This is a genomic window from Caballeronia sp. LZ019 (assembly GCF_031450825.1).
In the GTDB taxonomy this organism is placed as follows: domain Bacteria; phylum Pseudomonadota; class Gammaproteobacteria; order Burkholderiales; family Burkholderiaceae; genus Caballeronia.
Genome location: NZ_JARTVZ010000005.1, coordinates 455018 through 512688, shown reverse-complemented (window position 1 = coordinate 512688; position 57671 = coordinate 455018). Strand labels below are relative to the sequence as shown.

The following is a 57671-nucleotide window of genomic DNA, read 5'->3' as shown; positions in this document are numbered from 1 at the left end:
CTGCTCGCCGCCGCGCTCGCCGCCGTATCGCAAATCGATGATCGTCGTGGTCTGCCTGCGCGCGTGCGGTTCGGCGCGCACGTCGCCACCGTCGCCGTGCTGATCGTCGCCAATCCGGCGCCAGCGCCATGGATCGCGCTCGCCGCCGTCGGCTTCCTGATGGTCTGGCTGGTCAACCTCTACAACTTCATGGACGGTTCCGACGGCCTCGCGGGCGGCATGGCGCTGTTCGGCTTCGGCGGTTACGCCGTCGCGGCGCTGTCCGGTCCGGTGCCGCAGATCGATCTGGGCATCGCCAGCGCGGCCATCGCCGGGGCGGCGGCGGGCTTCCTGCTCTTCAATTTCCATCCGGCACGGATTTTCCTAGGCGATTCAGGCTCGATTCCCCTAGGATTCCTTGCAGGCGCACTCGGTTACTGGGGCTGGCTGAAAGGCACGTGGCCCGTGTGGTTCCCGGCGCTCGTGTTCGGCCCGTTCATCGCCGATGCCTCCGTCACGCTGCTGCGGCGGCTCGCGCGGGGCGAGAAGTTCTGGCAGGCGCATCGCGAGCATTACTACCAGCGCATGGTGCAGATGGGCGCGGGACACGCGCGAACGGCCATCGTCTGGTACGTGCTGATGCTCGCGGGCGTCGCGCTCGCCAACCTGGCGCTGGCCTGGCCGACCATGGTGCAATGGGCGGCGGTGGCAGGCTGGGCAATCGTCGTCGCAATCGCGGGATGGATGGTCGATGCAAGCTGGCGGCGTCACCAGGCGCTTCTATCCGAACAATCTCGAGGTGTACGCGGATGATTCGATTCAAAGCTTCGTGGCTTTCCGCAGGCGCCTTCACGTTCGACCTTCTTTCGGTCGCCGGGACGTGGCTGATTGCTTATCTGATCCGGTTCAACGGTTCGGTGCCTCCCGACTTTCAACACGGCGCACTGGTTGCGCTCATCTGGGTGCTGCCGGTCTACGGCGTCATGTTCCGCGTCTTTGGCCTCTATCGCGGCATGTGGGTATTCGCCAGCCTGCCGGACCTGATGCGCATCTCGAAGTCGGTCGTCGTGGGCGCGCTCGTCGTGATGATCGGCGCAGTGCTGCTTCAGCCGACGCCCGTCATTCCGCGCTCGGTGCTCATCGTCGAGCCGCTGTTTCTTTTCCTCGCGATGGGCGGCGCGCGTGCGCTGTATCGCGCCGGGAAGGAGTTCTATCTGTACGGCGGACTCGTCGGGCAAGGCAAGCCCGTGATCGTGCTCGGCGCGGGCACCGCCGGCGCGATGCTCGCGCGGGAGCTGGCGCGTTCGTCGGAATGGCGTCTCGTCGGCCTGCTCGACGACGATCCCTCCAAGCAAGGCCGCGAAGTGCTCGGCCACAAGGTGCTCGGCTCGTTCGGCGACCTGTCGAAAGTCGCGGAGCAGTACAAGACCGAATACGCGATCATCGCAATCCCGTCCGCTTCCGTCGATGAACAGCGCCGCGTCGCCACCCTCTGCGTGCGCGCAGGCGTCAAGGTGATGGTGCTGCCCGCGCTCAACCAGCTGACGCAAGGCGAGGGCGGTTTCCTGTCGCGCGTGCGGCAGATCGACCTGGAAGACCTGCTCGGCCGCGAGCCCGTGAAAATCGACATGCCGCACGTCGAGCAACTGCTGCACGGGCGCGTCGTGATGGTGACGGGCGCGGGCGGCTCAATCGGCTCCGAGCTTTGCCGGCAGATTCTGCGATTCTCGCCCGCGCAACTGATTGCCTACGATCTCAGCGAATACGCGATGTATCGCCTGATCGAGGAACTGCACGAGAAGTTTCCGGAGCTGTCAGTGGTGCCCGTCGTCGGCGATGCAAAAGATTCGCTGCTGCTCGACCAGACGATGGCGCGCTTCACGCCACACATCGTCTTCCATGCGGCGGCCTACAAGCACGTGCCGCTGATGGAAGAGCAGAACGCGTGGCAGGCGGTGCGCAACAACGTGCTCGGCACGCTGCGCGTCGCGCGCGCGGCGATTCGTCACGACGTGCGCCACTTCGTCCTCATTTCCACCGACAAGGCCGTCAACCCGACCAACGTCATGGGCGCGAGCAAGCGCCTCGCGGAGATGACGTGTCAGGCGTTGCAGCAATCCGCGCCGCGCACCCAGTTCGAGACCGTGCGCTTCGGCAATGTGCTCGGCAGCGCGGGCAGCGTGATTCCGAAGTTCCAGCAGCAGATTGCGAAGGGCGGTCCCGTCACGGTCACGCATCCCGAGATTACGCGGTTCTTCATGACCATTCCCGAGGCCGCGCAGCTCGTGCTGCAGGCATCGAGCATGGGGCGGGGCGGCGAAATTTTCATCCTCGATATGGGGCAGCCGGTGCGGATCGTCGATCTGGCGCGCGACCTCATCCGCCTCTATGGCTACAGCGACGAGCAGATTCGCATTGTGTTCACCGGCCTGCGTCCCGGCGAAAAGCTCTATGAAGAACTGCTCGCCGACGATGAAACCACCACGCGCACGCCGCATCCGAAGCTGCGGATCGCGCAGGCGCGGGGCGTGCCGGATGCGTTCATCGACGAGTTATTGCCCTGGCTGATGCAGCATCGCGTGTTGTCGGACGATGAAGTGCGCCGCGACCTGCGCCGCTGGGTGCCGGAGTATCAGACGGCGGCGGCGCCGGTTCTGCAGAGCGTGGCCAAGGGGCGCGAGGCGGCGCGCTGAGACGCAGCGCGCTTCAGCTTTCCTGAAAGATCGGCAGCCGCGAATACAGATCGGCGACCCAGTCGATGAACACGCGCACGCGCCGCGGCTGATGCCGGTTCGCCGCGTACAGCACCGACACCACGCGCGGATGCGTCGGATACCCGGCGAGCACGCGCCGCAATGCGCCGCTCTTGAGATACGCATCGAGCGTGTAGCTCGAACTCTGGATGAGCCCGAGTCCCGCGAGTCCGGAAGCGATGTATGAATCCGCGTCGTTGACCGCGATCTTGTGCTTGAGCGCGATGCTGCGCGTCTCGCCATCGACGACGAATTCCCAGTTGCGCACGCGTCCCGACTTGTTCATCACATAGCCGACGGCGAGATGCCGGTCGAGATCGTCGAGGGTCTGCGGCTCGCCGTATTGCTCGATATATCCCGGCGATGCACACGTGATCTGCGTATAAGCGCCGATGCGTTTCGCCACCAGCCCGACATCCCCGATCGCGCCGACTCGCACCACGCAGTCGACGGCGTCTTCCACGAGATCGACCTGCCGGTCGGTCAGCAGCAATTCGACGCCGATATCCGGATACGCCGCGAAGAATTCCGGCAGCGCGGGAATGACGGTGCTCTTCGCCATGACTTGCGGAAGGCTGACCTTGACGTTGCCCTTCGGACTCAGCTTCGAATGCGATAGCGAGGCTTCCATGTCGTCAACTTCGCCGAGCACGCGCACGCATCGGTCGAAATAGGCTTCACCGTCTTCGGTGATGCTGATGCTGCGCGTCGTGCGATTGAGCAGCCGCGCGCCGAGATGCGCTTCGAGCGCCTGCAGCGTCCGGGAGACGCTTGCGGGTGGAAGGCGCAGCGCGTCGGCGGCTTTCGAGAAACTGCCCGATTCGACGACGCGCACGAACACTTTCATTGCGAGGAAGCGGTCCATGCTGGAGTCCGGAAGTATGAGTCAGCGGTCAGGCCGACATCATACTCAGGACAGCCCGAGTCCCCGGCAAAGCGCCCACGAGTATTGCTCGATGAGCGCCTGAAACGGCGCGTGATGCCCATACGCAATCGATGAGACCGCCAGCAGCCCGACGCCCGCGACAGCCGCGCGCGGCATCTTGCGCGGCTGCTCGAACACGCGCATGAGCAACATGCCGGCGATGGCCGCGCCGAGCAGCCATCCCGCGATGACTTCGCTCGGCGTGTGCGCGTCCTGGATGATGCGGCTCGCACCGATCATCGCGGCCAGTCCGAGGCCGCCTGCCGCGCCGAGCCGATACCATGCCCCGCCGAAGCTGCCGAACAGCAGCGCGCCCGCGACGGTGTAGATGGATGCGGCGAGCATCGTATGCCCGCTGATCATGCGGAAGCTGATGGCCGAAATCTCCAGCCCGCAGCCCGCATAGAGAATCTTGGAGAGGCCGACGAGGCCCATGCCCCCGGCGAGCAGCACGGCCCAGCGCAGCGCGAGCCGCCAGTCGACGGTGCGCAGCCACAACGCGCAGACGAGTGCCAGTGGCAGCGTGAAGGCTGCATCCCCGAGGTTCGAAAAAATCCAGAGTACCTTTGTTTCCATACGTGTCCGTTGTAGGTATCGAAGGTTGGAAAATGCCTACGAGCTGTCCGCCTGCTTGCGGCGGCCCGCCATGCGATATTCCGTCGGCGAGATCGAGAGCCGCTTGCGGAAGATCTTCGCGAGGCCGTCGCCGCTGCCCGCGCCGCAACGCCGCGCGATCTTGTCGACCGGCAGGTCGGTGGCGGCGAGCAGCATGCAACTGGCGTCGAGCCGGGCGCGCAACAGGTATTCCGATGGCGTCAGGCCGATTTGCGCCTTGAAGCGCCGCAGGAAGTTGCGCTCGCTCATTGCGGCGACGCGTGCGGCATCGGTGATCGAAATCGGCCGCACGTAGTTTTCGCGGATCCAGCGCGCGGCCGCGTCGATCTTCTGGCGCACGCCGCCGCCGTCGGTGTCGTCGAGCACGGTGGCGAGCTTCTGCCACGCGCCCGGAATCGACCGCTCCGAGACCTCACGCGCGACCGCCGCGCCGTAATCGCGCTTGACCATCGACAGCGCCGCGGCGATCGGCCCTTTCGGGTCGTCGAGCGTGAGCGTCTGCTCGGCGATGCAGAGCGCATTCGACAATGCCGGCGGCATCGCCTCGGCGGCGGAGTCCCCGGCGAAATCGAGGGAGCGGTTCTGCAGCGTGAGATTCGCGGCTGCCAGAAGGTGCGCGCCTTCGCCGATTGCCTTGATGAACGGAATTTTCGGCGCGATGCGGCCGAGCTGCTTGCGCAACATGACATCGTGGCGTGCCTGCCGTGCGCCGGGGCCGCCCGCGATGAAGAGCGCATCGCATTCGTTCATCCATCGTGCTTCGAGGCTTTCGGTCCAGATACGCATCGAGCAACTGCTCGCGACGCTGCCTCCTTCGCTGGACACGAACTGCAGCGAATAGTTCGGCAATTCTGCAAACGATGTGGACGATGCGTGCGGTTGCTCACGCAGTCCGTGCGATTCATCGTCGGGCGGGCGCACCTGATTGGCGAGCGAGAAGACCTCGGAGATCGAACTGACTTCGACGAGAGAGAAGTCCTCGAAGACCAGAATGCCGATCCGCTTTGCCGTATCGGCAGACCGTGGGTCGGGCCTGGGCGAGCGCACGACTTGCAGCCGGCCCCGGCCCATACCATTGGCGTATTCCATCGACTTTCTCCTGTCAACCGGAGCGGGCGCGTTGAGCCGCTTTCGGGCCGCTCTGAGGCAGCTTCGAGGCCGCTTTGGGCGCTTGGTGCGCCTCGCTCGGGTCACATGCAAGACGGTTGCTTTCATCCCCCTTGTTCCGGTGAGGAACGTCGAAAGCGGGAAAACTAAGCTCACATGCGTCGCACTATACGCGGCAGGGAACGGGCATCGGCTTGACAGTCTGAAAATGACGAAGTGTTGGCAGATGATTTCGATATCGGGCGAATAAGCTGACGCTACTCGTGTCGTCTGATGAAATCGGCGATGGCGACAACAACAAGAGGCGGCCGCAAACGCTCGATGAAGCGTTGCGTTCGCCTTTGCACATTCAACCAACAAGGTGAGCCGATGCTAAAAGTGCGCAAGGCGGTATTTCCGGTGGCGGGACTCGGCACGCGATTCCTTCCTGCAACGAAGGCGAGCCCGAAGGAAATGTTGCCGGTGGTGGACAAGCCGCTGATTCAGTACGCGGTCGAAGAGGCGATGGCTGCGGGAATCACGGAGATGATCTTCGTGACGGGGCGCAGCAAGCGCGCGATCGAGGATCACTTCGACAAGTCGTATGAGATCGAAGCCGAGCTCGAAGCGCGCGGCAAGGAGAAGCTGCTCGAACTCGTGCGCGGCATTTTGCCGAGCCATGTGACGTGCATGTATGTGCGTCAGGCGGAAGCGCTGGGTCTCGGGCATGCGGTGTTGTGTGCCGAGAAGCTCGTCGGCGATGAGCCGTTTGCTGTCGTGCTCGCCGATGACTTGCTCGATGGCGAGCCGCCTGTGCTCGCGCAAATGGTCGATGTGTTCGATCATTATCACTCGTCGGTGATTGGCGTCGAGGAGATCGATCGCAAGGATTCGCGATCCTATGGCGTCATTGAAGGCAAGCCTTGGGACGATGGGCTTTTCAAACTCTCGCGTGTCGTCGAGAAGCCTGAGCCGGCTTTGGCGCCTTCCAATTTTGGCGTCGTCGGGCGGTATGTTCTGATGCCGCGCATTTTTGAATTCCTGCGGAATCAGAAGCCCGGGACCGGTGGCGAGATTCAGTTGACCGATGGGATCGAGGCGCTCCTCTCGCAAGAGCAAGTGCTCGCTTATCGGTATCGCGGGAAACGGTTCGATTGCGGTAGCAAGCTCGGGTATCTTAAGGCTACTGTCGAGTTCGCGCTTCGGCATCCTGAGGTTCGAACCGAGTTCGAAGAGTATCTTCGGGGGCAGTTCTTGGCTTCTGCTTCTTCTTCCTCTGCTGCTGCTGCGGTTGTCGACGCGCCTGTCGTCGATGCTCAGGACAATGCGGACCTTTCTGTCGTCGAAGAGTAGTTCCTTCTCCCTTCTGGAAGCTTGTATTCGCGTCGGTCTATTAGCTCGCCCCGGGGAGGGGCGCACTAATACCGACGCGCGAAAACCAACACCACAAAAAATCAAGAAAAATATGCCTTAGTATTCTCATGCACATCTTGTGAAGCAAGCAGATCATCAACGTGCAACCATTGATACTCACTGTGCTGATCGAACCGCCCGATGGCCACATTCCCGCTCAAGGGAAGCGCATAAGCGAGCACGACATAGTGCGTCCCGAACCCTTCGACCCCGGAGAAGTTATCGCGATAACAGTGCTCAAAAACCCCAAAAAACCGCGCAGAAGACCGCTCGACGCTAGCGACCCCCAACTCACTCCGAACAATCCGCCTGAACGCCGCATCGAGCGATTCATCCTTGGCAATCCGCCCGCCAGGCACGAACCAGGTCCCCTGTGCCGGCCGGTTCCGCCGCCGCCCCACAAGCACCCGCCGATTGCCATCGGTGACAATGAGATCGATCGACACCAGCGGCGCTAGCCGAACCACTGTCATGAAATCCGCTTCGCTCAGCATCGCCGTTGCGTTGGTCATTTTTTTCTTTTGATCGTTATGAATGTTGAATGCCGGTCCCCGTTTGAACAGACGCAGCGCAAATTCAGTGTAGCGCGCACAGGCATGCGACAGTCAGCCGCAGCACTGGTCATAAACGACTAAATCAGGCTCTATTGCCCCGCATAACCCGCAGGCTTCGTCACATTCGCACGCATCGCCGCGGCGTTATCGGACACGACATAGAGCGGCGCTTCGCTCAACACCAACGGCAAGCGTCCATCGCGGTATGGCATCGCCGATGCATTGCCCATCATGTCGAATACCGTCACCGTGCCCGACTTGCCCGGCACATCCACGACAAGACCGTAGTCGACGCCATGCGTCGCATCGAAGCCGTCGCGGCCCGGCCACGATGCATTGCGATGCGCCCACAACGCCGTCACCACCTTGCCGCCATTCAGGCGCTGAAACGCATACGCATAGACGCCGCGCGGCGTGCCGTTCAGATAACCGAGCGTCGTCGTGCCGTCGATGATGCGCGTCATCGCAGCCACCGCCATCGCAGCAGGCTTCGGGCTGATCTGCGTCTGCCCGAACCCGCCCTCCGCATTCACGAGATCGAAGAACACGCCATAGCCCACCTCCGGCGGATCGGCGCTATAGAACACGAAGCTCACGTCCGCACCTTCGCCAAGCAGAATCAGATGCGTGCGTGCGACCACCGCGCCTTGCGCATACAGCACGTTCCAGTCGGGGGTATGCGGCCCATACTTGCTGCCGATGTCATAGCTCACACCCGTCTCGGTGACGAACAGCTTCGCGCCCGGCTTAACGATGTCCGTCATCGCGCGACGCAACTCGCGCATCGCCGCGGGCATCGCTTTCGCCGATGTCGATGCGTCCGCATCGAAACGCTCCGGCGGATGCGAGGGCGACGTGCCCACGTCGTAGTAGCCATGCACACTCACGCCATCCAGATACTTGCCGATGCCGAGCGGCGCGAGACGCCTGAGCCACGTCGTATTCGATGCGAGATTCGACAGCGTCAGCCCCATCACGACCGCGTTCGGATCGCTCGCATGAATGGCCTCGTGCGTGGCCTTGTACATCGCAACGAGATTCGCATCCGAATCGCGCCACGGCAGGCCGCCTTCGTAATCGGGCTCCCACGTCACCTGATAGTAGTCGTGCGACTGCTGCGCGAACCAGCGCTTGCGCACGGTGTTCGACTCATCGCCCACGCGCTTCATGTAGTCGCGGTATGCATCGAGCGATGCCGGCGCGTAGCTGTGCGTGCGCTCCTTCGTCGGGCTCGCCCATGCGGGGATGCCATCGAGCTGAATGAGGCGCAGCAGGTCGCCCGGCTTGAAGAACGGCGCGAGATTGTCCGCCGATGCGTTGAACGTGTGCGGGCCTTTCTCTTCGGTCACGTACCAGTTGCGATTGTCGTTGACCCACGTGAGACCGAGATCCGGATAGAGCGGGCGATAGCCATCGCCGGAGCAGCACGTCTCGCCGGGCTTCAGATACGCGGCGCCCTGACCGCCGAAGCGATGCTGATCGGGATGCGAGTACGTCACGGCCGGCAGCGCCGCCGATACATCGGGCAGCACGCCGAACGTCGCGATGCCCGAAGGCCGCGTGCCGCGTCGAGGCAACATGCCCTTGTCCGATTCGAGCGATGCGCTCACCGCAAAGTACCCCGCTGCACGCGATGCACACGCGAGCGTGTACGTCCCCGGCTTCGCATCGACGGCGAAGCGGCCGCTCGCCTTCACCACGTTCCACGCGTCGCGGATCTCCCAGCTCACCGCGTCGGTCAACTTCGCCCGCGTCGTGATTGCAACGGAAAGCGGCGCATTCAGCGCGAACATGCGCGTGCCGTTGCTGCCGGGCGTGTCCGCCTCGATCGCCGGACCGCTTCCTGCGGCCCGCACGGGCGCTGCCGGCGCGTCGCAGCGCATCGGCGGCGTATCGAAGGAGGCGCGCCGCGCCGTTGCGTGCGCGGCGGTCTCGTCGGACGTGGCGCTGTCGCAGGCGGTCATCGTCAGAAGCAGGGCGATGGCCGCTGTCGCGCGGCGTGCGGTCGGGAATCGGTTCATCGTGCGAATGATCGGACTGAAGGTGCGGGCACCCACGATGACTGCAGCGCCCGACGCGAACCGTACGGGTCCGCACGCGCGCCGCGCGTTCGTCGGATGAATGCGTCGTCGAGCCGCCTCGGAACTGATCAGACATGAAACAGAAGCGCCGGTCGCCCGATTACTGACGCGCCACGCCGACCGGAAAAGTTGACCGATGCATCGCATCGTTGCGTCTTAACACTTGTTTCCGCCGGACATCATATTAATCGGGTCAATCCCGATGTATTCCCCGGACGAATCCTCGCGTCGCGCAACCGTTCGTTCGTATTAACCCTGAACTGTGCACTGCCGCAATCGGACTAGGTTTTGGCGGAAATGTCCGGCTCCCGACGCCTTTGCTCGTGGTGCCTGGCGGGGGTTTCACCCTCGTGCAGCGCAGCAAGACAATTCATAACAAAAGACCGGATTATGTCCGTGAATAAATAGTTGCAATGCATTTTAAAAATCCGTTTATGCGTATTCGATAATCTAAATCGAGAATGAGCGTCGATTAATAAATGAACGTATTCCGCATTTGATCGACGGTCGGGAATGACGCGTGTCTGTATCAAAATCTTACTGGCGATAAACCAAAAATTGCCGATTCGGCACGCGCGAACGAGCGGCAATGCCGTCTTCGATGTTTCATCGATGAATCACTTTCAAACGCTGTTCTGAAACTGCCGAAGCGTTCGATAGGCCGCAGACGTCCGCGCAGCGGGGCTTCTGGCGCTTTGAGTGGGCAATCGCACGGAAAAGGCACGGCGTCGGATTGGCGAATCGATCGACCGTTCGTATGAAGAATTAATGAATTGGCGGCGACCGCATTGAAAGACCCTCAAACTGATTCCGCACGTGGTTATCAATGTGCGGTCACCCTCATAACCGAACAGATTTTGTGGTTTAAGCGCGAAAATCGAACCCACGGAAAACATTGTCTGCTTATTATTCACACCAGCGGAGACGATTCCGCCAACCTCTCGTTCCCATCGGTCACGGCAACCCGGCGCAGTTCGGGAACGCCTTGATGCAATGCAATGGCCGAGTAACTCTTCCGCACCCTGGAAACAAAGCTGCAGAGGATGACCATGCCTTACGCCACGCTCGAACCCGCAGTGATGGGTTGGATGCCTCCCTCGACGAGACCGTCGCAGGCCGAGGTGAAACGGATTGCAATTTTGCTGTTCGACGGATTCTCGCTACTGGGTGCGGGAATCGTCGCTGAAGTCTTTCACATGGCCAATGAGCTGTCGTCGGCCAAGGCGAAAGCCGACTGCACCTACGACGTGCGCTTCCTCTCTGTCGAAGGCGGCAACGTCGCCTGCTCGTCGTCGGTGCGCGTGTGGACCGACGGTCTGGACGCGCGCCACTACGGCGGCTTCGACGCACTCTTCGTCGCGGGCGGCCGGGGCGCAGAGGAAGCTGCGAAGGACGATCGCATCGTCGAATGGGTGCGTCGCGTGAACGGCAAGACCACGGCCATCAAGTCGATCTCCGAAGGCCGCAAGGTGCTGGAGGCGGCGGGTATCGGCCACGCGTTCGATGCACAGGCGCGCTACGGCAACGCGATCATGCCGCTCGTGCGCGACGAACAATCGGGCGATGGCGGCGACCGCTACGAGTCGATGAAGGGCGCGCTGATGATCGTCAAGCGCGATCTCGGGCTCGACGTATCGCGCAGCGTGGCCGAACGTCTCATGCCCGGCTCGGCCGCGAAGCTCGTGTCGATTCTCGGCGACAGCGGCGCGGCCTCGGCGGGCGACAAGATTCGCGCGGCGGCACGGTGGCTCCAGGACAACTGCGAGCGGCCGATCTCCGTCGTCGATGCGGCGCAGGTCGCCGCGATGAGCGAGCGCAACTTCCTGCGCCGCTTCAAGATCGAGATGGGCATCACGCCATCCGATTATCTGCTGCAGGCACGCCTTGCCGTGACCTGCGCGCTGCTCACCGACTCGGAGTTGCCGGTGGACAAGATCGCGCGCAGGAGCGGCATGGGCAACGGCGACAGGCTCGCCAAGATTTTCCGCAAGCGCCTTCTGATTTCGCCGACCGAATACCGGATGCAAAGCCGGCGCGAGGCAAACGGCTGAGAGCCGGACGCGTCAGAAGGGCCAGGAGACAGCAAGGCCGAAGCACAAGGCGTCCCTCTGTGTGGGGTAGCGGACAGGGGTGGCGTAAAGCGTCGAACATTTGGCCGGACCATCTTGGTCCGGGGCCCAATCATTCTCGGGCGGCAGTGATTCAAGCAAGCCGCGAACGAACATGCAGGCAGGAGTCCTACGATGAGCAATGAGACACGCACGGAAGGCGAAGTGACGACAAGCAGCAGCGACGTGCAAACGAGCGTGGCCACGACGGCCGCACCGTGCCGCCGGCTGGTTTCCGTCATTTTGGCCGGCGGCTCGGGCACGCGCCTGTGGCCGATGTCCCGTGAGCAATTTCCGAAGCAGTTGATCGGCGTCGTCGGCCGCGACTCGCTTTTGCAGGCCACCGTCTCGCGCATGAAAGGCTTTACGGGCGACTTCAACGTGAGCGCCGAGCCGATCATCGTGTGCGGTGAAGAGCATCGCTTCACGACGGAAGAGCAGACGCGCGAAAGCGGCGTCAGCGCGAAGATCATCGTCGAGCCGGCACGCCGCGATACGGCCCCTGCGCTCACGCTGGCCGCGCTCGCCGCATGCAGGGACGGTCAGGACGCGATCATGGTCGCGATGCCGGCCGACCACTCGATCGCCGATATCCCGGCGCTGCATCGCGCAATCGCGATCGCCGCCGAACACGCCGAACGCGGCGCAATCGCCACGCTCGGCATTCCGCCGACGCGTCCCGACACCGGATTCGGCTATATCCGGCTGGGCGGCGCGCTGTCGGACGGCGCGCACCAGATCGACCGCTTCGTCGAGAAGCCCGCCGCCGAACTCGCCGCGCAATACGTCGCAGCGGGCACGTACTGGTGGAACAGCGGCATCTTCGTCGTGCGCGCAAGCGTGTGGCTGGCCGCGTTGCAGAAACTCAATCCCGAGATGTTCGCGGCGTGCCGCGCGGCGCTCGGCGAGGGCAAGGACGACGGCAAGTTCTTCCGCCCGAACGCATCGCAGTTCGGAAGCGCGCCGTCCGATTCGATCGACTACGCGGTGATGGAGCACATCGGCACGCCGAACGCGCCGTGCGAAGGCGTCGTGGTGCCGCTCGTCGCGGGCTGGTCGGACCTCGGTTCGTGGGATGCCGTCTGGGACGCGATGGACAAGGACGACTCGGGCAACGTCGCGAGCGGCCGCGTCGTGTTCGAAGGCGCGACCTCGAGCTATGCGCGCTCCGAAGGCGGACGCCTCGTCGCATGCGTCGGCACGACCAACATCATCGTCGTCGAAACGGATGACGCGGTGCTCGTCGCGGACCGTTCGCGCGTGCAGGACATCAAGGGGCTCGTCGCGCGCATCCGCGAACAGCATGCGCCGGAAGCGGACACGCATCGCAAGGTGCGCCGTCCGTGGGGCTTCTATGACTCGATCGAGCATGGCGAACGCTTCCAGGTGAAGCGCATAGTGGTGGCGCCGGGCGCGCAGCTCTCGCTGCAGATGCATCACCATCGCGCGGAACACTGGATCGTCGTGTGCGGCACGGCGCTCGTCACGCGCGGCGAAGAGCAGTTCCTTCTTTCGGAAAACGAATCGACGTTCATCCCGCTGGGCGTGCGGCATCGCCTCGAAAACCCGGGCAAGGTACCGCTCGAGATGATCGAAGTGCAGTCGGGCAGCTACCTCGGCGAAGACGACATCGTTCGTTTCGACGATACGTACGGCCGTAGCTGAGCGCCGCGCGTAACACTGGGCCTTCGCGGCGGCGCTTAGAGACATTGGCGCCGCCCGCGAGAGGGAAGATGAAAAGTTAGCTGGGCGGGATCGATTTCGTTCGGGGAAAAGACATGCGCGATTTACAAGGATTGCTCGCGCGCCTGTTCGACGTCGCCATGATCGTGGGCGGCGCGGCGTTGGCGTCGCAGATCAGGTTCGAGAACATAGCGGTGCCCGCCTATTCGGCGGTGTTCGTCGCTTTTGCGGCGGCGTTTTCGCTTGCCCTCTTTCCGGGCTTCGGCGTCTATGAATCATGGCGCGGCCGCAGGAAAGTCATGCTCGTCTGCCAGGTATCGCTTGGCTGGCTGGTCGTGCAGGGCTGCGCGCTCGCGCTGATGTTCTCGCTGCATCGGCTCGACTATGTGTCGCGCCTCTGGTTCGCATACTGGACCGCGATGTCCGGCGTGCTCATGATCGGCGGACGGCTTCTCACGCATGTCGTGCTCGCACGCATGCGCAATGCGGGCATGAACCTGCATCAGGTCGCGGTCGTCGGATGCGGCAAGCATTGCAACTCCATCGTCAGGAAGCTCGAACGTGCGAAGAACTCGGGCTTTCGTGCGAGCGCCGTGTTCAACGTCGCGCCCGAATCGGGCCGGCTCAATACGCGCGTTCCCGTGTTCGAAGATCACGATGCCTTCGTGAACTACGTACGCACGCACAACGTCCACGAAGTGTGGCTCGCGTTGCCGCTTTCCGAGGAACGCACGATTCATCGCTTCGTGAACGAGTTCCGCGAAGAGCTCGTGAACGTGCGCTTCATGCCGGACGTGCGCAGCCTGTCGCTCTTCGAAAGCAGCACGACCGACCTGCTCGGCGAAACCGCGATCAATCTTGTTGCGTCGCCGATCTCGCAGAGCGCGCTCCTGCAGAAGGAGATCTTCGACCGTGTGTTCGCGCTCGCCGCGATCATCGCCATCTCGCCGCTGCTGATCGCCATTGCAATTGCGATCAAGCTGACGTCGCGCGGTCCGGTGTTCTTCAGGCAGCGTCGCAAGGGCGCGGATGGCCGCGTGTTTCGAATCTACAAGTTCCGTTCGATGCGACTGCACACGGAACAGGCCGGAGTGGTCCGCCAGGCCACGCGCAACGATCCGCGCGTGACCCGTGTCGGGGCATTCCTGCGCCGTACCAGCCTCGATGAGCTGCCGCAGTTCTTCAACGTTCTGCTCGGCGACATGTCGGTCGTGGGCCCGCGTCCGCACGCACTGGAACATGACGATCTTTATCAGAAGGTCGTGTCGGGGTACATCCATCGTTACCGGATCAAGCCGGGCATCACCGGCTGGGCCCAGGTCAACGGCTTTCGCGGAGAGACCGATCTCATCGAAAAAATGGAAGGACGCGTCGCTCACGACTTGTACTACCTGGGTAATTGGTCGTTCGGCCTCGACATGAAAATCATCGCCGCAACGATCTTCAAGGGACTACGCCACACCAACGCTTATTGAATGCAGGGGACGACCATCATGCACAATCAACAACAACCGGGCACCACATCCATGGCCGCCAATACCAACGTGTCGGGCGTCTTCCGGCTTTCGAGCCTGGCGGCTGCTGCTTCGTTCTGCGTGATCTTCGCCGGTTGCGCGCTCGCACCGGGCATGCACATGGAAAAGCCGGCCGCGCTCGCGGAAACGTCGAACGACCAGGGCGATACCGCCACGGCCGTGAACATTCCGATCACGCCGATCGACCTGTCGCTCGTGCGCAAGCTGAAGGCCGCGCAGCCGGTCTCCACGGTCGATCCGAACGCGAGCCTCTACGGCAAGCCCACCGCGTATCTGCTCGGACCGGGCGACGTGCTGCAGATCACGGTCTGGGATCACCCGGAACTCGTGGCCGCGCTCGGCCAGCCGGCGCAGCAGACGCGTCTTGCCGATGCGGCGCCCGGCTTCGTCGTCGATGCCGACGGCAACCTGCAGTTCCCGTATGTGAACCGCGCGATCCACGTCGCGGGCAAGACGGAATCGCAGGTGCAGCGCGAGCTGTATGCGGAGCTGTCGAAGGTCTTCGTGAAGCCGCAACTGACGGTGCGCGTCGCGTCCTTCCGTTCGTCGCAGGTTTATATCGACGGCGAAGTGCGCACGCCCGGCTCGCAGCAGATCAACGACATTCCGATGACGCTCACCGAAGCCATCGGACGTGCGGGCGGTTTTGCACCGACCGCGGATCAAAGCCGTGTCACGCTGATCCGTGACGGCGTGACCTATCACATCAACATGGCGGGCATGACCGCGAAGGGCCGCAGCCCCTCGGACATCATGCTGAAGCCGGGCGATGCACTGCGCATCGATTCACGCGAAGACAACGGCGTGTACGTGATGGGTGAAGTGACGAAGCCGGCCACGGTGATCCCGATGCGCAACGGCAAGCTGACGCTCTCGGATGCGATCTCGCAGGCCGGCAGCTTCAATGCCGAAACGTCGGATCCGAAGGAGCTGTACGTGATCCGCAATGGCCAGACGGACAACCCCGAGGTCTACAAGCTCGATGCGCGTTCGCCGGTGTCCATGCTGCTCGCGAACAGCTTCGAGTTGCAGCCGAAGGACGTGGTCTATGTGGACAACAACGGCCTCGTCCGCTTCAGCCGCGTGCTGAACCTGCTGTTGCCTGCGATCAACGCGGGTCTGACGGCAGCGGTGATCACCAAGTAAGGACTTCGTTTCTGGCTTCAACCGGCGCGCGCGGGGCGCGCCGGCGTTCTGTGCGACTTTTCAAAGAAATAAGCGAGCGAGACCATGGCCATAAACTTTGATGCACGCTACTCGGACGTCTCGACCGGCGACGAGTTGCGATTATCCGACTATCTGGCGGCCGTCTTCGGCAACTGGAAACTCGTGACGGTCGTTATGCTCGCGGTGGTCGCACTCGGCGCCGCGTATGCATTCGTTGCGCCGCCGACCTACAAGGCCGACGCGCTCATTCAGACCGAAGAGACCAACGCCAACAACAACGCGAACGCGAACGTCAACGCGGTGCAAGCCGTGTCGCAGATGTTCGACGCGAAATCCACCACGGCCGCGCAGATCGAACTGCTGCGCTCGCGCCTCGTCGTCGACGATACGGTGCGCCGTCTGCACCTCGACATCAGCGCCGCGCCGCATGCGGTGCCGGTGATCGGCGGCGTGATCGGCAGCGCATTGTCCACGTTCGACGTGAAGGTGCCGGAAGGCTATCTGTCGCGCTTCGCATGGGGCAACGAGCAGATCGACGTGCCGCTCTTCGATACGCCGAAGGAGCTGTACGAGCAGAAGTTCACCGTCGTTGCCGGCGAGAACGGCTCGTATGTGCTGAACGATCCGAACGGCGTGGCGGTCCTCTCGGGCAAGGTCGGCCAGGAAGCGTCGGGCATGACGCCGCAAGGTCCGGTCAGGCTGAAGGTCGACAAGCTCGTCGGCGCACCCGGCGTTCACTTCGACGTCCAGCGTTTCTCGACGCTCACGACCATCGACAATCTGCAGCAGCGTCTGACGGTCGCTGAAACGGCCCTGCAGTCGGGCATCATCAGCGTGAGCCTCGAAGGGCGCAATCCGAAGGAGATCGCGCAGATCGTCAACAACATCGCGAACCGCTTCGTGCAGCAGGACTCGGACAAGCGATCGGCCGAAGCCGAGCACACGCTCGCCTTCCTCGATCAGCAATTGCCGATTCTGAAGAAGCAGCTCGACGAAGCAGAGCAGCGCTACAACACGTTCCGCAATCGTCAGGGCACGGTGGACCTGAGCGAGGAAAGCCGTCTGCTGCTGCAGCAGATCGTTGACAACAAGACCAAGCTCACGGACCTGCAGCAGCAGCGCGCGGAACTGTCGCAACGCTTCACGCCGCATCATCCGTCGGTGCAGGCCCTCGATGCGCAGATCGCTTCGCTCTCCGGCGCGCAGACGCGTCTCGGCAAGAACGTATCGACGCTGCCGGACACGGAGCAGACCGCACTGCGTTATCTGCGCGATGTCCGCGTGAACACCGAGCTGTACACGAACCTGCTCAATAGCGCACAGCAACTGCGTATCGCGAAGGCGGGGCAGATCGGCAACGTGCGCGTGGTGGACTATGCACAGCCGGCCGATGATCCCGTGCGTCCGAAGCGCCTCATCGTCATTCTGATTTCGGCTGGCGTGGGCCTCGCGCTCGGCATCCTGTTCGCGTTCGTTCGCAAGTCGCTGTATGGCGGCGTGGAGCGTCCGGAAGAGATCGAAAAGCAGCTCGGCGTGCGCGTATTCGCCATCGTGCCGCGCAGCGACACGCAGCTTCGCCTGCAACGCAAGGTCGGCATGCGCAGCGAAGGCATGCACGTGCTGGCCGCGCAAGCGCCCGAAGATGCAGCGGTGGAGGGCATTCGCAGCCTGCGTACGTCGCTGCAACTGCAACTCGCCGATGCGCGCAACAACGTCGTGATGATGACGGGCTCGCGTCCGGAAGCCGGCAAGTCGTTCCTGTCGGCGAACCTCGCGACGCTGGTTGCATCGACGAGAAAGCGCGTGCTTCTGATCGACGGCGACATGCGCCGCGGCGATATCCACTCGCACTTCGGCGTGCGTCATTCGCCGGGCCTGTCGGATGTCCTGATGGGCGCGGATGTGGAGAGCGCGATCCTGCATGACGTGCTGCCCGGTGTGGACCTCATCACGAAGGGCACGTTGCCGTCGCATCCGTCGGAACTGCTCGCCAGCGAGCGTCTCGGCGAAATGCTCGATCAACTGAAGCAGATGTACGACCTGGTGATCGTCGATACCCCGCCGGTCCTCGCCGTCACCGACGCGACCGTGATCGGCAAGCATGCCGGCACGAGCCTGCTCGTCGTGCGGCACGGCAAGAACCAGGTGCAGGAAATCGGCGAAACGATGAAGCGCCTGCAGCACGGCGGCGTGAACATGAAGGGCGTTCTGCTGACCGACGTGCCACAATCGAAGATGCTGATGGGCAGCACGTACGCCGGCTACTACGGCTACGAAAGCATCGCCGAATAAAACTACAAGCAAGACCAGCAATAAAAAAATAAACGCGGCGCGTGCACGCGCGCCGCTTTCAGACCGAAAAACAAGAGGTTAAGCATGGACCGCAAAGTTGCTTTGATCACGGGGATCACGGGGCAGGACGGGTCGTATCTGGCCGAACTGCTGCTCAACAAGGGTTACGAGGTGCATGGCATCAAGCGCCGCAGCTCGCTTTTCAACACCGACCGCATCGATCATCTTTATCGCGATCCGCACGATCCGGATCAGCGTCTCTTCCTGCATCACGGCGACCTGACCGATTCGACGAGCCTCGTGCGCATCATCCAGCGCGTGATGCCCGATGAAATCTACAACCTGGCCGCGCAAAGCCATGTGGCCGTGTCCTTCGAAGAACCCGAGTACACGGCGAATGCCGACGGCCTCGGCGCACTGCGCATCCTCGAAGCCATCCGCATTCTCGGCCTCGAGAAGAAGACGCGCTTCTATCAGGCATCGACTTCGGAACTGTACGGCCTCGTGCAGGAGATTCCGCAGCGCGAGACCACGCCGTTCTATCCGCGCAGCCCGTACGCAGTGGCGAAGCTCTACGCATACTGGATCACGGTGAACTATCGCGAAGCGTATGGCATGTACGCGTGCAACGGCATTCTGTTCAACCACGAATCGCCGGTGCGCGGCGAGACCTTCGTCACGCGCAAGATCACGCGCGCCATCGCGCGCATCGCAGCGGGCCTGCAGGACGATCTCTATCTCGGCAATCTCTCCGCGATGCGCGACTGGGGCCATGCGCGCGATTACGTCGAGATGCAATGGATGATGCTGCAACAGGAGCAGGCCGAGGACTTCGTCATCGCAACGGGTGTGCAGTACAGCGTGCGCGAGTTCGTGCAGCAGGCGGCGGCGGAGCTCGGCGTGCACGTGCGCTTCGAAGGCGAGGGCGTCAATGAGATCGGCATCGTCGATCGCGTGGAAGGGCGCGAGACGAAGCTGCGTCCGGGGCAGGTCATCGTGCGCGTCGACCCGCGCTACTTCCGCCCGACGGAAGTCGAAACGCTGCTCGGCGATCCGACCAAGGCGCACGAGAAGCTCGGCTGGCGTCCGGCCACCTCGTTCCAGTCGCTCGTGAAGGAGATGGTGCGCGCGGACTATCAGATCGCGCGTCGCGACGCACTCGTCACGCTCGCCGGTTTCAAGGCCCTCGAACATCACGAGTAAAGGCGCCATGGACAAGCAAGCACGAATCTTCGTGGCGGGGCATCGGGGCATGGTGGGATCGGCGCTGGTGCGCCGTCTCAAGGCGGCCGGCTACCAGAACATCATCACGCGAACGAAGGCGCATCTCGATCTCACCGATCAGGGCGGCGTGAATCTCTTCTTCGAAGAGAATCGGATCGACGTGGTGTTTCTGGCTGCGGCGCGCGTGGGCGGCATCCTCGCGAACTCGACGTTGCCCGCCTCGTTCATCTACGAGAACCTGGCGATCGAAACGAACGTGATCCACGCGGCCTGCCGCTGGAACGTGTCGAAGCTCGTTTTCTTCGGGTCGTCCTGCATTTATCCAAAGGCCTGCCCGCAGCCGATCAGGGAAGAGTATCTCCTGCAATCGGAGCTCGAGCCGACCAACGAAGCGTATGCCATCGCGAAGATTGCGGGCCTCAAGATGTGCGAGGCCTATAACCGTCAATACGGCACGCACTTCGTTTCGGTGATGCCGACCAACCTCTACGGCCCGAACGACAACTACGATCTCAAGAGCAGCCACGTGCTGCCGGCGCTGATGCGCAAGGCGCACGAAGCGAAGCTGCGCGGCGATGACACGCTGCCGGTCTGGGGCACCGGCTCGCCGCGCCGCGAGTTCCTGCATGTCGACGATCTCGCCGACGCCGCGGCCTTCCTCATGGAAAGCGACGTGAACGACGGCGTGTTCAACGTCGGCGTGGGCCACGATCTGACCATCCGCGAACTCGCGCAGACCGTGTGCCGTGCGGTGGGCTTCGAAGGCGAACTCGTGTTCGATGCGAGCAAGCCGGACGGCACGCCGCGCAAGCTGCTCGACGTATCGAAACTGGAAGGCATGGGATGGAAGGCGTCGATCGCGCTCGAAGAAGGCATACGCGCGACGTACGGGGACTTCCTTGAACGCTATGCATCGATGCCGCAGACCCTGGTGACCGCCTGAGTCGCGACGCATCCTTTCGCAGGGATAAAACAATAATGTCAGCTTCAGTGACCATCTTTCATAACGTGGTGTGGTCGCGGCACAAAGGGGAAGTGCTGTCCGCGCTGCACAACATCTCGGGCACCGGCTCCATCCGCTATTCGATGGTGCAGATCGCGGATACGGAGCACGACCGCATCGGCTTCTCCGATGTCGATTACTCGTTTCATCGCTATCCGATGAAGAAGCTCTACAACGGATGCTATGAAGACGTGCCGACGTGGCGCATGACCGCGCGACTCGTCTGGGAAGTGCTCAAGGCGAAGTCGGACCTCGTGGTCTTGCCGGGTTATCACCGGCCCGAATACTGGGCGATGATGGCCGCGTGCATCGTGACGGGCAAGCGTCGCGCCGTGTTCTGCGACTCGACTGCGCGCGACAATCCGCGCCGCATGCTGACGTCCATTCCCAAGCGCGTGTTCTTTGCGCTATGCGATGGCTACTTCGCGTTCGGCACGCGCAGCCGCGAGTATCTGATGTCGCTCGGCGCGAAGCAGGAGAAGATCTTCATTCCGTGCCAGGCCGCTGCATTGCCGCGTTCGTTCTCGCCGGATACGGTGATTCCTGACCGGCTGGCGCATCGTCAGGGCAACAAGCCGGTGTTTCTGTTCGTCGGGCGCTTGTCAGCGGAGAAAGGTATCGATACCCTCGTCGATGCATTCAAGCTGTTGCGAAAGAGCGTGCCGAATGCGGAACTGCGCATCGTGGGGACGGGGCCTCTCGGCGATGAGCTCAAGAAGCAGGTAGCCGATGCCGGCTTGCAAGGCGCGGTGCACTTTCTGGGCAGCCTGCAGGACGCGCCGCTTTCGCGCGAGTACTTCAGCGCGACGTGCATGGTGTTGCCGAGCAAGCGCGAACCGTGGGGCCTTGTCACGAACGAAGCATTGAATCATGGATGCCCGGTGATCGTGAGCGAGAGCTGCGGCTGCGTGCCGGAGCTGGTCGTCGAAGGCGTATCGGGGTATGCGTTTCCTGCGGGGGATGTCGCGAGCCTGCATCGAACCATGCTCAAATCGCTGGAAGCGTTCGCCGATACGGCGGGCGTCGCGAGGCGCTGCAGCGATGTCATTCAGCGCTTCGATCCGCCGTCGGCAGCGGCCAACATAGCACGGGGCTGTGCGCTGCTGCTGACGAATTGATGAGTCGATCGACACGGGGAAGGAGGGCGCACTACACGCAGTGATCGAGGGCTGGCGCTTCGCGGGCGACGAGGACACGCCCGGGACTCGAAGCGCGATTGTCGGGCGAGGGACCACATGAAAATACTGATATACGGGCTGAATTACGCGCCCGAGCTGACGGGAACCGGCAAATACACGGCGGAAATGGCGGAAGCATTGGCGCAGAGCGGGCACGACGTGCGCGTCGTCTGCGCGCCGCCGTACTATCCGGAATGGAAGGTCGGCAAAGGCTATGCGAGCTGGCGGCCTCGCTTCGAGACGCGCAAGGGCGTGCGCCTGTCGCGCGCGCCGTTGTGGGTGCCGAAGAAGCCGAGCGGACTGAAGCGCATGCTGCACCTCGGCTCCTTCGCGGCGCTGTCGCTGCCTGCGCTGCTCCTGCATGGACTCTGGCGTCCGCATGTCGTGATGACCATCGCACCGAGCCTGGCCAACGCGCCGGGCGCGCTCGCACTGGCTCGTCTCACCGGCGCGCGTTCATGGCTGCATATTCAGGATTTCGAAGTAGACGCGGCATTCGATCTCGGCCTGCTCAGGAACGCACGCGCGGCGCGTGGCGCACTGGCGTTCGAGCGCTGGCTGATGCGCCGTTTCGACGTGGTCTCCTCGATATCGGACAAGATGGTCGAGCGCGCGGTGAAGAAAGGCGTGGCACCCGCCGATGCCTTTCATCTCCCGAACTGGGTCGATACCACCGCGATCTATCCGCTCGACGGCCCGAGCGCCTTCCGCCGCGAACTGGGCATCGGCGAGCACACGAAAGTGGTGCTTTATTCGGGCAACATGGGCGCGAAGCAAGGTCTCGAAGTGCTGGCGGCCGCCGCCGCGGACTTCGCTTCGCGCGATGACGTGGTCTTCGTCTTCTGCGGCAACGGCGCGACCAAGGCCGAATTGCAGAAGCGTTGCGCGGATTTGCCGAACACGCGATTCCTCTCGCTGCAACCGGTCGAGCGTCTCAACGAGCTATTGAATCTCGCGGACATCCACGTACTGCCGCAGCGCGGCGATGTCGCGGACCTCGTCATGCCCTCGAAGCTCACCGGCATGTTCGCCAGCGCGCGCGCCGTGGTGGCGATGGCGCATCCCGGCACCGAGCTATACGAAGCGGTATCGGGGCGCGGCGTGGTGATCGAGCCGGAAAGCGTCGAGGCGTTGACCGATGCGATCTCGATGCTCGTGCGCAATCCGGCGTTGCGGGCTCGCTATGGCGAAGAAGGGCGCCTCTTCGCACAGGAACGACTCTCGCCGCAATCGGTGTTCGCGCGGCTCGAGGAACGCCTGAAGTCGCTCGTCGGCGATACGGCAGCGGTGCGTGGCGGCGATGCAGTCGAGCTGCCGATCGTCCGCATGAAAGAGCGTGCGCCGATCCTGCCGCAAGTCGAAAAGATCGAGTGACCGTGTCGGCCCTTCGGTGCGCCGAACGGCCGATGACATCATCAATACGGCGACTTGTAAATCTGTACTGGCCGCGCGGCTCTCGCCGGCGGCTTCAATTCATCCGGCGTGCGATAAAGCGTTGCCGCCGCGCCCTGGGGCATCATCATCGCCTTTGTATCCGGATTGCGTCCGACTCGCCGCAACTGCGCGCGAGCGCCCGGATTGCCCGCATAGCCATTCTGTTGCGCGAGCAGCTTGTCCGTCGGCGACACACCTTGCGCAGTCTGCGCATTGGTGATCGGCCCGCGCTGTCCGCCCTTGCCATTGACCGGCGCGCCATACGGATCGGCGTATCGATCCGGACTACCTAGCAAATCCATCTCCGACGGTGCGCCGCCGCCTGCCTGCTTCGCGATCGCGGCATCGGCGAAATTGCCCGCGTGCGCGAGCGGCGATGCCAGCAATGTAGCCAGCATCAGCGGCAAGAGCGCCGCGCGTAGCTCGTGTTTCATTCGATCCTCCGGGACTCGTTGCAAGTGATCGGCATGCATTCCTGAATGCTTCGTTATGCGTTGTACAGAGATTTCACCGATGCCTCGGTACGCTACTTCACGCGGCACGACGATTCGCATACGCACGGGCAGCGCTTACGTCGAGGCTCCGACTCGTACCGCCAAAAGTCTTGCCGATGCGGCCAAGCGTGCCATAGCGCACGTGGCGCTTTTCGACGTTCGCTGATAATCGATTCACCGTATGCGGCTGCGTTGATGAGCGCCGATGCGAAGAACAGGCAACGAAGACTGCACATCACCTTGTATTCGAATAATCAATGCGCGCGACCACGCGCATCAAGCGCACAGCGAACAAGGCCGGGGATCACATGGACAGAGCGATCGACGAGCGATGCATCGGCGCGCCCAGCGATGGACGCAGCGACGACACACGTGACGCACGCGTAGACCGTGTAAAGCGCGGCAATGTAATCGATCTCTCGCTCGCGGGTCCGGGCAACTTCGTCGCGAAGCGCAGCTTTCTGATCGAACTCGTGTGGTTCTTCGTCGAAGCGTGCTTCATCAATAACAAGCTGATTCCGGTTTCCTTCGTGCGAGTGGCGCTATTGCGGGCGTTCGGCGCGCGCATCGGCAAGAACTGTCGGATGCCGCATCCCATCCGCGTGAAGGCGCCCTGGAATCTCAAAGTGGGCGACAACTGCTGGTTCGGCGTCGATGCGTGGATCTATAACCAGACCGACATTCGCATCGGCTCGAACGTGTGCATCTCGCAAGGCACGTTTCTTACGACCGGCTCGCACGATGCGGCCGGCAACATGGATTTGCGGGTCGCGCCGATTGTGATCGAAGACGGCGTATGGATCACTTCGAAATGCGTCGTGCAGATGGGCGTCACCATCGGACGATCGGCGCTCGTCACGCCGATGTCGGTCGTGCATCGCTCGCTCGAAGCAGAGGGCGTGTACGGGGGCAATCCGGTGCGTTTCATCAGAAAGCGCTTTCCTGCATGACGGACGGGCAAGGCATCACGAGGGCGCTGCATCGTAGACGGCAGCGCGGCATCGCTTAAAGCATGAAAATAAGAAGGAGCACGGGGCATGTTCATTGACAGCCGGGGCGTGGACGAAGGCGCAGTCATCGAGACCACGGTATGCATCGTCGGCGCGGGTGTCGCCGGCATTACGCTGGCGCTGGAGCTGGAAAAGCAGGGCATCGGCGCGGTTTTGCTCGAAAGCGGCGGATACAAGGCGGACAACGACACTCGCGATCTGTATCGCGGTGAGAACGTTGGGGTTCCTTATGAATTTGCCGATGGATGCCGCAGCCGCTTTCTCGGCGGCAGCAGCAATTGCTGGGGCGGATGGTGCCGTCCGCTCGATCCGTGGGACTTCGAGAAGCGCGACTGGGTAGCCGACAGCGGCTGGCCCTTCGGCCTCGAAGAGCTGCGCCCCTATTACGAGCGCACGCATGCATTGCTGCAACTGGGCGAGAACAATTTCGATCCCGCGCATTGGGAAGCGGCCATCAACCGGCCCGACGTGCGGCGTCATCCGTTCCTGAGCGGCAACGTGCGCGACACGATTTCGCAGTTCAGCCCGCCCGTTCGCTTCGGCAAGGTGTATCGCAAGGAGCTGCTCGCGGCGAAGAACGTGCGCGTGTTCCTGTACGCCAATGCGCTGAACATCGACACCGATACCGACGCACGCTCGGTCACGAAGATCGATGTCGGCACGCTGTCCGGCCGCCGTTTCGCGATTCGCGCGAAGGTGTTCGTGCTGGCGACGGGCGGTATCGAGAATGCGCGGCTGATGCTGTCGTCGAACAAGGTGCAGGCAACCGGTATCGGCAACGGCAACGATCTGGTCGGCCGCTATTTCATGGACCACCCGCGCATCATGTCGGCGAGCGTGCACTTCAAGAAGGAGTGGGCGCGCAACAAGCTCTACGACATCAAGTATCACTACCAGAACAAGGCGGTCTCCGCGAACGGCACGTTCATTTCGTCGCAGTTTGCGCTGACGCAGAAGACCCTGAGACGCGAGAAGCTGCTCAATGCGCGTGCGTGGTTCTATTCGGTGTTTCGCGGCGAAAACACGAAGGGCTCCGAGGCGCTCATCCGCGCCAAGCAGGCGATGCTCAAGAAGGATCAGCCGGGCTACAACATGGCGGCGGACCTCGTCACGATGATGGCGCATCCCGTCGATACCGCCTGTTTCGGTCTTGCGCGCCTGTTGCAGCCGCGTCCGCTCATTACTGAAGTGAAGATTCAGACCATCGTGGAAGCGGAGCCCAATCGCGACAGCCGCGTGACGCTGTCTGCGCAGAAAGACGCGCTCGGCATGAATCGCGTGAAGGTGGACTGGCAGGTGACGGAGCTCGTTAAGCGCACGTTCGATCGCACGGTCGCGCATATCGCGACGGAACTGCGGCGCGGGGGCGTCGCCGATGTCACGCTCGACGAGCCGCTTCAGGGCAAGCCGTGGCCGGCGCAACTCGAAGGCACGTGGCACCACATGGGCACGACGCGCATGCACGATTCGCCGAAGAACGGCGTGGTGGACCGCAATCTGAAGGTTCACGGCATGAGCAATCTGTATGTGGCGGGCAGTTCGGTGTTCCCGACCGTCGGCGCGAATTTCCCGACGATCACCATCGCTGCGCTGACCTTGCGACTGGCCGGCCATCTTCAGCGCGTCATCAAGAGTGACGATACCGCGCCGACGATCGTCACGGCATCGGGCAGACCGATGCGCCACGAGAAACAGACCGAGACGCTGCCGATGGCGGCGTTGACATCGGCAATGCATATGCGGGGAGACCTGGCGTAAAGCCTGGCATGTAGGGGAAGGGGGCGCCACCGGTCCGGAAGACCGGTGGCGTTTTCTTTGCTGGCTATAATCGGCATCCGTTCATCGCTTCAACTGGATCGCCCGTGAAAAAGCTCACTGTCATTGCCATTGCCGTTGCATCGATGTTGCTCGCAGCCTGTTCCTCGCCCGAGAAGGAAGCGCTGAAGGCTCAGGGTTTCACGCGCTCGGAACAGGCGCTGGAGACGGCGCAGCGCAACGCGACAGTCGAGTGCCGCGACGCCGCGCAATGCGATGCAATGTGGGATATGACGAAGCGTTATATCGAGCAGAATTCGAATCAGCCTGTGATTCGCTCCGATGCTTCCGCCATAGAAAGCGACCTGCCTTCGCGTTCGGGCAAGCCGGTTTATTCGGCCACGCGCGTGGCGAAGGGAAATGGCGCGGCCATCGCGCTCTATGCGCAATGCCGCGGCATGTATGGCCCGGAGCGCGCGAAGGGCTCGGACTACGACGACTGCGCGAGCAAGATAATCGCGGTGCAGAACCGCTTCGCGAGCGTTATCCGGCCGCCTCGCTGACCAGCCCGCGCGTGAGCCCGCCGTCGCGCCGGCTGGACGTTTCGCGCAGCACGCGCACGAGGTCTTTCGACATCGCATCGACGTCAAAGCGCTGCGTGAAGGTGGCGAGCGCTTGCTCACGCATCGCCGCTACCGCGTTCGCATCCATGCGCAGCCATGCCGATAACGCGTCGATGGTGCCGTCGATCGTATCGCTCGCGACGATGCCCGCGCCGTCTTCCTTCACTTCGCGCCAGATGTTGACCTTGTCGGAGATGAGCACCGGCAGCTTTGAGCCGAGCGCCTCGGCCACGGCAATGCCGAAGTTTTCCTGATGCGACGGCAGCGCGAATACATCGCTCGTGCGGAACGCGCCCCACTTGAGGTCGCCGGTCAGCATGCCCGTCCACGTCGTGCGGTCCCCGATGCCGAGCTCCTTCGTGAGCGAGCGCAGTTGCGCGGCCCATTCGCCATCGTCGGGACCGGCCATCACCAGATGCGCGCGAGGGTCGATATCGCGCACGGCGGCAAAGGCCTTCAGCAGCAGATCGCATCCCTTCTTCTCGTGGATGCGGCCCAGAAAAAGAATCGAGCGCTTGCCCGCGAGCTGCGGAAACTTCGACAGAAACGCGTGGCGCAAGGTCGTCGAATCGGCGGGCGGCTGGCGCGTGCCGAACGACACCACTTCTTCGTTCGCACGATATAGCCTGAACGATTCGCGCGCGAGCAGGCGCTCCTCTTGCGTCGTGAAGAGCACGCGTTTTGCATCGCGCAGCACGCGGTATTCGGCCCACGGCCAATACAGGCACTTCTTCAGGTGCTTGAGCGGATACGTGCGCTTGAACCACGGATCGAGCATGCCATGCGGAAACACGTAGTACGGCACGTTGCTGCCGCGCAGCGCCTTCCACGCGCCGAAGCTGTGGTACTGCCAGAGACCGTTGACGATGACCGCGTCGAAGCGCGGCGCATGTTCCGTGAGCCAGGGCACGAGCCGCGGGCATAGTCCATAGAATCCGCGCGACGGACCGAGCGCATGCAGACGCAGAGAAAACGCCTTGAGATAAGGCGCGTCCGGTGCATCGAGCGAGACGACTTCGATTTCATGGCCCATCGCACGCATGCTGAGGCCGCTTTGCAGCACGCCTTCTGTTGGGCCGCCTGCGCGCGGATCGACGGTGGACAGCAGATGCAGAATTTTCATGAAGCGACGAGTTCTGAGGTCGTTGTCGTTGTCATCACGCGGACGGTGCGAGCGAACCCGCGCCCGATGGCGGCTCGCGACGGTCCTTTGCGTGATGATCGTGCGTGATGGCGGCCGCGTGCAGAGGCAGCATGTCCGGCATCGGCCCGTAATGCGGATCGTAGTTCGGATGCACGTCCGGACGCATGCCGCCGCCATGACGCCTTTTCATCGATGCCTCGTGCGCCGAAGCATGTGCGGCCCGCATCCGCATGTTCTGAGCGATGCGTGCGAAGGCCGCCACGAGCAGACCGAGCGCGACGCCGAACACGATGCCGGAGAAGCGATTGCCGAGCGGATTGCCGCCAACGGACGTTGCGGGCAGCGCGGCGACGACGAGCAGCGCGCGGCCGAGCACCGGCAGATACATCGCATCGGGCGAGCGGCGCCGCCACGCACGATAAGCCATCGACCCGCGATACAGCGCCCACAGCAATGCGATCGGCAACGCAATGCCGAACAGCACGCCGCCCGCGAAGAACTGATACACCCAGAAGTTGTGGCCGGCCGCCCATTCCTTGATCGCGTAGAAATCCTTCGGCGTGAACTGGCCTGCAAGGTCCGGCAGATAGTCGGGCGAATAACGATAGTCGTGGCCGTAGCCCTTGCCGACGAAGACCGACAGCGTGTCCGACATCGTCTGGTCGTACTGGTCCTTCATTTCAGCGAGACGCGTGATGGTCGTCGGATCGCGGCCGGATTCCGTGGCCTTTGCGAACGACATGCGCTGCGACCAGTGCTCGGCGACGGCGGGGAAGAACGCGGCGGACGCAGCGACCATTGCGCCGAGCAGCGCGGCGATCATGACCGCGCGCAGTCCCGCCTTGAAGAGATGCCTGGCCGAAGGCGCGGCGAGCCACGTCGCGAATGCGAACAGCAGCACCGTGCCGACGAGCAGACTGCGCGTGACGCTCAGCAGCTCGATCACGACCGTGGCAAGAAACAGCAGCACGGTGAGCTTCGTCATGCGCTTCGCGACGACGAACTCATGCAACAGCAAGCCTTGCAGGCAGAGGAACGTAACGGACACGATGCGAAAGCGAACGTTCTCCAGTCCGCCGCCGGTCGCCATGCCATAGGCGAAGCTGAAGACGAGCGATGCGACCATCGACCAGAACATCGCCCGCTCGATCTGTTCGAGCCGCTGCGAATCCCACGGACGGCAGGCGACGAAATAGCCGAGCAGCATCAGCAGGAACGGCAGGATCACGCGCATGTAGTTGCCCGAATCGTTCCCTTGCAGCACTTGCGTGGCGACGCTGCCGAGCATCGTGACGAGCAGGAGCGAGGTGATGATCGTGCGCAAGCGCGAGCGCTCTGCGAAGCGCGGCGCGATCATTAGCAGCGCGCAGCCCGCGCCTATCGCGGGAATGGTGAGCAGTATCTGTATGGCCTTGCTGGCGGTTTCTGCGGCCTTGAAGTCGAATGCGAGCGGCAGGAGAAAAAGCCAGATCCAGACGACGGCGAACTTGTTGCGCATGGCGTTCTCTTTAGATGGCTTCGCGGCATTGAGCCGGTGCGTGCCCTGGAAGCCTGAAGTCGCGTGTCGTGTGCTTGCGTGAAGCTCGAGCGACGGTCCCCGGGTACCCCGTATTTGTGCGTCGAATATATCAGCGGGCAAAAGCGCGAGCCGCCGGCGCGGCGTTTAGCGACTAGTCTTCGGCGCGAATCGACGGATGGCCATGTGCGCCGCACCACGCTCGTTCGCCGCGCATCCTTCGTGTGTTGCCGAGGGCACGCAGCACGAGATGCGCTGTCGGCTAAGCACGCGATTCTGGCGGATCGCACCGCGTTTCCCGAACGAACATTGCACTGCCGGAACACCGGTGTGAGACCACGATAATCGCGATGCGCGTGCGTGCGCCGATATGAGGACCCGGGCGGCGAGGCATCCAATACAAACAAGACCTTCGCAGACAGGGGGAAGGCCATGAGCCTTTTCGGCGCCACACGCATGCCAGGACCCAATCGATCGATCGAGCTCGATTTCATCCGGGGACTTGCCATCATCGCAGTCATGGGGTTTCACTTTCATTCGTATCCGACGGGCAGTGCGTTCATTGCCGCCATCGAATATCCGCTCAAGAGCTTCGGCCACGAAGGCGTGAATCTCTTCTTCACGCTGAGCGGCTTTCTCGTGGGCGGCTTGCTGCTCAAGCAATACGCGCAGGAAGGGCGCATCGATGCAGGGCGCTTCATCGTGCGGCGCATGTTCAAGATATGGCCCGCGTACTATGCGCTGATTCTTTTCCATGTGATCGTGGGGCGGCATCCGACCGATACGTTCCTCGTGCAGAACCTCACGCACATGCAGAACTACTTCGGCTCGTCGGTGGCGCAGACGTGGAGCCTCGCGGTGGAGGAGCATTTCTATCTGTTCCTGCCGCTGTTGCTGATCGTGTTCTCGCGCTGGCAAACGCGCGTCAATACGATACTGACCGTGCTCGCCGGCATCTGTGTCGCGGTATTGATTGCGCGCAGCATCGCGGTCTATAACGGCGATCTTCAGGGCACGTTCTTCTATACGCAATACCGCATCGACAGCCTGCTGTTCGGCGTGATGCTCGCCGCGATCTACTGGCTCAAGCCTGCGGTGTATCGCGGCATCGCGGAGAGAAAGGGCATGCTGGTCGCGCTCGTCGCGGCGCTCGTGCTGTGGCTCGTGCTCGGCACGAAGAACGCATCGGTCGATCAAAGCATCGGTTATACCGTGCAGGCGCTCGGCTATTGCGCGCTGATCGTGCTGACGCTCGAATACTCCGGGCGCGTGCGCGGAACGCTGGTTTATCGCGTGATCGGATGGATCGGCGTGTACTCGTACGGCATCTATCTGTGGCATTCGCTGGCGCTCGCGCCGAGCGACATGCTCATCCGCAAGGCTGCGGCCCTGCATTTGCCGGCGATACCCGCGTGGGGCGTCATCATGGCGGCGCAGTTCGCCATCGCCATCGTCGTGGGCTATGTGACGACGCGCGCTGTCGAATTCCCGTTCCTTCGCATCCGCGATGCGTTGTTTCCGGCGAAGCGGAAGATCGACGTATCGGAAGTGGCGGGACGTCAGGCTTGATCGGGCGTGGTAAAGAAAAAGCCGGTGCTTGCGCTTATCGCAAGCACCGGCTTTTATTTGCAACGCATCAGGCCATTGCCTGACGCAGCGTTTCCTTGAATTGCGTGAGCGTATTGCGTTCGAGCAGATGGCCCTTGACGACAGGCCGCGTGCGTCGCGCGAGCACATCGTCGAGCGCACGATTGATCGATGCAGACGACAGATCATCGATGACCGGTCCCAGATCGCCCGTGCGGCAGAACCAGCCGATCAGTCCATCGGCCGTCGCGACAACCGGCTTGCCGAAGCGGAACGCCTGCACGAGCACGCCGCTCATGCCGTAGTGGCCTTTATAGCCGAGCCACACCACGTCACACGCGGAGAAGAGGTCAAGCTCCATCTCGCTCGAGATGAAGCGGTCGATTACGATAGGCGCGGGCGTGAGCTTCGCGACCGCCGCGCTCAGCAATGCGCGCGCGTCGTCGTCCTGCTTGCCGGCGATGATGAGCGTCGGCGCGAGCGCATCGCCGTTGCGCGTGGCGAGCGCATCGATGAGTTCGAAGAGGCCCTTGCGATCGTTGATCGCGCCATACACGAGCACATGTTTGCCGCGCGAAAGCCCGAGCCGTTGCTTCGCCGCCGAAGGTTCCGCCGCGTGTGCATCGGGAAACGGATCGGCGAGATATTCGATCGCCGTGCGTCCTCGACGGCCGGCGTTGCGCTTCCACCAGTCGGGCAAGGTCGGATCGATGGTCAGCAGCGTCTTCATGCCGCCGACGCGCACCGCACGCGCAAAGAGCTTCGACTTGACCGCATTGACGAGCGGCCGGCGCGGCGCGCGCACACCGACGAGATGATGATGGAAGTTGGAGCGCATCGTCACGCCGACCCAGGGCGTCTTGCCGAATGGCGAGCGCAGGAAGGGCAGCGCGAGCAGGAAGTAATCGACATAAGGCACGACGACGAGCGCGACCTTGCGTTCGCGGCTTGCCATTGCATAGGCATGCCGAAACTCTTCGTGGAAGCGCATATAGCTGATCGACGACAGACCCTTGCGACTCTCGGGCGGCGCAATGAAGGTGATGTCCAGCGCATCGCTGCCTTGCTCTCGAATCTTCGCGACGAGCGGATGCTCCGCGTTACGCGGCTGCGTCACGATGAGGCAGCGATAGCCCGCTTCCATATAGGCGTTGGCGGCCCATTCCGCATAGCGCCAGCGATGGCCGCTGAAGTCGGGCTCGATGATGAGGACGGTCTCGTTCGCCATGTTGTTGGTATCCGGCATGGTGATGTTGGATTGAGGCACGGTGCATTTTGAGGCCTGGGCCGCAGCGCGCGATGTGGTCGAGGACACGCAACGCGATCCGTCAACCCGCACTCACCCCACTCAGGGCCGATTAGCACTACGCGTTGTCGTCCAAAGCGCATGCGCTCACGATACTTTGCGTCAGTCGCCTGAAACGCGCGCGATACCGACCTGTCGCCGCGCCACAAAAGCATATTGAATAAACAGCAGCGCGGGGAAATTGAGTGAGATCTGTCCGGCTACCTTTCTTGCCAGCACGCGCGCGATTCGAGCACGATGCAGCGTTCTGGGTGCTCCTTCAGCAAGTGGCCGTGCGCGGCTTCGTGGCCGTGAAGTTCCTGGCCATCGGCCGCATACTCGGGCCTGAAGCGATCGGCGCGGTGAGCATCGCACTGCTTGCGGTGGCTATCGCCGAATCCTTGTCCGATACGGGGCTTGCACAAGCCGTCGTGCAGGGGCGTGACGCACCGACGAACGACCAGCTCGGCGCGGTATGGTCCACGCTCGCGATGCGCGGCGTGTTGATCGGCCTTCTGCTTGCCGCGCTCGCACCGTTGATGACGAGCCAGTTCCATATGAGCGGCTCGATCGGGCTGATTCTGCTCGCGGCCGTCTTGCCGATCCTGCGCGGCATCGCATCGCCTGCGTATTTCATCGTGACGAGGCAGCGAGGCTTTCAGACGCTGGCGGGCGTGGAGACATCGGCGGCGTTCACGGATTGCGCCGTGGGGCTCGTATGCGCGCTATCCGGCGCGGGCGCCTATTCGGTGCTGATCGGGCTCGTCGCGGGCGAGTTGCTGAAGACCACGCTGACGTGGACCGCCATGTCGCCGCGTCCGCCCATGCGCTTTTCGTTCGCGGGCATCTCGCACTACGTCAACTTCAGCCGATGGATCTGGGCGGGCAGTGTGGTCAATCTGCTGCTCAATCAGTTCGACAAGGTGGTCGTCGCGAAGCTGCTCGGGCCGATGCAACTGGGCGCGTATCAAATGTCGTCGAAGCTCGCGCAGATGCTGCTCGCCGATGCCGCCATCGCCATGTCGCAGTATCTGTTTCCGACATTCTCCGAGCATCATCGGCGTGACGTCGCGGGCGCGCGCAAGCTGTTTCGCCGCTATCTGATGCTCGCGGGCGTGGGACTGACGGTGCTCGTGATCGTGCTGCGCATCGCCGCCGAACCGCTCTTCAATCTCGTGCTCGGACCGGCGTGGCTTTCGGCGGTGCCGCTCTTCAGGATTTTCGTCATCAACATGGCGATAGGCGCGGTCATCGCCGTGCTCGTGTCGTGGCTGCGTGCCGTCGGCATGCCCAAGGTCGCGACGCACGCGTCGATCATTCAGGCGATCGTGCTGTGCGTGACGGTGCCCGTCGCGATGCATCTGTGGGGCGTGACGGGCATTGCATGGGCGATGACAGCGGGCCTCGGTTCGGCTGCTGCATGGATGCTCTATCGAAGCGTGAGGGAGGCGTAATGCGGATAATTCATCTCGTGCTCGCGCCGCGTCTTTCCGGCGCCGAAGTGCTGGCGAAGGACCTGGCGATACATCAGCAACGCGGCGGGCAGACGGTCGCGATCGCATCGCTCACGCCCGCGCATGACGACTTCACCGCGTTGCAGGCGGAGCTGGTTGCAAACGGCGTGCAGTGTCTCTTTCCGCAGCGCGCGCAAGGCCGCGTCGGCAAGCTGTTGAGCCTGTATCGGACCATCGGCGCGTATCGCGCGGACGTGATCTTCGCTCACGCGACAATCCCCGCGTTCTATGCGCGCATGTTGCCGCTCGGCGTGCCGGTCGTCTACGTGATGCACTCGGCCACCAACGATTTCGAAAGCGCGATGTTCCGGCGTGTCGAACGCATGTTGTCGCGGCGTGCGCGCGCGGTGATCGCGGTATCGCCCGCGAATATCGACGATTACGTGCGCGCCGTCGGCCGCCATCCGTCGATGACGCTGATCCCGAACGGCGTCGACATGTCGCGCTTCTCGATGCGTACCGCAGATGGCGCAGCTAACGCATCGAAGCAGATCGTGCAGATCGGACGCTATACGTCGGTGAAAAACCAGCTTTCGACGGTGCATGCGTTTCAGCGGGTCGTCGAGCGCGTGCGCGACGCGCGCCTGCTTTTGTGCGGCGTGATCGAAGATCCGGCGTATCACGCGGCCGTGGGCGATCTCATCGACAAGCTCGGCCTGTCGCATCACGTGACGCTGCAGGGGCCGCGTTCGGATATCGCGGAACTGCTGTTTTCGTCGAGCGTCTTCGCGATGCCCTCGCGTTCCGAAGGACACAGCATCGCGTTTCTGGAGGCGCTCGCCTCAGGCGTGCCGGTGGTCGCGAGCACGATCCGCCCGTTTGCGTTCGCGGCGGATTTTCCCGGCGTGCATCTGTGCGATCCCGACGATACCGCCGCCTACGCCGATGCCCTCGTTGCCGCACTGACGCAACCGCGTTCGCACCGGCCGCTCAACGGCCTCACGCTCGCCGATACCGCTGCGCAATATCTGGCCGTCGCACGCGGCGTCACGCGCGGTCTGCCGGGCGCTGCGCCCGCGTAAGGATTGCACGGCGACTCGCGTCAGCGAAATGTTCGCTGGCGCATCCGTCGTTTTTCGCGTATCAGAAGAGATGCCGCAGCCCTCTTGGAAGGAGACTTCATGTCCGACATGCTCAGCATCTCGACGCCCGATGGCGACTTCGACGCCTACGTGGCCTTTCCCACGCAAACGCCCGCACCCGCCGTCGTCGTTCTTCAGGAGATATTCGGCATCAACGGTGACATGCGCGAAACCACCGACGAATACGCGCGACAGGGCTACGTGGCGCTATGCCCGGACCTCTTCTGGCGGCTCGAGCCCAACGTGAATCTCACGGATCGCACCGAAGCCGAATGGCAGCAGGCGATGAAGTACTACACCGCATTCGACCTCAACACGGGCGTCGAGGACATCGCGGCGACCATCGGCTTCGCGCGCGGGCTATCGCAGGTGCAGGGCAAGATCGGCTCCATCGGCTTCTGTCTCGGCGGGCTGCTGTCCTTCCTGAGCGCGGCGCGCACGGATGTCGATGCCGCAGTGTCGTATTACGGCGGCGGCACGGACCAGCATTTGAGCGAAGTGCCGAACATCAAGATTCCGTTGCTCATTCATCTGGCGGAAGAAGACGAATTCATCAATGCCGATGCGCGCAATCGCGTGCTCGCGGCGGTGCAGGGACGCGAGAACGTCGAGGCGTACACGTATCCCGGCTGCCATCATGCGTTCGCACGCAATCAGGGCGCGCATTACGATGCCGCCGCGGCGAAACTCGCCAATGGCCGAACCGCCGATTTCTTCAAAAAGCACCTGAAATAAGGCGTGAAACAAAAACGCCGCCCGGAAAGGGCGGCGTTTTTCATGCGATTGATGGCGCTATTTCTTTGCCGTGTGCGGCCTGCGAAACACCATCCAGCGCGGCGCCTTGAAGCGCACGATGCTCACATACAGCCACACGTAAGTCACCGCGAACACCACGACGAAGCAAAACAGGTGCACCGTATGCCGCCAGAACAGCGTCGCGGGAATCACGGCGATCAGGCACAGCAGCCACAGATAAGGCGACGTCAGCGAATTGCGCCGCGTGATCTCGCGTGCGTTCTGCGCACCGACCGCCCATCGCATCAGCCGCTTGTAGACCAGCATGTGCAGATGCACGCCATCGGGAATGCCGGGGGACATGCCGCGAATGAACTTCTTGCGGTAGATCGAGAAGCAGGTCTCGAAGATCGGATACATGAAGAGCAGCACCGGATACCACGCGGAGACATCGCGGTTGCGCATGACGAGCATGATCGACAGTTCGCCCAGCATGAAGCCGACGAAGTACGCGCCGCCATCGCCGAGAAAGATCAGGCCCGCCGGAAAATTCCAGATGAAGAAGCCCATGACCGCGCCCATCATGATGAGCGATCCCGACAAAACGATCGGATCATGCACCTGGAACGCGACGTAAGCGAGCGAAGCGAACATCATGAACGTGACCATCGATGCAAGGCCGTTGAAGCCGTCGATGATGTTCACCGCATTCGCGAGCGCCGCAACGGCGAGCACTGTCACCGCGCAAGAAATGACGGCGTAGGAGAGCAGGAAATCGAGTGGCGGCACGCTGATGCGCGTCACTGCGATGTTCAGCAGCGCATACGCGAGACCCGCTGCGGCCATCGTGCAGAGAAGGCGAACGAGGGGCGTCACGCGTTTGGTGAGGTCTTCGAGAAGCCCCGATAGAAACGCGGGCATGCCGCACGCAATGATGCCGAGTATGCCGGCCGACACGAACGGATAGCTCCATCGCAACTGCACGGCCGATGCGGTCAGCCCGCACAGGATGCCGACACCGCCGATGCGCGGCACCGGCCGCGCGTGAAACTTCTGCACGCCGGCGAGATCGGTGTCGCCGAGCACGCCTTCCTGCAAGTGCGCGAAGCGCACGATCAACAAGGTCACGAAGAGCGAGACCAGAAAAGCAAGCGCGAAACTAAGCATGAAAAATGGACCGGTTGATGACAGCGCGCTGCATCGATCGAAACATCGCGCGATGCAGCGCGCGGCGCGACTTTAAGCGAACCCTTGCGGATTCTGCGACTGCCAGCGCCAGTGATCGGCGCACATGCGTTCGATGCCGTGTTCCGCGCGCCAGCCGATCAGCGACAACGCGGCGCCGGGGTCGGCGTAGCAGGCGGCGACATCGCCCGGACGGCGCGGCACGAGTTCATACGGCACGGGCTTGCCGGACGCACGCTCGAACGCCTTCACGACATCCAGCACGCTGTAGCCTTGCCCCGTGCCCAGATTGACGACAAAGCTGCGATCCAGCCGCTTGAGCGCGTCGATCGCGGCGATGTGTCCGCGCGCGAGATCGACGACGTGGATGTAATCGCGCACGCCGGTGCCGTCATGGGTATCGTAATCGCTGCCGAACACGCGCAGCCGTTCGAGCTTGCCGACCGCCACTTGCGCGACGTAAGGCATCAGGTTGTTCGGCACGCCCGCCGGATCTTCGCCGATGAGCCCGCTTTCGTGCGCGCCGACCGGGTTGAAATAGCGCAGCGTTGCGATGCGCCAGGACGGATCGGAGACTTCGAGATCGCGCAGAATCTGCTCGGCGATGAGCTTCGACTGGCCATAGGGATTCGTCGCGGACAACGGGAAGGATTCGTCGATCGGCACCGATTGCGGCACGCCGTACACCGTCGCCGACGAACTGAACACGAAGTTGCGCACGTTGCGCTCGCCCATCACCTTCAGCACCGCAAGCAGGCTGCCGATGTTGTTGCTGTAATAGTCGATCGGCTTTGCAACCGATTCGCCCACGGCCTTCAGCGCGGCGAAGTGGATCGCGGCGGTGATCGGATGTGCGTCGAAGATGCGGTTGAGCGCGGCTTCATCGCGGGCGTCTTCCTGATAGAAGGCCACGCGCTTGCCCGTGATGCGCTCCACGCGCTTCAACGATTCCGCACGGCTGTTCACGAGGTTGTCGATGACCACGACGCCGTAGCCCGCATCGAGCAGTTCCACGCACGTATGCGAGCCGATGAAGCCCGCGCCGCCCGTCACGAGGATGGTGCCTTTGATGCCGTTGGCGCTTGGGTTCGTGCCATTCATGGTGATGCTCTCCAGGAAGCGCGGTTCAGAGTGAAATGCCGGTAATGGCGTGTATTGTGCTCTTGTATCGTTCGACGACATTTTTCTCGTCGAATTCGCGGGCGACTTTCTCGCGGCCACGCTGCGCCATCGCCTCGCGTTCTTCGAATGGCAGCGTCAGCATGTGTTCCATCTGATCGGCGAGGCTGTCCGCGCTCTTCACTTCGCACAGGAAGCCGTTGACGCCGTGTTCGACCACTTCGCGGCAGCCGGGAACATCGGTGGCGACGATCGGCCGGCCCATCGCGGACGCTTCCATCAGCGTGCGCGGCACGCCTTCGCGATACGACGGCAACACCACGCAATCCGCTGCCGCCACGAGCGGGCGCACGTCGTTCGCTTCGCCCAGATACTCGACGATATTCTCACGCTCCCACGCCTCTACGTCCGTGCGGCTGATCGCGCTGGGATTGTCGACGCCCACGGGTCCCAGCAACTGAAAACGCGCGTGCGGATAGCGGCGGCGCAAACGCCGGGCCGCCTCGACATATTCGGCCACGCCCTTGTCCCACAGTAGCCGCCCGATCAGGATGAACACGAAGTCTTCGCGGCGCGGCAGGGGCGTGAGCGCGAAGTCATCGAGATCGACGCCTTCGCCATGCAACCGACGCGCGCGATCCGGATGCGCGAGCAGGTTTTCATCGACGAAAGCCTGATGATCGTCGCGATTCAGGAACCAGATTTCGCGCGGAAAGCGGAACGCGAAACGATAAAGCCGCTTCGCGATCTGCGCGGTACGGCTCTTCTGAATGAACACGTAACCGAGACCGGTCGTCACCGCGATGGACGGCACGCGCGCGAGCGTCGCGGCAAGCGAGCCGTAGATGTTCGGCTTGATCGTGTAGTGAAAGACGAGATGCGGACGGCTCGCGCGATACTCGCGGTAGAGCGCCCTCATGGTTTTCAGGTCTTCACGCGGATTCGTGCCTTTGGATGCCACCGGCAATTCGACGCAACGGCAGCCCATTTCGATCAGCGGTTCGAACGTGCGATCGCGCGGCGCGATGATGGTCACGTGTGCGCCGCGTTCGGTCAGCATGCGCAACACGCCGCGCCGATACGTATAAATGGCCCACGCCGTGTTGCACACGAGGGCGATGCGTAGGCTGGACTCTTGTTCGTTCATCCGGAAGTTTTGGTTTTAGCGCGATGCAGCTTTGAACAGCCTTGCCTTGAGCGCACGCAGCGCGCGATACGGCAGCAGCAGATGGGCCATGCTCTTCGCAACGCCGATCCAGTCGAATGGATTCGCCGCACGGAAGTAACGCAGTTGCAGCCGCAGGGTTGACAGTGCTTGCGTTCGCCGCTTCGTCGCGCTGATGCCGCTTTCGTTCAGCTCGTAGTAGAGCCCGAATTCGGGCAGGTTCGCGCCGTCATGGCGCGCCAACAGCCGCAACAGCAAATCCAGGTCTTCGGCGGCACGATACGTCGCCCGATAATTGCCGACTTCGCGCACCGCATCGACACGCAGCATCAGCGACGGATGCGCGAAGCAGGAACGCGCGAGCATCATGCGGCGGATCGCGGCGGGATCGGTGGGCGGCTTGAGATCGAAGAGCGGGGCGCCGTTCATGCCGACGACGTGCGTCCACATGCCGACGACGGCAACGCGTGGATGCGCTTCGAGATACGCGCGTTGTGCTGCAAGACGGCCTGGCGTTGCGAGATCCCCGGCATCGATGCGGGCCGCGTACCGGAAGCCGCGTTCAGCGAGCGCGTCGATGCCGGCTTGCAATGCGCGCTCGATGCCGCCGTTCTTCGCCATGCGCACGATGTGGATGTCGAGGCCGTCGATGACAGGCGCGACGATGGGCGGCGCGCTGCCGTCATCGACGATCACGACGCGCACACGCGACGCCTCGCTGAATGATGCGAGCGTGCGTTCGACATCGGCCTGGCCGTTGAATGCGGGAATCAGGACGGCTACGTCGGAGAGATCGGTCATGCGCGCAGCCGGAAACGAATGTAGTAGAAGTTGACCGATGCCGCCGCGACATAACCCGCCGCCAGTCCGGCCAACGCGCCATAGCCGTCGAAGCGCGGAATGGCGAACGCATTGACCGCGGACGCAACGGCAAGCGCAAGCAGCCACTTGGAGAGCAGCACGTACTTCGCCTGATACTTGAGCAGCACGAGATTGCCGATTGCTTCGATGCCCGCGGGCACCGAGAGCCAGACGGCCCAGCGGAAGATATCGGCGGCGCCCGCATAGTTCGGCCCGAACACGCGCGCGATGATGAAGCCCGCGAGCGCATCGAGCACGGCTGCGCCCGCGATCATCAGCACGGTGGTCATCGCGAAAAGGCGCAGCAGGTTGCGCTTGAGCCGCGCGGTGTCGGTCACGCGATACACGAACGCCGGCGCGATGGTTTGCGAGAGCATCAGCGCCAGCGCGATCCAGTTTTCGTTGAGCTGCTGCGCGGCGGAATAGAGCCCGAGTTCCGCGAACGATACGCGATGCGCGAGCATCAACCGGTCGAGCTTCAGGAACAGATACATGCAAATGAGGCCGATCCAGAAGACCGTGCCCGCGCTCGCGAAATGACGGAAGAGCGCGCGATCGAAGCGCCAGCCGAGCGTGCCGCCATGCCGGCGCATGTAATAGAACACGAGCGCGCCTGCAATCGCAGCCGCTTCGAGCGCCCATAGCCAGCCGAAACTCGCCGCGCCCGCCGCCACGCGCACGAGCGCATAGACGAGCGCAGCCTTGACGATGGCCGTCATCATGCTCGCGATCAATTGCGGCTTGCTGTAGGTCATGCTTTGCAGCCACGCGTTGATCACGCCGATGAACGGCTCGCGAAAGAGCAGCGTCACGGCCAGGCCCGCGAGCATCGCGCCGACCAGTGGATCGGCGCCGCCCATTGCAATCCATGTCCATGTGAGAAGCAGCGCGACGATCGACACGCCCATGCGCAACACGAATGCGCTGCCGAGCACCGCGCCGGTTTGCGCGGGCGGCTTATCGACGATGGTGGGGACGAGAATCTCCGCACCGCAGACCCATGTAATCGGTGCAATGACGAGCAGCAGCGTGTTCGCGTATTGCCACTTGCCGAATGCATCGGGGCCGAGATAGCGCGCGAGCAGTCCCGAGATGACGATGGCCATGGCGATCTGCGTGAGCCGCTCGAGCCCGAGCCAGACGATGTTGGCGAGCGCCCGGGCGACGTCCGGATTGCCCGAGCGCGTCAGCACTTTCATGCGGCGCAACCGTGGACGATGCCGGGCACGCGCCGTGCTACCGTAGCCCGCTTGCCGTGTTGCGCACCACGTAACAAAGCTGCGTCAACGATCAACTTATGTGCGGTTGCGCGCGAAGGCGACTCATTCGTCGGCCTGAAGGCGAAAGAGCGTTTGGGCATTGGATTAGAATGAATGCGCAGGCTTGAACCGCGACGCGCAACATCGAAAGCGCTGAAAGACAGCGATTATAAGTGCGAACCGAAGCCCGCCCTCGCGTGGCGCTTGCAACGTTTCGTCGGCAGGCCCGCGATGGTCCGACGCTCGACACATGAGCCTCGCAGTCGTTCGCGCGCATGTTGGCCTGGTCGGCGCGCTATTGTCGCCACGACTTGCCACGCCCTTATGGCTGCATCGCCGAGAATTCATCAATTAAATACAGAAGAGGTAGCCATCTTATGAGCCAGGTATCCCAATCCATTTTCAAGGCCTATGACATTCGCGGCATCGTCGGCAAGACGGTGGACAAGGATGTCGCGAAGAACATCGGCCGTGCCTTCGGCAGCGAGATTCGCAAGCAGGGCGGCGATTCCGTCGTCGTGGCCCGCGATGGCCGCCTGTCCGGTCCGGAACTCGTCGGCGCGCTCGCTGACGGCCTGCGCGAGGCGGGCGTCGATGTCATCGATATCGGCATGGTGCCGACGCCTGTCGGCTACTTCGCGGCGAGCGTGCCGCTGCCGCTGCCGTCGGGCGAGCGTCGCGTGGATTCGTGCATCGTCGTGACGGGCAGCCATAATCCGCCCGATTACAACGGCTTCAAGATGGTGCTGCGCGGCGCGGCCATCTATGGCGAGCAGATTCAGGGCCTGTATCAGCGCATCGTGAATGACGACTTCGAGTCGGGCGAAGGCAGCTATACGGAGTTCGATGTATCGCAGATCTATCTGGATCGCATCGTCTCGGACATCAAGCCGGTGCGCCCGATGAAGATCGTGGTCGATGCGGGCAACGGCGTCGCGGGCGGTCTCGCGCCGCGTCTTTTCAAGGCGCTCGGCTGCGAACTGGTCGAACTGTTCACGGACATCGACGGCAATTTCCCGAACCATCACCCGGACCCGGCGCATCCCGAGAATCTGCAGGACGTGATCAAGGCGCTGAAGGAAACGGACGCGGAGATCGGCTTCGCTTTCGATGGCGACGGCGACCGTCTCGGCGTCGTCACGAAGGACGGGCAAGTGATTTTCCCGGACCGTCAGTTGATGCTGTTCGCGCAGGAAGTGCTGTCGCGCAACAAGGGCGGCCAGATCATTTACGACGTGAAGTGCACGCGCAATCTCGCGAAGTGGGTGCGCGAGCAGGGTGGCGAACCGGTGATGTGGAAGACGGGCCACTCGCTCGTGAAGGCGAAGCTGCGTGAAACGGGCGCGCCGCTCGCGGGCGAAATGAGCGGTCACGTGTTCTTCAAGGATCGCTGGTACGGTTTCGACGATGGCCTCTACACCGGCGCGCGCATGCTCGAAATCCTGTCGCGCGTGGACGATCCGAGCAAGCTGCTGAACGATCTGCCGAACTCGCTCTCGACGCCTGAATTGCAGCTGAAGCTGCAGGAAGGCGAGAACTTCGAGCTCATCGGGCGTCTGCAGAAGTCGGCGAAGTTCGAAGGCGCGGATGACGTGCTGACGATCGATGGCTTGCGTGTCGAGTATCCGGATGGATTCGGTCTCGCGCGTTCGTCGAATACCACGCCGGTTGTGGTGATGCGTTTCGAGGCGGACAGCGAAGAGGCGCTCAAGCGTATTCAGGAAGACTTCCGCCGCGTGATTCTTGCGGAGAAGCCGGACGCGCAACTGCCGTTCTGAGTTCGTGATGTGTCGAAGCGGCGCGATCGAAGGGTCGCGCCGTTTTTTATTGGGCGGCGGACAAGCGTGCCGCGCTAAAATCCCCGCTTCCCGTTCTTCTTCCATCGCGCAAGCCGCGCCACCCGTTCACAGCGTGCAAAAGATCCTGATCGTCCGCGTGTCGTCGCTTGGCGACGTCGTCCACAACATGCCGGCCATCGCCGACATCCGTCGCCGCTATCCCGATGCGCAGATCGACTGGCTCGTCGAAGAGAGCTTCGCGAGCCTCGTCGAACTGGTGAATGGCGTGCGCCGCGCGATCCCGTTCTCGCTGCGTCGCTGGCGCAAGGGCTTCGCCTCGGCTGCGAACTGGCGCGAGATCGGCAAGTTCAGGCGCGACCTTGCCGCCGAAAAGTACGATCTCGTCATCGATTGCCAGGGGCTCATCAAGACCGCATGGGTCGCAAGCTGGGCGCGCGGGCCGCTCGTCGGACTCGGCAATCGCACGGACGGCGCGGGCTACGAATGGCCGGTGCGCTTCTTCTACGACCGCCGCGTGCCCATCGAGCCGCGCACGCACGTCGTCGAGCGCACGCGTCAGCTCGTGGCCGCCGCACTCGATTTGCCGCGCCCGCAGATGACCGACGATATCGACTTCGGCCTCGACACGCGCCGCGCGACGCTCGCCGTGTCCGCGCTCGGTCTGAATCTGCCGGTGCCCTACGTGGTGTTCGTCCACGCAACGTCCCGCGCGGACAAGCAGTGGCCCGAAGCCGCGTGGATCGAACTGGGGCAGGCGCTCGTGACGCGCGGGGCATCGATCGTGCTGCCGTGGGGCAGCGACGCCGAACGCGCGACCAGCGAGAAGCTCGCGAAGGAGTTCGGCGCGGCCGCGATCGTGCCGCCGAAGCTGTCGCTGCCGGCGGTCGTCGGGTTGATCGATGGCGCAGCCGCGACCGTGGGCGTCGATACCGGACTCGTACATATTGCCGCAGCGCTGAAGCGTCCCACGGTCGAGTTGTACAATTTCTCGACCGCATGGCGCACCGGCGGCTACTGGTCGCCCAACGTGATCAATCTCGGCGACGCGAGCCGGCATCCGACGCTCTCCGAAGTGAAGGCCGCGCTCGCGGGTTTCGGCCTGCTGTGATGAAGTAACGATCCAGCGCCGTGCGCGAGCCCAATCAAGTTGGAAGGCACATGACGGAATCTCAAATCATCGAAGTCGCATCATGCGACTGGCAGGGCAAGAACCTGTCCGTACCGCGCGAGGCGCTCCTGGCCGGCTTGGAAGACGGCAAGGTCCTCTATTTCCCTAACCTGCGTTTTGCAATCGAAGGCGGCGAGCAGGCGCTGCTCGACCCGAAGATCGCGGACCCGAAGCGCAAGAACATCAGCCTCGCGCCCAACGGCGGCGCGCTCAACGGGGTCATCGGCGACAACGTGATGCAATCGGCGGTGCGCTCGCTCATCGCCCGGTATCAGACGAACGCGCGCACGCTCGTCGACGGGCTCTTTCCCGAATACGACGGCAAGCTGCGCGTCGCGCCGACGAGCCTGCGGCTGCATCAAGTCGAAAAGCGCGAGACGTCGTGGCGCAAGGACGATAGCCGCCTGCACGTCGATGCCTTCCCGTCGCGCCCGAACTACGGCGAGCGCATCCTGCGCGTGTTCACCAACATCAATCCGAAGGGCACGCCGCGCGTGTGGCGCGTGGGCGAGCCGTTCGAGGACATGGCGAAGCGCTTTCTGCCGGGCATCAAGCCGCAAGCGCCGGGGTCTGCGTGGCTCATGAACCTGCTGCACATCACGAAGACGAAGCGCAGCGAGTATGACCATCTGATGCTGCATCTGCATGACGCGATGAAGGCGGACCTCGATTATCAGAAGTCTTCGCCGCAGCAGACGATGCCCTTTCCGCCCGGCTCGGTGTGGGTGTGCTTCTCGGATCAGACGTCGCACGCGGTGATGTCCGGCCAGTTCATGATGGAGCAGACGTTCTTCCTGCCCGTCAGGGCGATGGCGCGGCCCGATCATGCGCCGCTCGGCATTCTCGAACGCCTGAAGGGCAGGGCGCTCGTTTGAGCGGCGCTGCATCCGCGCCGGCGGCGCCGTTCTCGGAGGTCGTATTGAGAGCGATCTATCGCGCGATGTGGTGGATCGTGGCGCCGCTTGCCGTGTTGCGTCTGCTGATTCGCTCGCGCAGGGAGCGGGGGTATCGCGAGCATATCGGCGAACGATTCGGACGCGGCCCCGCACGCCGCGCCGACGACCTCGCGCCGCTAATCTGGGTGCATGCGGTATCGGTCGGTGAGACGCGCGCCGCGCAGCCGCTGATCGAAGCGCTGATGAAGGCGCATCCCGAAGCGCGCCTGCTCATCACGCACATGACGCCGAGCGGTCGCGCGACGGGCATCGACCTGTTCGGCGATCGCGTGCTGCGCAGCTATCTTCCCTACGATTCACCGCATCTCGTGAGGCGTTTTCTGCGCGCGTGGCGGCCGTCGCTCGGCATCGTGATGGAGACGGAAGTGTGGCCGACGCTGATCGACGAATGCAAGCGCGCCGACGTGCCGCTCGTGCTGACGAACGCGCGCATGTCGGAGCGGTCGTATCGGCGCGCGGCGCGGTTCGGGCGGGCGGTGCGCGAGGTCTTCGGCGGGTTTTCGCGCGTGCTTGCGCAGACGCCGGCCGATGCGGACCGGTTGACTGCGCTGGGTGCCCGCAATGTCGCGGTGCTGGGCAATCTGAAGTTCGATATGAGTGCGCCGCCCGAGCTGATCGCGCGTGGACAGGCGTGGCGCGCGGCGATCGGCGACCGTCCCGTGTGGGTCGCGGCGAGCACGCGTGAAGGTGAGGAGACGTTGGTGCTGCGGGCGTTTGCCGCGCTGAACGTGCCGGATGCGCTGCTGATTCTCGTGCCGCGTCATCCGCAGCGATTCGACGAAGTGTCGGCGTTGATCGCGGCGGCGGGCATGACGAGCGCGCGGCGATCGGTGTGGGCGCCGAAGCCTGTTGCGGCGGGATCGGGGGCGGATGTGCCGGCGCGCTTGCCATCGAATGTACAGGTGTTGCTCGGGGATTCGATGGGCGAGCTGGGTGCGTATTACGCGGCGGCGGATCTGGCGTTTATCGGCGGGAGTTTGTTGCCGCTTGGCGGGCAGAATCTGATCGAGGCTTGTGCGGCGGGTGTGCCGGTGCTGATCGGACCGCATACGTTCAACTTCACTCAGGCGACGAATGATGCGATTGCGGCAGGGGCTGCGGTGAGGGTGCACGATCCGCAAGGGCTTGCTGGGGCTTTGCGCGGGTTGTTTTCGGATAAGGCGCGGAGGGTCGCGATGAGTGAGGCCGCGGCGGGGTTCGCGGCGAAGCATCGGGGGGCGACGGAGAGGACGGTCGGGGTCTTAACGGGGATGATGGAGAGGGAATCGTTGACTATCGCTGCTCAATGAACCTGAGCACACGGCGCTATCCGCATTGCTTGCCGTGATTTCGGTCCCAAGGCTTTATTCAGATTCTAGGCTGCCGAATGACCGCCGATACTGCAAACTTTAACCGCTGGCGGGAAGAGGCGCTCAAACTGGCTCACCAGGTTCTCGACAGCGATCCGCGATGAGTGAACGGGGCAATGAAGCAGAGAAACCGCGGCTGAATGCATTCGGTGATGCGCCTCGGCAGTAGGCGCTATCTTCGGAGTCATCTTCGCTCGCGGAAATTTTGCCGGGTTAGACCGCCAACAACCCCTTCCTCTCAATGAACTCGATCACTGCATCCAGTCCTTCGAGCGCTTTGAGATTACACATCACAAACTCCCTTTCTCCCCGCATCTTCCTGGCATCGCTAGCCATGACCTCGAGATTAGCCCCCACATGAGGCGCAAGGTCCGTCTTGTTGATCACCAGCAAATCCGACTTCGTAATCCCCGGCCCGCCCTTACGCGGAATCTTCTCCCCACCAGCCACATCGATCACATAGATCGTCAGGTCGGAAAGCTCGGGGCTGAACGTAGCCGCCAGATTATCGCCACCGGATTCGATAAAAACGATATCCACGTCCGGAAACCGCGACACCATCCTATCGACCGCTTCAAGATTGATGGACGCATCCTCGCGAATCGCCGTATGCGGACAACCGCCCGTTTCCACGCCCATGATCCGCTCAGCCGGCAACGCGCCCGCCACGGTCAAAAGCCGCTGATCCTCTTTCGTATAAATATCGTTGGTGATCGCGACGAGATCGTATCGATCGCGCATCGCCTTGCAGAGCATTTCGAGCAGCGTCGTCTTGCCGGAGCCGACAGGCCCGCCCACGCCCACGCGCAACGGCGGCAGTTTCTTCGTTCTACGGGTGGCGGCGGAATAAGCAGGAGCGTTCATGCGATATCGTTTCGATGACTAAAGCAGGTTAAGAACGAAAGAGCCGCGAATACTGCGACTCATGCCGCGCCGACAAAATGCCGAGCTGCGGCGCGAAGGTGTTGACCTGATCGGGCGATGTCACGAGCGCACGGCACACCGCATCATCGATCGGCGCGCGCAGCGCCACGATGGTCCGCTGCCCCGCAAGCTGCCCGAGCGGCACGGCCTTCAGCGCCGCAGCGGCCTGATTCTCGACCCAACTGAACGCATAGGCAGCAAGCGCTGCATCGGTCGATGCATCGTTTGCATACGCGGCGAACGCATAGGCCGTCGGTTGCGCGATGGGCTTTACCGCAGCAAGCGTCGCGCGACGCGCTTCGTCGCCCCATTCGAGCGACGCGCACAGTTGCGCAAGCGACCATCCCATCTGCTCGGTCTCACGCCGCAATTCAGCGGACTCGCGGCTCGCGATGTATTCATCGTTGGCGCGGCGAAGGGCGGCATCGTCATGCGTTCGCCAGCGTTCCATCTGATGCGCGATGATCGGCAACTCGCCGCGCGCAAGCACATGCGACAAGCCGTTCGCGATCCACTCGCGCGCGGTATCGGCATCGTGAACGAAGCCACATTCGATGGCCGCTTCCAGCCCTTGCGAATAACTGAACGCGCCGATCGGCAACGCAGGCGACGCCAGATGCAGCAGCGCGGTCAGCTCACTCGTGCCCATGACCGTGATGGTGGTGATGATGGTCATGGTCATGCCCGCATTGCGAATGGTCGTGCTCGCGATACAGCTTCTGCGCGAGCGCGTAGTCCTCGCTGAACGTCTCGTCGTGACCATGCTTGTGACCGCCGCCATATGCCCCGGTCTCCGGCTGAAACGGCTGCGATTCGCGCGTGACGGTCGTCCCCAGACGCTTCAACATGTCTTCGAGAACGGAGTCGGCTTCGAGCTTCAAATGATCCGCATCGATCTCGACGGGCGTATGCCGATTGCCGAGATGGTATGCCGCGCGCATCAGCGTGAGCGGGTTCACCGCACGCACGACGAGCACGTCTTCGGCAGCAGCGACCACGCGCACGAAACCGCCGTCGTCGGCGACGAGCATGTCGCCATCGGCGAGCACGGTGCCGCGCGGCATGACCAGCGCGACTTCCTCGCCGTTATCGAGCGTGACTGCGAGGCGGCTCTTGCAGCGCGCATCGAACGCCAGTGTGATCGTAGGCGCGCGCTTGACGAGAACCGGAGCGAGCTTCGCGGTGAGACGTTTGTCGATAGTGCGCATAGGGCTTCAGAACAGAAAGTAGCGTTGCGCCATCGGCAGCACGGTGGCGGGATCGCAGGTGAGCAATTGACCATCGGCGATCACCTGGTAGGTCTGCGGATCGACGCTGATGGACGGCTGCCATGCATTGTGAATCATGTCGGCCTTCCTCACATTGCGGCAGTTCTTCACCGCGACAACTTGCTTTCTCAAGCCATAACGCTCGGCTATGCGCGATTCCAGCGCCATTTGCGACACGAAGGTGAGCGATGTCTTGCCGAGCGCACCGCCACGCGTTGCGAACATCTCCCGATAATGAACGGGCTGCGGCGTCGGTATCGATGCGTTCGGATCGCCCATTTGCGCCACCGCGATCATTCCGCCCTTGACGATCATCGCGGGCTTCACGCCGAAGAACGCCGGCTCCCAGAACACGAGATCGGCCCATTTGCCGGGTTCGATCGATCCCACTTCATGCGCGATGCCATGCGTGATCGCAGGATTGATCGTGTACTTCGCGATATAACGTTTCGCACGGAAGTTGTCGTTGCGCGCGTTGTCTTCGGCGAGCGCGCCGCGTTGCACCTTCATCTTGTGCGCGGTCTGCCATGTGCGGATGATGACTTCGCCGACACGGCCCATCGCCTGCGAATCGGACGAGAGCATGGAAAGCGCGCCGAGATCGTGCAGGATGTCTTCGGCCGCGATGGTCTCGCGGCGAATGCGCGATTCGGCGAATGCAATGTCTTCCGCTATCGACGGGTCCAGGTGATGGCACACCATCAGCATGTCTAAATGTTCGTCGAGCGTGTTGACGGTGTAAGGCCGCGTCGGATTCGTGGACGAGGGCAGCACGTTCGACTCGCCCGCCACTTTGATGATGTCGGGCGCATGACCGCCGCCCGCGCCTTCCGTGTGATACGTGTGAATCGTGCGGCCCTTGAACGCGGCGATGGTGGCTTCGACGAAGCCCGCTTCGTTGAGCGTGTCCGTGTGAATGGCGACTTGCGTATCGGTATCGTCGGCAACCGAGAGACAGTTGTCGATGGCTGCGGGCGTCGTGCCCCAGTCCTCGTGCAGCTTGAGGCCGATCGCGCCCGCCTTGATCTGCTCGACGAGCGGCTCCGGCAAGCTCGCATTACCCTTGCCGAGAAAGCCGAGATTGACCGGCCAGCCATCGGCGGCCTGCAGCATGCGCTCCATGTGCCAGGGGCCGGGCGTGCATGTCGTCGCGTTGGTGCCGGTCGCGGGGCCGGTGCCGCCGCCGAGCATCGTCGTGACACCGCTTGCGAGCGCCTCGTCGATCTGCTGCGGGCTGATGAAGTGAATATGCGTATCGATACCGCCGGCCGTCACGATCATCCCTTCACCCGCGATGACTTCGGTGGCGGCGCCGATTGCAATGGTGACGTCCGGCTGAATGTCGGGGTTGCCCGCCTTCCCGATAGCGAAAATGCGCCCGCCCTTGATGCCGATATCGGCCTTCACGATGCCCCAGTGATCGAGGATCAGCGCGTTGGTCACGACGGTATCGACCACATCGGCGGCGGTGCGTTGCGATTGGCCCATGCCGTCGCGGATCACTTTGCCGCCGCCGAACTTCACTTCCTCGCCGTATGTCGTGAAGTCGCGTTCGACCTCGATGATGAGTTCGGTGTCGGCGAGGCGCACGCGGTCGCCGGTGGTCGGGCCGAACATCTCTGCATAAGCGCGGCGGCCGATGCGTAACGTCATGTTGTTATGTCCTGATCAGAGTGGGCCCATGATGAGGCCGTTGAAGCCATACACGTGCCGCTCGCCTGCGAGCGCGACGAGTTCGACCGTGCGTTCCTGTCCCGGCTCGAAGCGGACAGCTGTCCCCGCTGCGATATTGAGGCGGAAGCCGCGCGTTCTCTCGCGATCGAACAGGAGCGCCGTGTTGACCTCATAGAAGTGATAGTGCGAGCCGACTTGCACGGGCCGGTCGCCGCTGTTCGCCACGACGACCGAAACCGTCGCACGTCCCGCGTTGAGCTCATGCTCGCCGTCATCGATCAGATATTCGCCGGGGATCATCGCGTTTCTCAAGGAATGGGATGGTGGACGGTGACGAGCTTCGTACCATCGGGGAAGGTGGCTTCGATCTGGATGTCGGGAATCATCTCGGGTACGCCTTCCATGACGTCGTCGCGTGTGAGCAGCGTGGTGCCGTAGTGCATGACTTCGGCGACCGTCCTGCCATCGCGCGCGGCTTCCATCAATGCAGCCGAAATGAAAGCGACGGCTTCCGGATGATTCAGCTTGAGACCGCGTGCTCGACGGCGTTCCGCGAGCAGCGCCGCGGTGAAGATGAGAAGCTTGTCCTTTTCGCGAGGCGTCAGTTTCATGGTCTCGTTTTATGTTGCTTTAGAACCGACGCTTTAAGCGAGACGCGTGCCATCGACGCTTAAGCCTACTCGCAGAGGCTTTAGCGCATGACGTGCACATCAATGGGGCAACGCCGTGCGCAACGTTGGTGCGCAATCAGGTGTTCCAGAGCCTCAACGGTCGCGCATCGACGCCATGCACGAGCGGGCGAAGCTGCATCCAGCAATCGGTGAGCGCGCGTTGCAGCGGCTCCATCGAGTGACTTACCGCACGCACGATGAGCACGCCCGGCGCAACGCATGATGCGCCTGCGCGCAGGGCGTCATCGAACGGCAACTGCGCCGTAAGGGCTTCGGCGAGGGCGTCGTCGCATGTGGGGCTTATCGCCCATAGCGTTCCGTATGCGGGATGGCTTGCGAGGCCTTGTCCTGCATCGCGCAATGCATCGCTTGCTTCGATGAGGCTGCGTTCGAACCATAGCGTGCGTCCATCGCGATATTCAATGCGCGAGACCGCCTTGATATGCCCTTGCGTCCATCTTTCGCCGGCAGCGGCGCGGCCGAGCAGCATTGCATCCCAGCCGATGGCCGTCGCGCCTTCGTCGAGCGTGAGACTGAAATCCAGTTCGATGCTGGACGATTCGAACACGATGTTGTTTTGCGGAAGCCAGTCGAGTTTTGCATGTGCCGCGAGACCGATATGGATGCGCTGCGTCGCGAGCTTGCCGTTGGCCTTGTACCACTTCGTTGCGCCGGGCGTCGTGATGACGGCATGTGTGCTTTCACCGAGCTTCACGTCGATGTTCAGGCGATCGCCGCCCGCCACGCCGCCCGGCGGATGCACGATGACTGCGTGACAGATATCGCCTTCCGGATAGAGCGGCCGTTGCATGCGCAGCGGGCCTTCGTGCTTGCGATGTGTGCAAACGGTGCGGTCGTGCTGACGAGCGAAGCCGAGTTCGAGCGTGCCGCGCCACGTGTCGGGATCGGCGAGGGCTGCGTGAGGTTCGTGATGCATGGAGACGGTGCTATCGGGAACGATGCGTCATCATACGGCGATTAGCTCACGTACTCCATGTGCATCCATATCCGATCCTGCACCGCCCGCGATGATCTCGCCGCGGCTCATCACCCAGTAGTGGTCGGCAAGTTCGCGTGCGAAGTCGTAGTACTGCTCGACCAAGAGTACAGTCATGTTCATTTCTTCGACGAGCTGGCGCAGCGTGCGGCCGATGTCGCGAATGATGGAAGGCTGGATGCCTTCCGTCGGTTCGTCGAGGATGAGCAATTGCGGTTCGCTCATCAATGCGCGTCCGATGGCGAGTTGCTGCTGTTGGCCGCCGGACAGGTCGCCGCCGCGACGGTGCTTCATGTCGCGGAGCACGGGGAACAGGTCGTAGATGCGATTGGGGATTTTCGAGGGCGCCTTGCGGGTTGCTGCGCCGACGAGCAGGTTTTCTTCTACTGTCAGGCGGGGGAAGATGTCGCGGCCCTGCGGGACGTAGGCTAGTCCGTTCGCTACGCGCGTATGGGTTTGCATTTGCGATATCTTCGCGTCGCGCCAGGTGATTGAGCCGCTTCTTGTGGGGACTACGCCTAAGAGGCAACGCAGCAGCGTTGTTTTGCCTACGCCGTTGCGGCCTAACAGGACGGTTAGCTTTCCTTCCGGAGCGGTGAAGTTCACATTTCGCAGGATGTGGCTGCCGCCGTAGTATTGGTTCAGGTTTTCTATTTCTAGCATTTGGGCTCTGTCTGTCTCTAAGTTTGCGGTTCTGTTCGAAATTAATTACCCAAAGAAACAAGCAACCCTCACCGTCCAAGATAAGACTCAATAACAGCATCGTCCCGCTTGACGAAATCAAGCGTGCCTTCTGCAAGAACGCAACCTTCAGCCATAACAGTGACCTTCCCGCTATCCCCACTGAGTGCAGCAACAAACTCCATATCATGCTCGACGACCATGATCGAACAGGACCCGCGCAGTGTATTGAGCAGATCGGCGAGTTCCATAGTCTCATGATCGGTCATCCCAGCAGCGGGCTCATCGAGCAAAAGAAGCGCCGGTTGCTGCATGAGCAACATGCCAATCTCGAGGCGCTGCTTCTGCCCATGCGATAACTCACCCGCAAGCCGCATCGCATGATGCTGCAAGCGAATGAGTTCAAGCGTCTCTTCAATCCGCGCCTGCGCCGCGCGATCGAGCCGCGCCCGCAACGATGCAAACCACCGCTTGTCCGTCTTCATCGCAAGTTCGAGGTTCTCCCACACAGGATGATTCTCGAAAACAGTCGGCTTCTGAAATTTGCGACCGATGCCGGTACGTGCAATTACCGGCTCCGACATGCGCGTGAGGTCGAACGTCTGCCCGAGAAAAACCTTGCCCTCATCAGGACGCGTCTTGCCCGTGATGACGTCCATCATCGTTGTCTTGCCCGCACCGTTCGGGCCGATCACGCAGCGCAACTCGCCCACGTCGATCGACAACGTGAGCTTGTTCAGCGCGCGAAAGCCATCGAAGCTCACGGTCACGTCCTCGAGATAAAGAATCGTTCCGTGCGATACGTCGATCTCGCCAGGCGCAAGCACATGGCCAAGCCCGGCCACGCCATTGACGTTCGCATGTTCGTGAACGGGCGGAATCGGCGGCAGATCGACGATCAATGCGTGGTGAGCAGTCATTCGGCAGCGTCTCCCGCAGTCTTCTTGCGACGCGCAAGATCGATAAGTCCCATGATCCCGTTGGGCAAGAGCAAGGGCACGAGCGTAAAGATGAGGCCGAGAAAAAACAGCCAGTACTCCGCGAAATATGCCGTGAAAAAACTCTTCGCTCCATTCACCGCGAATGCGCCGATGATCGGCCCGATCAACGTGCCGCGCCCGCCCACCGCGACCCAGATCGCCATCTCGATCGAGTTCGCAGGCGACATCTCGCTCGGGTTGATGATGCCGACCTGCGGCACATACAGCGCGCCCGCGATGCCGCACAGCACCGCCGACACCGTCCATATGAAGAGTTTGTACGCAAGCGGGCTATAGCCGAGAAACATCAGGCGAGCTTCGCCATCGCGCACGCCAGTGACGACACGGCCCAGCTTCGAGGTCACGATCCAGCGCGCGGCAAGGAACGCAAGCACGAGCACCGCGAAGGTAATCAGGAAGAGGGCAGTGCGCGTGCCGGGATGCGTGACCGGAAAGCCCGCAATGCGCTTGAAATCGGTGAAACCGTTGTTTCCGCCAAAGCCCGTTTCATTGCGATAGAAAAGCAGCATCGCGGCGAACGTCATCGCCTGCGTGATGATCGACAGATACACGCCCTTCACACGCGAACGAAACGTAAAGAAGCCGAACACCCACGCAAGCACGCCCGGCACGAGCACCACGAGTAACAGCGCATACCAGAGATGCTCGGTGCCTTGCCAGTACCACGGCAACGCGTGCCAGTCGAGAAACACCATGAAGTCCGGCAAATCGCTTTGATACGTGCCTTCGCGTCCGATCGATCGCATCAGGTACATGCCCATCGCGTAGCCGCCGAGCGCGAAGAACAGCGCATGACCGAGACTCAGGATGCCGCAGTAGCCCCATACGAGATCGAGGGCGAGCGCGCCGATCGCATAGCACATGAGCTTGCCGGCGAGCGTCATCGCATAGGCCGACAGATGGAAGGCGCTCGTCTCCGGGAGCACGAGCGCGGAGAGTGGCACGCAGATGCCCATCGCAATGATGAGGGCGATCAGCGCGATCCATCCATTGCGCGGCAATAGAGACGCGCGCGGCGGCAGACCCAGTGCGAAGCCTGCGCGTGCGGCGCTGTGATCGGGCTGCGGCGCGACGTCGAGACTTGCGCCGATATTGGTCGATGCGGTCATCGATCAGGCCTCCGCGCTGCGGCCCTTGAGGGCGAACATGCCCTGCGGACGCTTCTGAATGAAAAGGACGATGAGCACGAGCACCGCGATCTTGGCGAGCACCGCGCCCCAGAACGGCTCAATGGCCTTGCTGACGAGTCCGAGCCCGAAACCGCCGATCACCGTGCCCGCCAGTTGACCGACTCCGCCGAGCACGACCGCCATGAACGAATCGATGATGTAGCTCTGTCCGAGATCGGGGCCCACGTTGCCGATCTGCGAAAGCGCGCATCCGCCGAGCCCAGCAATGCCCGCGCCGAACGCGAACGCATAGGAATCGACACGCGCGGTCTTCACGCCGACACATGCAGCCATGCGCCGGTTCTGCGTCACGGCGCGCACAAAGAGGCCGAGCCGCGTGCGCGTGAGCACGGCCCACGCGATGAACACGACGGCAATCGAGAACGCGAGGATCGTCAGGCGGTTATACGGCAGGATCAGGTTCTGCATCACCGCGATGCCGCCGCTCATCCACGCAGGGTTGGTCACTTGCACGTTCTGCGCGCCGAAGATCGTGCGCGTCGCCTGAATCAGAATGAGGCTGATGCCGAAGGTCGTCAGCAGCGTTTCGAGCGGACGTCCATAGAGATGCTTCAAGACGAGCCTTTCCAGCACGATGCCGATCGACGCCGCCGCAATGAACGACACAGGCACCGCAAAGAGCGGATACCAGTTGAACGCAGCGGGCGCGTAATGCTGCACGAGGTTTTGCACGACATAGGTCGCATAGGCGCCGATCATCAGGAACTCGCCGTGCGCCATGTTGATGACGCCGATCAGGCCATAGGTGATCGCGAGACCGAGCGCGGCAAGCAGCAGCACGCTCCCGAGCGAAAGGCCCGCGAAGATGGTCCCGGCGATTTCACTGCGGCGCTGAATCGTGTCGAGTTCCTGGATGCCCGCTTGCGCTGCGGCGCGCACGCGTTCGTCGGATTCGTTATAGCTGCCGTCGCTTTTCCTGGCGACGATAGGGCGCAGCAATTCATACATGTCGAGGTCATGGCGAGCAGCGACGAGTTGCGCGGCTTCCAGACGCTTGCTTGCGTCGGGATCGTGCAGCGCGGTCATGGCCCATAGCGTATCGAGGCGCTTCTTTAGTTCGGAGTCCGTCTCAGAGGCGCGGGCGCGATCGATCAGCGGCTTCATCGATGCATCCGGGTTTTTTAGCAATGCGGCGACGGCTTCCCGACGCTTTGCCACATCGGGCGATGCCAGTTGCAGGCCCGACAGCGCGCCCGCGACCTTGGTTCGCAGCGAGTTGTTCAGCGTGATGGCTTGCGCATCGGGAGCATCGACGATCTTGCCAGTGATCGGGTCCTTGTTGCCGTCATCGGTTTGCAGTGCGACGCGGCCGTCTTCGGTCGCGACGAGCGAGCCGTCCGCAAGCGCGTTCAGCACGGTGACGGACGGCGCATCGGCGCTGGCGATCAGCTTGTCGATGGCGGCGGACTTCGCTTCGAAATCGTCGCTGGCGAGCGGGGCGAGATCATCGGCGGTGAGTGCATGGGCTGCAAACGGCATGCACGCAATGAAGAACGCGAGCAACACGCGCATGAAGGGGGAGGCGAGCGAGCCGGTCATGTTGGCCTTTCTGGTGAGACTGAACGGCCGCGCGCCCGATGACGACGTGACGTCATGCACGAACGCGCGGCCCTGCATCGAGACATCGATGCAGACGACTTATGCCGTGCGAAGGCGCGAGCGGCGCAGGAACGAGGGGATGGAACTCACGACATCCGGCTTGCCCTCGTTGCCCGCGATGAACGGGCTCCACGGTTGAGCGCGAACCGCCGTCTTCGTTTTCCACACGACGTTGAACTGGCCGTCGCCGCGAATCTCGCCGATCATCACCGGCTTGTGCAGGTGATGGTTGCCGTCCATCGTGAGCGTGAAGCCCGAGGGCGCGGCGAACGATTGTCCGACCATCGCGACGCGCACTTTGTTGACGTCGGTGCTCTTCGCTTTCTCGACGGCCTGTTTCCACATGTGGATGCCGACGAAGGTCGCTTCCATCGGGTCGTTCGTGACACGCTTGTTTCCGCCCGGCAGGTTCTGCGTCTTCACCCATTCGGCGAATTGCGTTTCGAACTTCTTGTTGGCGGGGTTCTTCACCGACATGAAGTAGTTCCATGCGGCGAGGTGTCCGACGAGCGGCTTGGTATCGATGCCGCGCAGTTCTTCTTCGCCGACCGAGAACGCGACGACGGGCACATCGGTGGCCTTCAGCCCCTGGTTGCCGAGTTCCTTGTAGAACGGAACGTTCGAGTCGCCGTTGATCGTCGAGATGACGGTGGTCTTTCCCCCTTGCGCGAAGGTCTTGATGTTCGCGACGATGGTTTGATAGTCGCTATGTCCGAACGGTGTGTAGACCTCTTGAATATCCGCATCCTTCACGCCTTTCGAGTGCAGGAAGGCGCGCAGGATCTTGTTGGTCGTCCGCGGGTAGACGTAGTCGGTGCCGAGCAGGAAGAAGCGTTTGGCGCTGCCGCCTTCCGGTCCCATCAGATATTCGACGGCGGGGATGGCCTGCTGATTCGGTGCGGCGCCTGTATAGAAGACGTTGCGCGACATTTCTTCGCCTTCGTATTGCACGGGATAGAAGAGCAGGCCGTTGAGCTCTTCGAAGACGGGCAGCACCGATTTGCGCGATACCGAAGTCCAGCAGCCGAAC

General features: G+C 62.7%; 49 protein-coding genes (2 of these 49 running past the window's edge). 23 read left to right on the top strand and 26 right to left on the bottom strand.

Annotation, left to right across the window (positions count from 1 at the left end; translation table 11 throughout):
* Window positions 1-792: the 3' portion of an MraY family glycosyltransferase gene (locus P9255_RS15775; RefSeq protein ID WP_404980357.1), read on the top strand. 258 nt of this gene lie to the left of the window's left edge; only the last 792 of its 1050 coding nucleotides appear in the window; the start codon falls outside the window, past its left edge; it ends in the stop codon at window positions 790-792.
* Complete coding sequence (locus tag P9255_RS15770; protein ID WP_309790009.1) at window positions 789-2672, top strand: nucleoside-diphosphate sugar epimerase/dehydratase; 1884 nt, start codon at window positions 789-791, stop codon at window positions 2670-2672. Before P9255_RS15775 ends, P9255_RS15770 begins: the two co-directional genes overlap by 4 nt.
* Before the next feature lie 13 nt (window positions 2673-2685).
* Here the strand turns inward: P9255_RS15770 and P9255_RS15765 are convergent, their stop codons facing one another.
* The 3 genes from P9255_RS15765 to P9255_RS15755 are packed head-to-tail and all read right to left on the bottom strand — an operon-like array spanning window position 2686 to window position 5361.
* Complete coding sequence (locus P9255_RS15765; RefSeq protein ID WP_309790008.1) at window positions 2686-3597, bottom strand: LysR family transcriptional regulator; 912 nt, start codon at window positions 3595-3597, stop codon at window positions 2686-2688.
* A 45-nt stretch (window positions 3598-3642) separates the two neighbouring features.
* Window positions 3643-4233: a phosphatase PAP2 family protein gene (locus P9255_RS15760; RefSeq protein WP_309764240.1), complete on the bottom strand. Its 591-nt coding sequence runs from the start codon at window positions 4231-4233 to the stop codon at window positions 3643-3645.
* A gap of 36 nt (window positions 4234-4269) precedes the next feature.
* On the bottom strand, window positions 4270-5361 hold the full coding sequence (locus P9255_RS15755) for a helix-turn-helix domain-containing protein (RefSeq protein WP_309764241.1): 1092 nt from the start codon (window positions 5359-5361) through the stop codon (window positions 4270-4272).
* A gap of 387 nt (window positions 5362-5748) precedes the next feature.
* Between P9255_RS15755 and galU the strand changes: the two genes are divergently transcribed.
* Window positions 5749-6711 carry a UTP--glucose-1-phosphate uridylyltransferase GalU gene (galU, locus tag P9255_RS15750; RefSeq protein ID WP_309790007.1) on the top strand — a complete coding sequence of 321 codons (963 nt, stop codon included), beginning with the start codon at window positions 5749-5751 and terminating at the stop codon, window positions 6709-6711.
* 101 nt (window positions 6712-6812) lie between these two features.
* On the opposite strand, the gene P9255_RS15745 is transcribed toward galU, so the two are convergent.
* Window positions 6813-7265, bottom strand: coding sequence for a GDP-mannose mannosyl hydrolase (locus P9255_RS15745; RefSeq protein WP_309790761.1), 453 nt, complete (start codon window positions 7263-7265; stop codon window positions 6813-6815).
* Between the two features lie 149 nt (window positions 7266-7414).
* On the bottom strand, window positions 7415-9346 hold the full coding sequence (locus P9255_RS15740) for a hypothetical protein (RefSeq protein ID WP_309790006.1): 1932 nt from the start codon (window positions 9344-9346) through the stop codon (window positions 7415-7417).
* 1109 nt (window positions 9347-10455) lie between these two features.
* Here P9255_RS15740 and P9255_RS15735 point away from each other — a divergent pair.
* From P9255_RS15735 to P9255_RS15695, 9 genes are all read left to right on the top strand, one after another.
* A complete protein-coding gene (locus P9255_RS15735; protein WP_309764245.1) occupies window positions 10456-11457 on the top strand; it encodes a helix-turn-helix domain-containing protein in 1002 nt (333 codons plus the stop codon).
* Between the two features lie 192 nt (window positions 11458-11649).
* On the top strand, window positions 11650-13179 hold the full coding sequence (locus P9255_RS15730) for a mannose-1-phosphate guanylyltransferase/mannose-6-phosphate isomerase (protein ID WP_309790005.1): 1530 nt from the start codon (window positions 11650-11652) through the stop codon (window positions 13177-13179).
* Window positions 13180-13292: 113 nt separating this feature from the next.
* Window positions 13293-14672: an undecaprenyl-phosphate glucose phosphotransferase gene (locus P9255_RS15725; protein WP_309764247.1), complete on the top strand. Its 1380-nt coding sequence runs from the start codon at window positions 13293-13295 to the stop codon at window positions 14670-14672.
* 51 nt (window positions 14673-14723) lie between these two features.
* Window positions 14724-15878, top strand: coding sequence for a polysaccharide biosynthesis/export family protein (locus P9255_RS15720; RefSeq protein WP_309765415.1), 1155 nt, complete (start codon window positions 14724-14726; stop codon window positions 15876-15878).
* Window positions 15879-15962: 84 nt separating this feature from the next.
* Window positions 15963-18191 carry a polysaccharide biosynthesis tyrosine autokinase gene (locus P9255_RS15715; RefSeq protein ID WP_309790004.1) on the top strand — a complete coding sequence of 743 codons (2229 nt, stop codon included), beginning with the start codon at window positions 15963-15965 and terminating at the stop codon, window positions 18189-18191.
* 84 nt (window positions 18192-18275) lie between these two features.
* Complete coding sequence (gene gmd, locus P9255_RS15710; protein WP_309764249.1) at window positions 18276-19394, top strand: GDP-mannose 4,6-dehydratase; 1119 nt, start codon at window positions 18276-18278, stop codon at window positions 19392-19394.
* Window positions 19395-19401: 7 nt separating this feature from the next.
* The gene (locus P9255_RS15705; protein ID WP_309790003.1) at window positions 19402-20358 is read left to right on the top strand and encodes a GDP-L-fucose synthase; all 957 of its coding nucleotides are present in this window, start codon (window positions 19402-19404) and stop codon (window positions 20356-20358) included.
* A 35-nt stretch (window positions 20359-20393) separates the two neighbouring features.
* Entirely contained in the window at window positions 20394-21536 is a 1143-nt protein-coding gene (locus P9255_RS15700; protein ID WP_309764251.1) for a glycosyltransferase family 4 protein, read from the top strand.
* Window positions 21537-21653: 117 nt separating this feature from the next.
* The gene (locus P9255_RS15695; RefSeq protein ID WP_309790002.1) at window positions 21654-22970 is read left to right on the top strand and encodes a glycosyltransferase WbuB; all 1317 of its coding nucleotides are present in this window, start codon (window positions 21654-21656) and stop codon (window positions 22968-22970) included.
* Window positions 22971-23011: 41 nt separating this feature from the next.
* Here the strand turns inward: P9255_RS15695 and P9255_RS15690 are convergent, their stop codons facing one another.
* Complete coding sequence (locus tag P9255_RS15690; RefSeq protein ID WP_309790001.1) at window positions 23012-23464, bottom strand: hypothetical protein; 453 nt, start codon at window positions 23462-23464, stop codon at window positions 23012-23014.
* 368 nt (window positions 23465-23832) lie between these two features.
* Here P9255_RS15690 and P9255_RS15685 point away from each other — a divergent pair, with 368 nt between their 5' ends.
* The 3 genes from P9255_RS15685 to P9255_RS15675 all read left to right on the top strand — a co-directional run bounded on the left by P9255_RS15685 (window position 23833) and on the right by P9255_RS15675 (window position 26852).
* Entirely contained in the window at window positions 23833-24474 is a 642-nt protein-coding gene (locus P9255_RS15685) for a DapH/DapD/GlmU-related protein (RefSeq protein ID WP_404980437.1), read from the top strand.
* Between the two features lie 87 nt (window positions 24475-24561).
* Entirely contained in the window at window positions 24562-26292 is a 1731-nt protein-coding gene (locus P9255_RS15680; protein ID WP_309789999.1) for a GMC family oxidoreductase, read from the top strand.
* A gap of 104 nt (window positions 26293-26396) precedes the next feature.
* On the top strand, window positions 26397-26852 hold the full coding sequence (locus tag P9255_RS15675; protein ID WP_309764256.1) for a hypothetical protein: 456 nt from the start codon (window positions 26397-26399) through the stop codon (window positions 26850-26852).
* Here P9255_RS15675 and P9255_RS15670 read toward each other — a convergent pair.
* Both P9255_RS15670 and P9255_RS15665 read right to left on the bottom strand, forming a co-directional pair.
* Window positions 26833-28035, bottom strand: coding sequence for a glycosyltransferase (locus P9255_RS15670; RefSeq protein ID WP_309789998.1), 1203 nt, complete (start codon window positions 28033-28035; stop codon window positions 26833-26835). The two genes, P9255_RS15675 and P9255_RS15670, sit on opposite strands and share 20 nt — an antisense overlap.
* 34 nt (window positions 28036-28069) lie before the next feature.
* Window positions 28070-29554 carry a hypothetical protein gene (locus P9255_RS15665; RefSeq protein ID WP_309764258.1) on the bottom strand — a complete coding sequence of 495 codons (1485 nt, stop codon included), beginning with the start codon at window positions 29552-29554 and terminating at the stop codon, window positions 28070-28072.
* Between the two features lie 450 nt (window positions 29555-30004).
* Between P9255_RS15665 and P9255_RS15660 the strand changes: the two genes are divergently transcribed.
* Complete coding sequence (locus P9255_RS15660) at window positions 30005-31141, top strand: acyltransferase (protein ID WP_309764259.1); 1137 nt, start codon at window positions 30005-30007, stop codon at window positions 31139-31141.
* Between the two features lie 67 nt (window positions 31142-31208).
* On the opposite strand, the gene P9255_RS15655 is transcribed toward P9255_RS15660, so the two are convergent.
* The gene (locus tag P9255_RS15655) at window positions 31209-32426 is read right to left on the bottom strand and encodes a glycosyltransferase (RefSeq protein WP_309764260.1); all 1218 of its coding nucleotides are present in this window, start codon (window positions 32424-32426) and stop codon (window positions 31209-31211) included.
* A gap of 224 nt (window positions 32427-32650) precedes the next feature.
* On the opposite strand from P9255_RS15655, the gene P9255_RS15650 reads away from it, so the two are divergent.
* The 3 genes from P9255_RS15650 (at window position 32651) to P9255_RS15640 (ending at window position 35775) form a co-directional block, all read left to right on the top strand.
* Window positions 32651-33898, top strand: a complete 1248-nt coding sequence (locus P9255_RS15650; RefSeq protein WP_309764261.1) for an oligosaccharide flippase family protein — start codon at window positions 32651-32653, stop codon at window positions 33896-33898.
* On the top strand, window positions 33898-34980 hold the full coding sequence (locus P9255_RS15645; RefSeq protein WP_309764262.1) for a glycosyltransferase: 1083 nt from the start codon (window positions 33898-33900) through the stop codon (window positions 34978-34980). The genes P9255_RS15650 and P9255_RS15645 overlap by 1 nt, the downstream gene beginning before the upstream one ends.
* 99 nt (window positions 34981-35079) lie before the next feature.
* Window positions 35080-35775, top strand: a complete 696-nt coding sequence (locus P9255_RS15640) for a dienelactone hydrolase family protein (protein ID WP_309764263.1) — start codon at window positions 35080-35082, stop codon at window positions 35773-35775.
* A 57-nt stretch (window positions 35776-35832) separates the two neighbouring features.
* Here the strand turns inward: P9255_RS15640 and P9255_RS15635 are convergent, their stop codons facing one another.
* The 5 genes from P9255_RS15635 to P9255_RS15615 form a co-directional block, all read right to left on the bottom strand.
* The gene (locus tag P9255_RS15635) at window positions 35833-36942 is read right to left on the bottom strand and encodes a glycosyltransferase (RefSeq protein ID WP_309764264.1); all 1110 of its coding nucleotides are present in this window, start codon (window positions 36940-36942) and stop codon (window positions 35833-35835) included.
* Between the two features lie 72 nt (window positions 36943-37014).
* On the bottom strand, window positions 37015-38061 hold the full coding sequence (gene galE, locus P9255_RS15630; RefSeq protein ID WP_309764265.1) for a UDP-glucose 4-epimerase GalE: 1047 nt from the start codon (window positions 38059-38061) through the stop codon (window positions 37015-37017).
* Between the two features lie 25 nt (window positions 38062-38086).
* Entirely contained in the window at window positions 38087-39226 is a 1140-nt protein-coding gene (locus P9255_RS15625) for a glycosyltransferase family 4 protein (protein ID WP_309764266.1), read from the bottom strand.
* 15 nt (window positions 39227-39241) lie between these two features.
* A complete protein-coding gene (locus tag P9255_RS15620; protein ID WP_309764267.1) occupies window positions 39242-40045 on the bottom strand; it encodes a glycosyltransferase in 804 nt (267 codons plus the stop codon).
* Window positions 40042-41304 carry an oligosaccharide flippase family protein gene (locus P9255_RS15615; protein WP_309764268.1) on the bottom strand — a complete coding sequence of 421 codons (1263 nt, stop codon included), beginning with the start codon at window positions 41302-41304 and terminating at the stop codon, window positions 40042-40044. The genes P9255_RS15620 and P9255_RS15615 overlap by 4 nt, the downstream gene beginning before the upstream one ends.
* A gap of 437 nt (window positions 41305-41741) precedes the next feature.
* On the opposite strand from P9255_RS15615, the gene P9255_RS15610 reads away from it, so the two are divergent.
* The 4 genes from P9255_RS15610 (at window position 41742) to waaA (ending at window position 46576) form a co-directional block, all read left to right on the top strand.
* Complete coding sequence (locus P9255_RS15610; RefSeq protein ID WP_309764269.1) at window positions 41742-43142, top strand: phosphomannomutase/phosphoglucomutase; 1401 nt, start codon at window positions 41742-41744, stop codon at window positions 43140-43142.
* 133 nt (window positions 43143-43275) lie between these two features.
* Window positions 43276-44271, top strand: coding sequence for a lipopolysaccharide heptosyltransferase I (gene waaC, locus P9255_RS15605; protein ID WP_309764270.1), 996 nt, complete (start codon window positions 43276-43278; stop codon window positions 44269-44271).
* A 50-nt stretch (window positions 44272-44321) separates the two neighbouring features.
* Window positions 44322-45206, top strand: coding sequence for a Kdo hydroxylase family protein (locus P9255_RS15600; RefSeq protein ID WP_309764271.1), 885 nt, complete (start codon window positions 44322-44324; stop codon window positions 45204-45206).
* A complete protein-coding gene (waaA, locus tag P9255_RS15595; protein WP_309789997.1) occupies window positions 45203-46576 on the top strand; it encodes a lipid IV(A) 3-deoxy-D-manno-octulosonic acid transferase in 1374 nt (457 codons plus the stop codon). Before P9255_RS15600 ends, waaA begins: the two co-directional genes overlap by 4 nt.
* A 273-nt stretch (window positions 46577-46849) precedes the next feature.
* Here waaA and ureG read toward each other — a convergent pair whose 3' ends face one another.
* From ureG to urtA, 12 genes are all read right to left on the bottom strand, one after another.
* A complete protein-coding gene (gene ureG, locus P9255_RS15590; RefSeq protein ID WP_309789996.1) occupies window positions 46850-47500 on the bottom strand; it encodes an urease accessory protein UreG in 651 nt (216 codons plus the stop codon).
* 28 nt (window positions 47501-47528) lie between these two features.
* Entirely contained in the window at window positions 47529-48209 is a 681-nt protein-coding gene (locus tag P9255_RS15585; protein ID WP_309765416.1) for an urease accessory protein UreF, read from the bottom strand.
* Entirely contained in the window at window positions 48196-48768 is a 573-nt protein-coding gene (gene ureE / locus P9255_RS15580; RefSeq protein WP_309789995.1) for an urease accessory protein UreE, read from the bottom strand. Before ureE ends, P9255_RS15585 begins: the two co-directional genes overlap by 14 nt.
* A gap of 6 nt (window positions 48769-48774) precedes the next feature.
* Window positions 48775-50481 (bottom strand): urease subunit alpha, encoded by a 1707-nt coding sequence (gene ureC, locus P9255_RS15575; RefSeq protein ID WP_309764275.1) that lies wholly within the window; start codon window positions 50479-50481, stop codon window positions 48775-48777.
* 15 nt (window positions 50482-50496) lie between these two features.
* Entirely contained in the window at window positions 50497-50802 is a 306-nt protein-coding gene (locus tag P9255_RS15570; RefSeq protein ID WP_309764276.1) for an urease subunit beta, read from the bottom strand.
* 8 nt (window positions 50803-50810) lie between these two features.
* The gene (locus tag P9255_RS15565) at window positions 50811-51113 is read right to left on the bottom strand and encodes an urease subunit gamma (protein ID WP_014192076.1); all 303 of its coding nucleotides are present in this window, start codon (window positions 51111-51113) and stop codon (window positions 50811-50813) included.
* A 136-nt stretch (window positions 51114-51249) separates the two neighbouring features.
* Entirely contained in the window at window positions 51250-52110 is an 861-nt protein-coding gene (locus P9255_RS15560; RefSeq protein WP_309764277.1) for an urease accessory protein UreD, read from the bottom strand.
* Window positions 52111-52140: 30 nt separating this feature from the next.
* Entirely contained in the window at window positions 52141-52833 is a 693-nt protein-coding gene (gene urtE / locus P9255_RS15555; RefSeq protein WP_309764278.1) for an urea ABC transporter ATP-binding subunit UrtE, read from the bottom strand.
* A gap of 68 nt (window positions 52834-52901) precedes the next feature.
* Window positions 52902-53771, bottom strand: coding sequence for an urea ABC transporter ATP-binding protein UrtD (gene urtD / locus P9255_RS15550; RefSeq protein ID WP_309764279.1), 870 nt, complete (start codon window positions 53769-53771; stop codon window positions 52902-52904).
* Window positions 53768-54961 (bottom strand): urea ABC transporter permease subunit UrtC, encoded by a 1194-nt coding sequence (gene urtC / locus P9255_RS15545; protein WP_309764280.1) that lies wholly within the window; start codon window positions 54959-54961, stop codon window positions 53768-53770. The genes urtD and urtC overlap by 4 nt, the downstream gene beginning before the upstream one ends.
* A gap of 3 nt (window positions 54962-54964) precedes the next feature.
* The gene (gene urtB / locus P9255_RS15540; RefSeq protein WP_309790760.1) at window positions 54965-56554 is read right to left on the bottom strand and encodes an urea ABC transporter permease subunit UrtB; all 1590 of its coding nucleotides are present in this window, start codon (window positions 56552-56554) and stop codon (window positions 54965-54967) included.
* Between the two features lie 126 nt (window positions 56555-56680).
* Window positions 56681-57671, bottom strand: the 3' portion of a protein-coding gene (gene urtA / locus P9255_RS15535; protein WP_309789994.1) for an urea ABC transporter substrate-binding protein. 320 nt of this gene lie beyond the right edge of the window; 991 of the gene's 1311 nt are visible here — the last part of the coding sequence; the start codon falls outside the window, past its right edge — the gene reads right to left on this strand; the stop codon is at window positions 56681-56683.

Coding starts and splice junctions, on each gene's coding strand:
- P9255_RS15690 (WP_309790001.1), bottom strand. CDS start 23,464: ATGAAACACGAGCTACGCGCGGCGCTCTTGCCGCTGATGCTGGCTACA.
- galU (WP_309790007.1), top strand. CDS start 5,749: ATGCTAAAAGTGCGCAAGGCGGTATTTCCGGTGGCGGGACTCGGCACG.
- P9255_RS15695 (WP_309790002.1), top strand. CDS start 21,654: ATGAAAATACTGATATACGGGCTGAATTACGCGCCCGAGCTGACGGGA.
- P9255_RS15665 (WP_309764258.1), bottom strand. CDS start 29,554: ATGCGCAACAAGTTCGCCGTCGTCTGGATCTGGCTTTTTCTCCTGCCG.
- P9255_RS15660 (WP_309764259.1), top strand. CDS start 30,005: ATGAGCCTTTTCGGCGCCACACGCATGCCAGGACCCAATCGATCGATC.
- ureE (WP_309789995.1), bottom strand. CDS start 48,768: ATGCGCACTATCGACAAACGTCTCACCGCGAAGCTCGCTCCGGTTCTC.
- P9255_RS15585 (WP_309765416.1), bottom strand. CDS start 48,209: ATGGGCACGAGTGAGCTGACCGCGCTGCTGCATCTGGCGTCGCCTGCG.
- galE (WP_309764265.1), bottom strand. CDS start 38,061: ATGAATGGCACGAACCCAAGCGCCAACGGCATCAAAGGCACCATCCTC.
- P9255_RS15760 (WP_309764240.1), bottom strand. CDS start 4,233: ATGGAAACAAAGGTACTCTGGATTTTTTCGAACCTCGGGGATGCAGCC.
- P9255_RS15740 (WP_309790006.1), bottom strand. CDS start 9,346: ATGAACCGATTCCCGACCGCACGCCGCGCGACAGCGGCCATCGCCCTG.
- gmd (WP_309764249.1), top strand. CDS start 18,276: ATGGACCGCAAAGTTGCTTTGATCACGGGGATCACGGGGCAGGACGGG.
- ureC (WP_309764275.1), bottom strand. CDS start 50,481: ATGACGTTACGCATCGGCCGCCGCGCTTATGCAGAGATGTTCGGCCCG.
- P9255_RS15680 (WP_309789999.1), top strand. CDS start 24,562: ATGTTCATTGACAGCCGGGGCGTGGACGAAGGCGCAGTCATCGAGACC.
- P9255_RS15705 (WP_309790003.1), top strand. CDS start 19,402: ATGGACAAGCAAGCACGAATCTTCGTGGCGGGGCATCGGGGCATGGTG.
- ureG (WP_309789996.1), bottom strand. CDS start 47,500: ATGAACGCTCCTGCTTATTCCGCCGCCACCCGTAGAACGAAGAAACTG.
- P9255_RS15770 (WP_309790009.1), top strand. CDS start 789: ATGATTCGATTCAAAGCTTCGTGGCTTTCCGCAGGCGCCTTCACGTTC.
- urtD (WP_309764279.1), bottom strand. CDS start 53,771: ATGACTGCTCACCACGCATTGATCGTCGATCTGCCGCCGATTCCGCCC.
- urtE (WP_309764278.1), bottom strand. CDS start 52,833: ATGCTAGAAATAGAAAACCTGAACCAATACTACGGCGGCAGCCACATC.
- P9255_RS15600 (WP_309764271.1), top strand. CDS start 44,322: ATGACGGAATCTCAAATCATCGAAGTCGCATCATGCGACTGGCAGGGC.
- P9255_RS15700 (WP_309764251.1), top strand. CDS start 20,394: ATGTCAGCTTCAGTGACCATCTTTCATAACGTGGTGTGGTCGCGGCAC.
- P9255_RS15615 (WP_309764268.1), bottom strand. CDS start 41,304: ATGAAAGTGCTGACGCGCTCGGGCAATCCGGACGTCGCCCGGGCGCTC.
- P9255_RS15765 (WP_309790008.1), bottom strand. CDS start 3,597: ATGGACCGCTTCCTCGCAATGAAAGTGTTCGTGCGCGTCGTCGAATCG.
- P9255_RS15670 (WP_309789998.1), bottom strand. CDS start 28,035: ATGAAAATTCTGCATCTGCTGTCCACCGTCGATCCGCGCGCAGGCGGC.
- urtB (WP_309790760.1), bottom strand. CDS start 56,554: ATGCGCGTGTTGCTCGCGTTCTTCATTGCGTGCATGCCGTTTGCAGCC.
- P9255_RS15745 (WP_309790761.1), bottom strand. CDS start 7,265: ATGCTGAGCGAAGCGGATTTCATGACAGTGGTTCGGCTAGCGCCGCTG.
- P9255_RS15685 (WP_404980437.1), top strand. CDS start 23,833: ATGGACAGAGCGATCGACGAGCGATGCATCGGCGCGCCCAGCGATGGA.
- P9255_RS15725 (WP_309764247.1), top strand. CDS start 13,293: ATGCGCGATTTACAAGGATTGCTCGCGCGCCTGTTCGACGTCGCCATG.
- urtC (WP_309764280.1), bottom strand. CDS start 54,961: ATGACCGCATCGACCAATATCGGCGCAAGTCTCGACGTCGCGCCGCAG.
- P9255_RS15560 (WP_309764277.1), bottom strand. CDS start 52,110: ATGCATCACGAACCTCACGCAGCCCTCGCCGATCCCGACACGTGGCGC.
- P9255_RS15720 (WP_309765415.1), top strand. CDS start 14,724: ATGGCCGCCAATACCAACGTGTCGGGCGTCTTCCGGCTTTCGAGCCTG.
- P9255_RS15755 (WP_309764241.1), bottom strand. CDS start 5,361: ATGGAATACGCCAATGGTATGGGCCGGGGCCGGCTGCAAGTCGTGCGC.
- P9255_RS15735 (WP_309764245.1), top strand. CDS start 10,456: ATGCCTTACGCCACGCTCGAACCCGCAGTGATGGGTTGGATGCCTCCC.
- P9255_RS15730 (WP_309790005.1), top strand. CDS start 11,650: ATGAGCAATGAGACACGCACGGAAGGCGAAGTGACGACAAGCAGCAGC.
- P9255_RS15570 (WP_309764276.1), bottom strand. CDS start 50,802: ATGATCCCCGGCGAATATCTGATCGATGACGGCGAGCATGAGCTCAAC.
- P9255_RS15625 (WP_309764266.1), bottom strand. CDS start 39,226: ATGAACGAACAAGAGTCCAGCCTACGCATCGCCCTCGTGTGCAACACG.
- P9255_RS15635 (WP_309764264.1), bottom strand. CDS start 36,942: ATGCTTAGTTTCGCGCTTGCTTTTCTGGTCTCGCTCTTCGTGACCTTG.
- P9255_RS15620 (WP_309764267.1), bottom strand. CDS start 40,045: ATGACCGATCTCTCCGACGTAGCCGTCCTGATTCCCGCATTCAACGGC.
- P9255_RS15565 (WP_014192076.1), bottom strand. CDS start 51,113: ATGAAACTGACGCCTCGCGAAAAGGACAAGCTTCTCATCTTCACCGCG.
- P9255_RS15645 (WP_309764262.1), top strand. CDS start 33,898: ATGCGGATAATTCATCTCGTGCTCGCGCCGCGTCTTTCCGGCGCCGAA.
- P9255_RS15610 (WP_309764269.1), top strand. CDS start 41,742: ATGAGCCAGGTATCCCAATCCATTTTCAAGGCCTATGACATTCGCGGC.
- P9255_RS15715 (WP_309790004.1), top strand. CDS start 15,963: ATGGCCATAAACTTTGATGCACGCTACTCGGACGTCTCGACCGGCGAC.
- P9255_RS15640 (WP_309764263.1), top strand. CDS start 35,080: ATGTCCGACATGCTCAGCATCTCGACGCCCGATGGCGACTTCGACGCC.